We start from the raw sequence: 57,671 nt of genomic DNA on the forward strand, positions 1-57,671 counted from the left end.
GTACTCGACGGCAGCCGCTACCTGGAGCTGCTCGGCACCCTGGACGCACTCCTCGCCGACCCGCCCCTGCTGCCCGCCGCCGCGGCGCCACCCGGCAAGGTGCTGTCCCGCGCCGTGCACAAGGACCACCGGCGCCTCGCGCGCCGCATCGCCCACGCCCGGGAACTGCCACCGGGACCGGAGCGCGACGTCGCCCTGCACAAGGCGCGCAAGGCGGCGAAACGAGCGCGTTACGCGGCGGAGGCCGCCCGCCCCGCGCTCGGGAAACCGGCCCGCAAGTCCGTCAAGCGGCTGAAGGCCGTACAGGGCGTCCTCGGCGACCACCAGGACAGCGTGGTGGCCCGCGAGGCCCTGCGCGCCCTCGCCGTCCAGGCACATCTGGCCGGCGAGCCGTCGTTCACCTGGGGACTGCTGTACGGGCAGGAGGAGGAGACGGCGGCGGCACGCGAACGGGAGCTGCCCGGGGTGTGGGCGAGGGCGTCCCGGGCGAAGATCCGGACGGCTCCGGAAGGCTGAGCGTCGCGGTACGCTGGATGGTCATCCTTGCCGGCTCTCGAAAGTTCGCGATGTCTGTCGATTCGGTCTTCCCACAGCTCGAAGCTCTGCTCCCGCATGTGCAGAAGCCCATCCAGTACGTCGGCGGTGAGCTGAACTCCACCGTCAAGCCGTGGGACGAGTGCGACGTCCGCTGGGCACTCATGTACCCGGACGCGTACGAGGTCGGGCTCCCCAACCAGGGCGTCATGATCCTCTACGAGGTGCTCAACGAGCGCCAGGGCGTCCTCGCCGAGCGCACCTACAGCGTCTGGCCGGACCTGGAGGAGCTGATGCGCGAGCACAAGGTGCCCCAGTTCACGGTGGACGGACACCGCCCGGTCAAGGCGTTCGACGTCTTCGGGCTGAGCTTCTCCACCGAACTCGGCTACACCAACATGCTCACCGCCCTGGACCTGGCCGGCATTCCGCTGGCCGCCAAGGACCGCGGCCTCGACGACCCGATCGTGCTCGCGGGCGGCCACGCCGCGTTCAACCCCGAGCCGATCGCGGAGTTCATCGACTGCGCGGTCATCGGCGACGGCGAGCAGGCCGTCCTGGAGATCACCGAGATCGTCCGCGCCTGGAAGGCCGAGGGCCGTCCCGGCGGTCGCGAGGAGGTGCTGTTCCGGCTCGCCAGGACGGGCGGCGTCTACGTCCCCGGCTTCTACGACGTCGAGTACCTCCCGGACGGCCGTATCGGCCGGGTCGTGCCCAACAAGTCCGGCGTGCCGTGGCGGGTGTCCAAGCACACCGTGATGGACCTCGACGAGTGGCCCTACCCGAAGCAGCCGCTCGTCCCGCTCGCCGAGACCGTCCACGAGCGGATGTCCGTGGAGATCTTCCGCGGCTGCACCCGCGGCTGCCGCTTCTGCCAGGCCGGCATGATCACGCGCCCCGTGCGGGAGCGAAGCATCACCGGCATCGGCGAAATGGTGGAGAAGGGCCTCAAGGCGACCGGCTTCGAGGAGGTCGGTCTGCTCTCGCTCTCCTCCGCGGACCACTCCGAGATCGGCGACATCGCCAAGGGCCTCGCCGACCGCTACACGGACGACAAGATCGGGCTCTCGCTGCCCTCCACCCGCGTCGACGCGTTCAACGTGGACCTGGCCAACGAGCTGACCCGCAACGGCCGTCGCTCCGGTCTCACCTTCGCCCCCGAGGGCGGCTCCGAGCGGATGCGCAAGGTCATCAACAAGATGGTCTCGGAGGAGGACCTGATCCGGACCGTCTCCACCGCGTACGGCAACGGCTGGCGGCAGGTGAAGCTGTACTTCATGTGCGGTCTGCCCACCGAGACCGACGAGGACGTCCTGCAGATCGGCGACATGGCGGTCAACGTCATCGCCAAGGGCCGCGAGGTCTCCGGGCAGAACGACATCCGCTGCACCGTCTCCATCGGCGGCTTCGTGCCCAAGCCGCACACCCCGTTCCAATGGGCCCCGCAGCTCGGCGTCGAGGAGACCGACGCCCGGCTGGCCAAGCTCCGGGACAAGATCCGCGGCGACAAGAAGTACGGCCGCTCGATCGGCTTCCGCTACCACGACGGCAAGCCCGGCATCGTCGAGGGCCTGCTCTCCCGCGGCGACCGCCGGGTCGGCTCCGTCATCCGCGCCGTCTACGAGGCCGGCGGCCGGTTCGACGGCTGGCGCGAGCACTTCAGCTACGACCTGTGGATGAAGAGTGCCGAGAAGACGCTGCCCGGCTTCGGCGTGGACGTCGACTGGTACACCACCCGGGAGCGGACGTACGAGGAGGTCCTGCCCTGGGACCACCTGGACTCCGGCCTCGACAAGGAATGGCTCTGGGAGGACTGGCAGGACTCGCTCGACGAGACCGAGGTCGAGGACTGCCGCTGGACGCCGTGCTTCGACTGCGGGGTGTGCCCGCAGCTGGACCTCGACATCCAGATCGGCCCGACGGGCAAGAAGCTCCTCCCGCTGACGGTCGTGAAGTGACGCCCTGAAGTGACACCGTCCGGCTCCGGCCGGGTGACAGCTCGATGACGAAGGCCCGGCCCGGGAAACCCCCGGCCGGGCCTTCGCGTCATGGACTGCATGGACTACGGAAAGCACCAGGCGCCCGCGCGGTACGAGAGCGGTGACGGCTGTCTGACCACCCTCATCAGGATTCCGGTGCGGATCGTGGTCCTCGTCCTGGTCCTGCCGGTCCGGATGGTGTGGGACGCCCTCGTCGCCTGCGCCCGCGCCGCCGACCGGACCCTGTTCCGGCCGCTCGGGCGGGCGCTCTCCTGGCTGTTCCAGGTCCTCGTGGTGACCCCGGCCCGCCTGCTGTGGGAGTGGGTACTGGTCCCGGTGGGGCACGGGCTGCGGTGGCTGGGGGCGGCGGTGTTCGTCCGGCCGTGGGTCGCGCTGTGGCGGTATGCCGTGGTGCCCGGGGTGCGGTACGGGGTCGTGGTCCCGCTCGTCTGGCTGTACACCGCTGCCCTCACCCCGCTCGGACACGGGCTGCGGTGGGTGTACCTGACGCTGCTCGCCCCCGCCGGACGCGGGATCCTCGCGGGGACCGGATGGCTGCTCACGGTCGTCCTCGTCCTGCCGGTGGTGGGTGTGTGGCGGTACGTCCTGGTGCCGCTGGGGCTTGCCGCCGCCTGGCTGGTGCGGTATCTGGTCGTGCTGCCGGCCGGGTGGGCGTACCGGGAACTGCTCACGCCGCTGGGCCACGGCATCGCCTGGCTGCTCGACGTGCTGGCCCGCGGGGTCGCCGCGGGATTCCGGGGGCTGTGGGCCGGTCTCCGCCTGCTCGTCTCGGTGCTTCTCGTCACTCCGCTGGTCTGGGTGTACCGGCGGGTGCTGACCCCCGTGGGCCGGGAGGTCGCCGCCGCGATCGGCGTCGCCTGGCGCATCGCCGGATTCGTCTCGCGGGCCGTCGGCCGGGCGCTGGCCTGGCTGGCCTGGCATCTGGTCGGGGCGCCGGTGGCCTGGGCCTACCGCACGGTGTGCACCCCCCTCGGCCATTTCGTGCGCGACGCCGTATGGGTCCCGGCCAGGAGGGCAGCCGTCGCGGCGGGCCGGACGGCCCGGGACGTGATGCGCACGGCCCGCGAAACCGTCCGGCAGGCCCGCCGCGACGCATGGCGGGCACTGGTCGGCGGGCCGCCTGTGACCGAGCCCCGGGAACCAGGGAGCCCCCTTGCGCGTAGGCTGGGTGCTACGCAACAAGCGACGACTGTGCCCAGCGCGGCGCCCGCACCAGAGATCTCCCTGCACGGCGAGAAAACCGCCCAGCAGGGGTGAGCCGGAGCGGGCACCCCGGGCCCACCCGTATTTCGAGGGCGGCGTGCCACCCGCGTCCGCTCCGCACCGAGGAGAAGAACCACTGGGCAAGCGACAGCCCGAAGGCCCGCCGCCCGCACCGGCAGTGCAGCGCATTCGTCTGCGCTACACCAAGCGCGGCCGCCTCCGGTTCACCAGTCACCGTGACTTCCAGCGTGCCTTCGAGCGGGCGCTGCGCCGCTCCGAGGTGCCCATGGCCTACTCGGCGGGCTTCACCCCGCACCCCAAGGTGTCCTACGCCAATGCCGCCCCCACCGGCACGGGCAGCGAGGCCGAGTTCCTGGAGATCGCGCTCACCGAGGCGCGTGACCCCGACGTCCTGCGCGAGCTGCTCAATGACTCGCTGCCGGACGGTCTCGACATCACGGACGCCGTGGAGGCCCGTACCTCGGGTCTCGCCGACCGGCTGACCGCCTCCATCTGGGAGATGCGGCTGGACGGGGTCTCGGCGGAGGAGGCCGAGAAGGCCGTGGCCGCCTTCAACGGGGCCGAGGCCGTCGAGGTCCAGCGCCGTACGAAGAACGGCGTGCGCAGCTTCGACGCCCGGTCCGCCGTGGTGGACCTGCAGGCCCTTGATCAACAGTCTGATAGGCCCGGGGCCAAGGCCTGTGCGATACTGCGGCTGGTTGTTCGGCACGTGACACCTGCCGTGCGACCTGACGACGTCCTGTCCGGTCTCCGCGTTGTGGCCGACCTGGCGCCGCCGGTCCCCGCAGCGGTGACCAGGCTGGCGCAGGGGCTCTTCGACGAGGAGTCCGGCACGGTGACCGACCCGCTCGCGCCTGACCGCGAGGCAGCCCCGGCCGCTCTACCCACGGCCACCGGGACCGCCGTCGCGACGGCGCCGGAAGGTGCAGGCACCGCGTAAGGCGGTCGTTGTAGCGCAGCCCTCGGACTCGGGAGCCACCTGGGCCGGGCCGCGCGCTGACCCATAAGACTTTCGCCAGGCCGTGCGCAGACCGCGTACGGAACCGGCGAGCCAGACATTCAGCCCCCGTGCGGCGCCCGCGCCCCGGACGGCGGTACCGCGTACATCATGCGGACCGTGCCGGACCGGAATCAGGCGCGGCGCCCGGGAGCGCGACGGGAGAACCGCCCGCATGCTCGAGCCCACCGAACCCGGCACGACCGGGAACGCAGAAGACAACAACACCCCCGGGGACAAGCTGCCGCCGCGCCGCAGGCGCCGCGCGGCGTCCCGCCCGGCCGGCCCGCCGTCGGGCGGCGCACAGGGCGCTGCCGACGCGTCGGCCATACCGGCCGTTGACGCCGGAGAGTCGGACCCCAGCACTGAGAACGCCACCGAGGCCGAGGCCGCCCCGCCCGTCCGCGCGCGCCGTCGCGCGGTCCGCAAGGCGACCGCTCCTGCGGGTGCCCCGCAGGCCGCCGAGGTCGTGGAGCCCGTGGTGACCGCCGAGCCGGTCGAGGACGAGCCCGTCGCGGCCGAGCCGGTCGAGGCGCCGCGTGCGCGTCGCCGTGCGTCCCGCAAGGCGACCGCTCCGGCGGGTGCCCCGCAGGCCGCCGAGGCTGTGGAGATCGTCGAGGAGACCGCAGCCGCGGAGAGCCCCGAGCCCGTCGCTGCCGAGCCGGTCGAGGCGCCGCGTGCGCGTCGCCGTGCGTCCCGCAAGGCCACCGCCCCGGCGGGTGCCCCGCAGGCCGCCGAGGCTGTGGAGATCGTCGAGGAGACCGCAGCCGCGGAGGCCCCCGAGCCCGTCGCGGCCGAGCCCGTCGCCGCCGAGGCGCCGCGCGGTCGTGCCCGGCGCAGGGCTTCCGCCCCGGCCGGTGCCCCGCAGGCCACCCGGACCGAGCCCGTCGCGGCCGCCGAGCCCGCAGAGGTCACCGAAGCGGCCGAGCCCGCCGAGCCCGTGGAGGCCCCGCGCGGCCGCCGTCGTGCGGTCCGCAAGGCCACCGCCCCGGCCGGTGCACCGCAGGCCGCCGAGGAGCGCACCGAGGCCCGGACCGGCGAGAGCCTGCCCGAGATGGCCGTCGAGGAACTGGCCGCCGAGACCGCCGAGGTCGAGGAGGCCGCCCCGCGCGGCCGCCAGCGCCGCCGGGCCACCGCCGCGGCGGGCCGGCCCGAGTTCACCGGCAAGGTCGAGGAGCCCGCGCGCAGGAGCCGTGGCGCGGCGCGCCCCGCCGTCGCCGTGTTCCAGGCCCCGGTCTTCGCCGAGCCGATGTTCCAGACCCCGGAGACGGCCGCTGCCGCAGCCGCCGCGGCAGTCCCCGCCCCGTCCGACGAGGAGCCCGAGGACGAGATCGCGACGGCCGAGGAGCAGACCCCGGTCGCCGAGACGCCCGCCCCCGCCGAGGCCGCCCCGCAGGGTGGTTCGCGTCGCCGTCGCCGCCGTCGCGGTGAGGCCACCGAGGCCGAGCCCGCCGCCGCACCCGCTCCGGCCGCCGCCCCGGTGGAGGAGCAGGCCGAGGAGGAGCACGAGCCGGAGAACGAGAGCGACGGCGAGCACGACGGCGAGGACACCGACGAGTACGGCGACCGGCCCTCGCGCCGCCGTCGTCGCGGTGGCCGCCGCCGCCGTCGCGGTGAGTCCGCCGAGGACGAGACCGCCGAGCAGCACACCGAGGACGACGCCTCCGACCGCTCCGGCGACGAGCGCGAGCGCGCCCACGAGTCCGAGTCCGAGGACGAGGGCGACGACGACCACGACGACAACGACGACCACGACTCCGGTGCCTCCGGATCGAGCAGCAGCCGTCGCCGCCGTCGCCGCCGTCGTCGCAGCGGTGACTTCTCGTCCGACGCCGAGAACGGCACGGACGACCCGGAGCGCACCGTCGTCAAGGTCCGCGAGCCCCGTAAGAAGGAAGCCGAGCGCGAGCCCGGCACCGGCTTCGACGAGGTCCAGTCCATCAAGGGCTCGACCCGTATGGAGGCCAAGAAGCAGCGCCGCCGCGAGGGCCGCGAGCAGGGCCGCCGCCGGGTTCCGATCATCACCGAGGCGGAGTTCCTGGCCCGCCGCGAGGCCGTCGAGCGCGTCATGGTCGTCCGCCAGAGCGGCGAGCGCACCCAGATCGGCGTCCTTGAGGACAACGTGCTCGTCGAGCACTACGTCAACAAGGAGCAGGCCACCAGCTACGTCGGCAACGTCTACCTGGGCAAGGTCCAGAACGTCCTGCCGTCCATGGAGGCCGCCTTCGTCGACATCGGCAAGGGCCGCAACGCCGTCCTGTACGCCGGTGAGGTCAACTTCGAGGCGCTCGGCATGGCCCACGGACCGCGCCGCATCGAGACGGCGCTCAAGTCCGGCCAGTCCGTCCTCGTCCAGGTGACGAAGGACCCGATCGGCCACAAGGGCGCCCGCCTGACCAGCCAGGTCTCGCTGCCCGGCCGCTACCTGGTCTATGTGCCCGAGGGCTCGATGACCGGGATCAGCCGCAAGCTGCCCGACACCGAGCGCGCCCGGCTCAAGACCATCCTCAAGAAGATCGTCCCCGAGGACGCGGGCGTCATCGTCCGCACCGCCGCGGAGGGCGCGAGCGAGGACGAGCTGCGTCGCGACGTCGAGCGGCTCCAGCAGCAGTGGGAGGACATCCAGAAGAAGTCGAAGAGCAGCGGCAGCTCCAACGCGCCGACGCTGCTCTACGGCGAGCCGGACATGACCGTCCGGGTCGTCCGCGACATCTTCAACGAGGACTTCTCCAAGGTCATCGTCAGCGGCAACGAGGCGTGGGACACCATCCACGGCTATGTCTCGCACGTGGCCCCCGACCTGACGGACCGGCTGTCGCGGTGGACCTCCGAGGTCGACATCTTCGCGACCTACCGGATCGACGAGCAGCTCATGAAGGCGCTGGACCGCAAGGTCTACCTGCCGAGCGGCGGCTCGCTGGTGATCGACAAGACCGAGGCGATGGTCGTCGTCGACGTCAACACCGGCAAGTTCACCGGTCAGGGCGGCAACCTCGAGGAGACCGTCACCAAGAACAACCTGGAGGCGGCCGAGGAGATCGTGCGCCAGCTGCGGCTGCGCGACCTCGGCGGCATCGTCGTCGTCGACTTCATCGACATGGTGCTGGAGTCCAACCGGGACCTGGTGCTGCGGCGTCTGCTGGAGTGCCTGGGACGCGACCGTACGAAGCACCAGGTCGCCGAGGTCACCTCGCTCGGCCTGGTCCAGATGACCCGTAAGCGGGTCGGCCAGGGTCTGCTGGAGTCCTTCTCCGAGACCTGTGTCCACTGCAACGGGCGCGGCGTGATCGTGCACATGGAGCAGCCCGCCTCGATCGGTGGCGGCGGTGGCGGCAAGCGTGCCAAGAAGCGCGGCCGCGGCGGCTCGGGCCAGGACCACGAGCAGGACCACGACCACAGCCACGAGCACGAACAGGACCACGAGACCGAGGCCGAGGTCGCGGCGGAGGTCGCCGCCCCGCTGGCGCTGCCCGAGCCGGAGTTCGTCGCGGACGAGGAGCTGTACAGCAGCCCGGCCGAGGCCGAGGCGGCCGCCGGGCGCGGCCGTGGCCGTCGCCGGGCGACGCGTAAGGCGTCGGCCCCGGCCGGTGCCCCGAAGCCGGCGTCCGCGCCGGCCCCGGTGGCCGAGCCGGTCGTGCAGCCGGAGCCCGTCGTGGAGCCCGAGCCCGCGCCGGAGCCGGTTGCCGAGGCCCCGGCCGTCGAGGCTCCTGCCGCTGAGGCGCCCCAGGGCCGTACGCGCCGTCGTGCGACCCGCAAGGCGACCGCCCCGGCAGGTTCGCCGGCCCAGGCCGAGCAGGCCCCGGCCGCCGAGACGGCCGAGGAGCCGGTCTCCGCTGCCGACCCGGTCGCCACGGAGGACCCGGTCGTCGAGGCCCCGCACGTGGAGGTCCCGGCCGAGGAGCCGGCCGCACCGCCGCGTGCCCGGCGCCGGGCGACCCGCAAGGCCACCGCGCCCGCGGGGTCCCCGGCCGGTACCGACGAGGCCGAGACCGTCGTGGTGACGGCTTCCGTCGAGTCCGCGTCCGAGCCCGAGCCCGAGGACGCACCGGCACCGGCCAAGAAGGCGGCCCGCAAGACCGCCAAGAAGGCCACCGCCAAGAAGGCCACCGCCAAGAAGGCGGCCACCACGAAGACGGCTGCCAAGAAGACCGCCGCGAAGAAGACGACGGCCAAGAAGGCGGCAGCGAAGAAGACGGTGGCGGCGGAGCAGCAGACGCCGTCCTCCGTCACGGCTTCGGCCGACGAGGTCTGACCCGCCTCGCACCGTGCGCCCGTACGCAGCCGGACCGGTTCCGTCACAGGAACCGGGCCGGCTGCGTACTGCCGCCCCCGTTGACCGCAACCTGCCCAGTGGACACGGAAGTCTGAGCACATGCGCAAGATCCAGAAGGCCGTCATACCCGCCGCCGGGCTCGGTACCCGGTTTCTGCCGGCGACCAAGGCAACTCCCAAGGAGATGCTGCCGGTGGTCGACAAGCCCGCGATCCAGTACGTCGTGGAGGAGGCCGCCGCCGCGGGGCTGAGCGATGTGCTGATGATCACCGGGCGCAACAAGCGCGCCCTGGAGGACCACTTCGACCGGAACTACGAGCTGGAGTCGGCGCTGACCCGCAAGGGCGACGACGAACGGCTGGTCCGGGTCCAGGAGTCCAGCGAGCTGGCGACCATGCACTACGTCCGCCAGGGCGACCCGCGCGGCCTGGGCCACGCCGTCCTGTGCGCGGAGCCCCATGTGGGCGACGAGCCGTTCGCGGTGCTCCTGGGCGACGACCTGATCGACCCGCGCGACCCGCTGCTGGCTCGTATGACCGAGATCCAGGAGCGCGAGGGCGGCAGCGTCGTCGCACTGATGGAGGTCGCGCCCGAACAGATCCACCAGTACGGATGCGCCGCGGTGGAAGCCACCTCGGAGAGCGACGTCGTCCGGGTCACCGGGCTGGTGGAGAAGCCGGAGCCCGGCGACGCACCCAGCAATCTCGCCGTCATCGGACGCTACGTCCTGGACCCCGCCGTCTTCGGCGTGCTGCGCGAGACGGAGCCGGGCCGGGGCGGCGAGATCCAGCTGACGGACGCGCTTCAGCAGCTGGCCGTCGACGAGAAGCTCGGCGGCCCGGTGCACGGTGTCGTCTTCCGCGGCCGCCGCTACGACACCGGCGACCGCGGCGACTACCTGCGGGCCATCGTCAGACTCGCCTGCGAGCGCGAGGACCTGGGCCCCGACTTCCGTACCTGGCTGCGCGGTTACGTAGCGGCCGAGCTCTGAGCCGGCGCGCCCGTACCGCACCCGGACCCACCCGAGACACCCGCACCAAGGACCAAGGAGAACCCTCATGATCGGCATGATTCTGGCGGCCGGCGCCGGCCGCCGTCTGCGCCCCTACACCGACACGCTTCCCAAGGCCCTGGTGCCGGTCGGCCCCGAGGGGAACGAGGAGAGCCTGACCGTCGTCGACCTGACGCTGGGCAACTTCGCCGAGGTCGGGCTGACCGAGGTCGCGATCATCGTGGGCTACCGCAAGGAGGCCCTGTACGAGCGCAAGGCGGCCCTTGAGGCGAAGTACGGCGTCACCCTCACGCTGATCGACAACGACAAGGCCGAGGAGTGGAACAACGCCTACTCCCTGTGGTGCGGCCGTGACGCCCTCAAGGACGGCGTGATCCTCGCCAACGGCGACACCGTGCACCCCGTCTCCGTCGAGAAGACGCTGCTGGCCGCCCGCGGCGACGGCAAGAAGATCATCCTCGCCCTCGACACGGTGAAGAAGCTCGCCGACGAGGAGATGAAGGTCGTCGCCGACCCGTCGAAGGGCGTTCAGCGCATCACCAAGCTGATGGACCCGGCCGAGGCCACCGGCGAGTACATCGGTGTCACCCTCATCGAGGGCGACGCGGCCCAGGAGCTGGCCGACGCGCTGAAGACCACGTATCTGCGTGACCCCGACCTGTACTACGAGGACGGCTACCAGGAGCTCGTCAACCGCGGCTTCAAGGTCGACGTGGAGCCGATCGGCGACATCAAGTGGGTGGAGATCGACAACCACGAGGACCTGGCCAAGGGCAGGACCATCGCGTGCCAGTACTGACCCGGCTGATACCGGCGCCGGTCGTCGTCGACATCCGGGCCGGCGCTCTGGCCGACCTGGCGGGTGTCCTCGCCGATCAGCGCATCTCCGGTTCGGGGAAGCTGGCGGTCGCGATCAGCGGGGGCTCCGGCCGGGCGCTGCGCGAGCGGCTGTCGGACAGCCTGCCCGGCGCCTCCTGGTTCGAGGTCGGCGGCGGCACGCTGAACGACGCCGTGAAGCTGGCCGAGGACATGAAGTCCGGGCGGTACGACGCCGTGGTCGGCCTCGGCGGCGGCAAGATCATCGACTGTGCCAAGTTCGCCGCGGCGCGCGTCGGGCTGCCGCTGGTCGCCGTGGCGACGAACCTGTCCCACGACGGTCTGTGCTCACCGGTGGCCACTCTGGACAACGACTCGGGCCGCGGCTCGTACGGTGTCCCGAACCCGATCGCCGTCGTCATCGACCTCGACATCATCCGTGAGGCCCCGGTCCGCTTCGTGCGGTCCGGGATCGGGGACGCGCTCTCCAACATCTCCGCGGTGGCGGACTGGGAGCTCGCCCACCGGGTCAACGGCGAGGACATCGACGGACTGGCCGCGGCGATGGCCCGGCAGGCCGGCGAGGCCGTGCTGCGCCACCCCGGTTCCCTGGACGAGGACCGTTTCCTCCAGGTGCTGGCGGAGGGGCTGGTGCTCACCGGTATCTCGATGTCGGTCGCGGGTGACAGCCGGCCCGCCTCCGGCGCCTGCCACGAGATCAACCACGCCTTCGACCTGCTCTTCCCCCAGCGGGCGGCCAGCCACGGTGAGCAGTGCGGTCTGGGTGCGGCGTTCGCGATGCATCTGCGCGGCGCCCACCAGGAGTCCGTACGGATGACCGAGACGCTGCGGCGCCACGGTCTGCCGGTCACCGCGCAGGAGATCGGATTCAGCGTGGACGAATTCGTCTCGGTGGTCGAGTTCGCACCCCGGACCAGGCCGGGCCGGTACACGATCCTGGAACATCTGAACCTGTCCCCGGACGGGATCAGGGACGCCTACGCCGACTACGTCAGGGCGGCCGGGGCCTGAAACCGGGGCCCGGTTTGACCGGGTGTCCGAGGCCCCGTAATCTTGACCGTCGGCGTTTGTTTCGCCACACCTCTGAGCAATGACCTCCCGCTCGTACGGGAGAGGCCGCTCGTCCAATCCGGATCATCACGGGTCCCCGGACCCGTGTGAGCGGCTGGCTTCAGAGGTTTCCGCTTCGAGTGAGAGTGAGATCCGCGTGTACGCCATCGTGCGCAGCGGTGGTCGCCAGCACAAGGTTGCTGTCGGCGACATCGTTGAGGTTGACAAGATTCCCACCGCCAGTGTTGGCGACACGGTAGAGCTCTCTACCCTGCTCGTTGTCGACGGCGACGCCGTGACCAGCGACCCGTGGGTGCTTGACGGCATCAAGGTCCAGGCCGAGATCGTGGACCACCACAAGGGCGCGAAGATCGACATCCTTCGCTACAAGAACAAGACCGGCTACCGCCGTCGCCAGGGTCACCGCCAGCAGTACACGGCGATCAAGGTCACCGGTATTCCCGCGGCTGCGAAGTAAGGGACTGAGGAGACATGGCACATAAGAAGGGCGCATCGTCCACTCGGAACGGGCGCGATTCCAATGCTCAGCGGCTCGGCGTGAAGCGCTTCGGCGGTCAGGCCGTCAACGCCGGTGAGATCCTGGTCCGCCAGCGCGGCACCCACTTCCACCCGGGCACGGGCGTCGGCCGTGGCGGCGACGACACGCTGTTCGCCCTCGCCGCCGGTGCGGTCGAGTTCGGCACGCACCGTGGCCGCAAGGTCGTGAACATCGTTCCGATCGCCGGCTGATTTTCGGCGCTCGTCGAGCGGTTTGACGTGGAGGCGGACCTCACTTCCTGTTACGGGAAGTGGGTCCGCCTTTCGCGTGTTGCTCCTACGGGGGCACGAGCGAGACTTTTCTGCACGTATGTAACTGGAGGTTCCAACCATGACCACCTTCGTGGACCGCGTCGAGCTGCATGCCGCCGCGGGTAACGGGGGCCACGGCTGCGCCTCCGTTCACCGTGAGAAGTTCAAGCCGCTCGGCGGCCCGGACGGCGGCAACGGCGGCCGTGGCGGCGATGTGACCCTGATTGTCGACCAGGCCGTCACCACGCTCCTCGACTATCACCACCACCCCCACCGCAAGGCCACCAACGGCCAGCCCGGCGCGGGCGACAACCGCACCGGCAAGGAGGGCCAGGACCTGATCCTGCCCGTGCCGGACGGCACCGTCGTGCTCGACACGGACGGCAACGTGCTCGCCGACCTGGTCGGCCAGGGCACCATGTTCGTCGCCGGCCAGGGCGGCCGCGGCGGCCTCGGCAACGGGGCGCTGGCCTCCGCCCGGCGCAAGGCCCCCGGCTTCGCGCTGCTCGGCGAGCCCGGTGAGAGCCGGGACATCGTCCTGGAGCTGAAGACCGTCGCCGACGTCGCCCTGGTGGGCTACCCGAGCGCCGGCAAGTCCTCGCTGATCTCGGTCCTGTCGGCTGCCAAGCCGAAGATCGCCGACTACCCGTTCACGACCCTGGTCCCGAACCTGGGTGTCGTCACCGCGGGCAGCACCGTCTACACCATCGCCGACGTCCCGGGCCTGATCCCGGGCGCCAGCCAGGGCAAGGGCCTCGGCCTGGAGTTCCTGCGGCACGTCGAGCGCTGCTCGGTGCTCGTGCACGTACTGGACACGGCGACGCTGGAGTCCGACCGCGACCCGCTCTCCGACCTCGACACGATCGAGGAGGAGCTGAAGCTGTACGGCGGCCTGGACGACCGGCCCCGCATCGTCGTCCTCAACAAGATCGACATCCCGGACGGGCTGGACCTCGCGGAGATGATCCGTCCCGACCTGGAGGCCCGCGGCTACCGCGTCTTCGAGGTCTCCGCCGTGGCCCGTACCGGGCTCAAGGAGCTCTCCTTCGCGCTGGCGGGCGTCATCGCCGAGGCCCGTGCCGCCAAGCCGGTGGAGGAGGCGACCCGTGTCGTCATCCGGCCCAAGGCCGTGGACGACGCCGGTTTCACCGTGAAGCTGGAGGACGACGGCATCTACCGGGTGCGCGGCGAGAAGCCGGAGCGCTGGGTGCGCCAGACCGACTTCAACAACGACGAGGCCGTCGGCTACCTCGCGGACCGGCTGAACCGGCTCGGTGTCGAGGACGCGCTGCGCAAGGCGGGCGCCCGCGCGGGCGACGGGGTGGCCATCGGGGCCGAGGACAACGCCGTCGTCTTCGACTGGGAGCCGACGGTGACCGCCGGCGCGGAGATGCTCGGCCGCCGTGGCGAGGACCACCGGCTGGAGGAGCCGCGCCCGGCCGCGCAGCGCCGTCGCGACCGCGAGGACGAGCGCGACGACGTCAGCAAGGAGTACCAGGAGTTCGACCCGTTCGCGTAGCCACGGGAGACTGCCGCCGGTCCCGGTTCCCTTCGGGGGAGCCGGGACCGCGTGTTTTCCGGGCGCCCCGGTCCGTCAGGAGCGGCCGGCCTGCTCCAGCGCCTCGGCGGGGGAGGGCGCCGGGGTGCGCTCGGCGAGCGGGACGACCGGGAGCAGCGTCTCCTCGCCCAGGAACACCCGGCGCACGACGCGTTCCGCGGCGCGGCCGTCGTCGAAGTCGCAGAAGCGCTCCCGGAACGCCTTGCGCAGCCCGGCCGACTTCTCGCTCCGCCACTCCTGGGAGCCCAGGACCGAGGTGAGCTGATCCTGGCTGGTCGCCACGGCGCCGGGGGGCTCGGCCATCAGGTCGAAGTAGGTCCCGCGCACGACCCGGTAGGTGTTCCAGTCGTCGGCGTAGATCACGATCGGCCGGTCCAGGTTGGCGTAGTCGAACATCGCCGATGAGTAGTCCGTGACGAGGGCGTCCGCCGCGAGGTAGAGCTCCTCGACGTTTCCGTGCGCGGAGACGTCGATGATCCGGCCGCTGGCCTGGAGATCGGCGAGCCGGCCGGTCGGCTTGTAGAAGTAGTGGCCGCGCACCAGCAGGGTGACGTCGGGACCCAGTTCCTCGGCCAGCCTCGGCAGGTCGAGCCGCGGGGTGAAGGACTTCTGGTACTCGCGGTGGGTCGGCGCGTAGAGGAAGGCCGTCGAGCCGTCCGCCAGACCGAGTTCGTGCCGGGCCCGTGAGACGTCGGCCGCGGTGGCGTTGAGCAGTACGTCGTTGCGCGGGTAGCCGGTCTCCAGCGAGGTGTACCGGCAGGGGTACACCCGCTCCCAGACGGTGGTGGAGAACCGGTTGGCGGACAGGCTGTAGTCCCAGCGGTCGCACCGTCTGAGCAGCTTGTCCATGTCCATGCTGGTGGACGCGGGGTACTGCGCCTGGTCCAGCCCCATCGTCTTCAGCGGGGTGCCGTGATGGGTCTGCAGATGGATCTGGCCCTCGCGCTTGATCACGGTGTCGCCGAAGTTCACGTTGTTCGTCAGGTACTTCGCGCGGGCCATCACCGACCAGTACTCGCGGGACCCGACCACCACGGCCTCGACGCCCTTGGGCACCCGGTCGCGGTGCTCGGACCTGACCGCCCAGACCCGGCGCATGTCCGGGGCCAGCCGGCCCAGTTCCGCCTCGATGGCCGCGGGGCTGCAGGAGTAGCCGCGGCCCCAGTAAGCGGAGAACACCGCGAGGTTGTCGTCCAGCGGCATGCGCAGCTGGGACTTGTAGAACATTCCCAGGGCGGCGTGCTTGGCCCGGCCGACACGGGCCCGGCCGCCCAGCCGGGCCCGGTTGCGCATGTTGTTGACCCGGGTGACGCCGACCAGTGCCGAGTACGAATCGAGGCCCAGCAGCGCGTATTTGTAGCCCCGGCCGCCCAGTGGCCGCTGGAAGTCCTCCGGAATGCGGCTCCGGTAGTCCTTGGCCGCGCGGTGGAAGAACTCGGCGCGGGTGTTCTGCGGAAGCCGGCCGGGCTTTTCCAGGACGGTCAGAAAGTGGTCGACCATTTTCCTGAAGAGCGCCGGACGCCAGGAATCGAGATCCGGCCGCGAGTCCAGATAGGCGAAAACACGGTCGTACTGATCGAAGACATCGAAATGCTTGCGGCTGACCGTGCGGAGGATGTTCCCGCCCTCACGCCGCTGCCGGTACAGCACACAGGAGCGGTCGAGGACGGCGATGCGCTCCGCCGAGATCAGCGAGGAGTACGTCCAGGGGGCGTCCTCGTAATAGCCGGGCGGGAACCGGAAGCCGTGCCGGGTGACGAAATCGCGGCGGTAGGCCTTGTTCCACACGATCTGCAGCAGGTCCAGCAACTGCGGCCGGTCCGCCAGCGCGAAGACGTCGGGGCCGCTCTCGTCCAGCAGCTCCGCGCGCTTGTTGCGCAGCAGCCGCCCGTCCCAGTAGGTGCGGGTGTAGTCGTAGATCAGGACGTCGGGGTCGTCCGTCGCGTCCAGGCGCGCCGCGATGGCCGCCAGCGATCCCGGGGCCAGGGTGTCGTCGCTGTCGAGGAAGAGCAGGTAGTCGCCGGTCGACTCGTCGATACCCGCGTTGCGCGCGCGTCCCAGACCCACGTTCTCGGTGAGGTGGAGCACACGGATACGGGCGTCGCGTTCCGCGTATGTGTCGAGGATCGCGCCCGAGCCGTCCGGCGAGCAGTCGTCGACGCCGATGATCTCGAAGTCCGTGAAGTCCTGCTGGAGCACGGAGTCGAGACACTCCCCGATGTACCCCTGCACGTTGTACGCAGGCACGATGAGTGTCAGTCGAGGCATCGTCCACCAGTCCAGAGAGCTGTCCGAGGGTCTGTGCGAGGGGCGTGGTGCGCACCGTTGAACAGTGAGGCGGCGTCCAGCACCCGGACAGCGTAATTGATTGCTGTCAGCCCGCTTTGAGTGGCAAGGCCCGGTCCGTCGATCCGACTTTGTGTGCACGTAGAGTGAAGCGGACGGGTGAGACCTCGGACAGGGAGACGCACGACATGACCTGGATGGTTACGGGCGGGGCGGGATACATCGGTGCGCACGTCGTGCGCGCGATGCTCGCGGGCGGTCAGCAGGTCGTCGTGTACGACGACCTGTCGACGGGGAACGCCGAGAAGGTGCCCGACGGGGTGCCCCTGGTGACCGGCAGTGTTCTCGACCGTCAGGCACTGGACGCGGCGATCCGCGAGCACGGTGTGACCGGCGTGGTGCACATCGCGGGCAAGAAGCAGGTGGGCGAGTCCGTCGAGCGCCCCCTCCACTACTACCGGGAGAACGTGACGGGTCTGGAGGTGCTGCTGGAGAGCATGGTCGACGCGGGTGTCGACCGGCTGGTGTTCTCCTCCTCCGCCGCCGTCTACGGAATGCCCGATGTGGCCCTCGTCACCGAGGACACCCCCTGCGCGCCGATGAGCCCGTACGGCGAGACCAAGCTCGTCGGCGAGTGGCTGATCCACGCCGCCGCCCGCGCCCACGGACTGCGCTGTGCCTCGCTCCGCTACTTCAACGTCGCCGGTGCGGCGTCGCCGGAGCTGGCCGACGCCGGGGTGTTCAACCTCATCCCGATGGTCTTCGAGCGCCTGGAGGCCGGTCAGGGCCCGCGGATCTTCGGCGACGACTACGCGACGCCGGACGGCACCTGCATCCGCGACTACATCCACGTCGAGGACATCGCCTCCGCCCACCTCGCGGCCGCGCACCGGCTCGACGACGCGGAGCGCGGCACGGATCTCACGCTCAACATCGGACGCGGTGAGGGCAGTTCCGTACGGGAGATGGTCGACCGGATCCTCAAGGTGACGGACAACGGGGACATCGTCCCCGAGGTGACCGCCCGCCGCGCCGGTGACCCGGCGCGCGTGGTCGCGGGCGCCGACCGGATCCGCGCGGAGCTGGGCTGGTCGGCCCGGTACGGCGTGGACGAGATGATCGACTCCGCCTGGCAGGGCTGGCGCCACCGCCACCCGTAGGGCGCGCGGAACACTCACGGCAGAGGCCCGGCGCCACCCTCTTCAGGGGTGGTGCCGGGCCTCTGCCGTGCGTCGGCGGGGCGGGCCCCGGGCTATCCCTCGGGTGCGGGCTCCAGCTGTTCCTCGCCCGCCGCCTCGGCCTCCTCCAGCGCTCCCCGCTGTGCCGGGATCGCCGGGAGCAGCCGGCTCGACATCCGTACCCGGTGCCCGTCCGCGACCTCGCACAGCCCGAGCGCCGCCTCGCCGAAGCGTGCGTGGGACGGCGGGTCCGAGGGGCCGAGGAGATGGAGCTTCAGACCGGCGCGGGCCGCGGCCAGCCCGTCGTTCGCGGGGTGGCGCACCGAGTCGAGGAGGGCGGCGACACCGGCCGCGTCCGGCGTCAGGATCGTCGCCGCGCGCACCGTCGGGAACGCGTCGCGGAACAGTTCCTCGGGCAGGTCGCTGGTGTTCGCGACGGCGTACGGCTTCTCGCCCGCCAGATAGTCAGTGACCACGCTCGACACATCGCTGATCAGCAGGTCCGCCTTGTTGAAGCAGGAGTAGAGCGCGGGCTGCGGGGCCGTGATGACCTGGTGCTCCGCCGCGGGGAGCGAGGCCCAGTGGGCCGCTTCCCAGGCCGCGGTCGCCGCGGCGACCGCGTCGGCCCGGCCGGGCTCCGGGGTGCCCTGAACCAGCATGCGTTCCGCGTCGTCCGCGTCGTCCCGGAAGGAGGAGGCGGTCAGCGCGTTCAGCTCCGCGGTCCGGCGGGCCAGCTCGGCAGCGGCCTGCGGACCGGGGCGCGGGCCGGTGAGGGTCTGGTTGGCCTCGTGGATCAGGGCCTGGATGCGGTCGTTGGCGGCGCCGGCCCGGGGATCGACCGAGCCCGTCATCGGGTGCGGCTTGTAGAGCAGCCGGACGCCCGGGTCGGCGAGCAGCGCCCGGACGATGTTCTCGCCGGCCAGGACGACCGAGGTGTTCCCCGGATTGCCGTCCCAGCCCTCCCACGTGGGGGCGTAGAGCACGGTCGTGTACGCGCCGGTGGGCGGGCCCGCGTACGGGGTGATCGGGGCGAGCTGGGGGCGGCCGATCTCCACCACGTCGCGGTCCTCGATGCCGACGTCGGCCAGCGCGTAGCGTTCGCGCGCCGCCGGTCCGGCGACCCACACCTCGTCGTACGCCTTCGCGTACGGGTTGCAGCTGGAGAGCTTGTCGCTCTCGCCGTGATTGACGAAGGCGTGCTTGATCGACGGTATCCGCAGGATCTGCGAGGTCTTGCCGGAGTTCGCCGGGTGGATCAGCAGCTTCAGGGCCGACTGCTCCAGGCGGAGCAGCTGGGCGACCTTCGGGATGCACACGATGGGGATGTCCGTGGCGCCGATCCGCTGCATCATGAAGCGCTCGCGCAGCACGATCACCGGGCGGCCGTCGAGCCCGGCCAGCGCGTCGAGCCACATGTTGGCCTGGTACGCGGACGAGGCGCCGCCGGAGAAGTACATGCCGACGGTCGGCCGGTAGTCGGCGAGCCAGCCGTCGAACCAGTCCAGTACCTCCTCGGGCGACGCGGGGCGCCGGCGCACCAGACACCGCACCAGCTCGCCCAGTGAGACAGCGGCGAGGACGGCCGACACCGCGATGCCCGCCGCGGCGAACTCCGGCTCGTCGCTCGCCGCCGTCACCAGCAGGCCCGCGGTCGCGGGCAGACCGAACAGCAGCAGGCGCGGCCCGTGCCGGCGCATCAGCAGGGCCGGGGGCGCCGGGGTGATGCCGAGGGCGGAGGCGTCGATATTGCGGGTGAGCAGCGGCAGGGTCCGCGTCCCCCGCACCCGTATCGCCGCCGCGTGGCCGGCGAAGTGGAGCGCGTAGAAGAGGAGCAGACCGAGGACGAGCGGGAGGTAGACCGTCTCCCGGTGGTTCCCGCCCAGCCGGAGCAGTCCCACGATCAGCAGGAAGTCGCAGGTCAGCCGACGGACCATGACATCGGCCCGGATCCTGGCGAGCAAGGAGACCTGGCCGGGCCGCCATCGGTGCAGGGAGGCCTCGGCCAGGAGGTTGGTGGCCGTCGCGGTGATGAGCAGTGCGAGATGCGGGACAGCGGCCGCGGCGGCCTGGGCGGCGAAGGACGCGGCCAGTACGGCAACGGGGAGGACCTTCGCGGCGTACCGCAGGAGCGGGGGTGGTTGCACTGGGGGACTCCAAAGAGCGCGAGCGCTCACGTGCGCGGTGGGGCCGCGCCGACGTGTCGGCACGACCGGCCGGGCGGCCCGGTCCCGGACCGGCCGCCCGGTGGGCAGGGGGTTCAGGGGCCCCACCCTATGGAGGGCGGCTCGTTCCGTTCATGAGTCGGACGTGAAGAGTTGGTGAGAATTTAACGTAGGGGCGCGATTGAGTTCCGGGTTCGTGAGTTCGCGGGATGTGTCCCCGAAAGTACGGAGTGCGCCACACCGGCCGCCGGGTGATCGCATCGGATTCCGGGAGCCGATGTGTCCGTGATCCAGTTCGATGCGACGGAACTGTGTTTCCGCGTCCGGGAACCCGAAGGGCGCGAAAAGGTGATGTGCGGTTACGGGCTTGTGCCGCTTTTCGTCCGGATGTGTCGGTAAAGGGCCACGAGGCTGTTTCGCCACAGATGGGACAGCGAATCTCAGTAAGGTCACCCGACAGGTCGCAGCTGCGACAGGACCGCCATCTCATCGTGGGGGCAGAAACAGTGAAGGCTCTCGTACTTTCCGGTGGGGCAGGCACCCGGCTCCGTCCCATCACCCACACCTCGGCCAAACAGCTGGTCCCGGTGGCGAACAAACCGGTGCTGTTCTACGGGCTGGAGGCCATCGCGGAAGCGGGCATCACCGAGGTCGGCATCATCGTGGGCGACACCGAGGAGGAGATCCGCGCGGCGGTCGGGGACGGCTCCCGGTTCGGCATCGACGTCACCTACATCCCGCAGTCCGAGCCGCTCGGTCTCGCGCACGCGGTCCTGATCGCCCAGCGCTTCCTGGGCGACGAGGACTTCGTCATGTATCTCGGGGACAACTTCATCATCGGCGGAATCACCGGTCTGGTCGAGGGATTCCGGGCGGACCGGCCCGACGCCCAGATCCTGCTGACCCAGGTGCCCGACCCGACCTCGTTCGGCGTCGCGGAGCTCGACGGGGAGGGCAGGGTGGTGGCCCTGGAGGAGAAGCCCAGGGAGCCCAAGAGCGATCTGGCACTCGTCGGTGTCTACCTCTTCACCCGGGCCATCCACGAGGCGGTCCGCTCCATCCGCCCGTCCTGGCGCGGCGAGCTGGAGATCACCCACGCCATCCAGTGGCTGATCGACCAGGAGCGCGACGTCCGCTCCACCATGATCCGCGGGTACTGGAAGGACACCGGCAACGTCACCGACATGCTGGAGGTCAACCGGACCGTCCTGGAGAGCATCGAACCGTCCACCGAGGGCGCTCACGTCGATGACGAGAGCGAGATCATCGGCCGGGTACGGATCGATCAGGGCGCCCGGGTCACCCGCAGCCGGATCGTCGGCCCCGCCATCATCGGCGCCCGCTCGGTGATCAGCGACGCCTACGTCGGGCCGTTCACCTCGGTCGCCCAGGAGTGCCGGATCGAGGACAGCGAGATCGAGTACTCCATCGTCCTGCGGGGCGCCTCGATCGACGGCGTCCGCCGCGTGGAGGCCTCCCTCATCGGCCACGAGGTCGAGGTGACCCCCGCGCCCAGGAGCCCCTCCGCCCACCGTCTCGTCCTCGGCGACCACAGCAAGGTGCAGATCTCCTCATGACCACGCACATCCTGGTGACCGGCGGTGCCGGTTTCATCGGCTCGCACTACGTCCGTACGCTGCTGGGCCCGGACGGACCCGGTGACGTGGCCGTCACGGTGCTCGACAAGCTCACCTACGCGGGCAACCCGGCCAACCTCGACGCGGTCCGCGACCACCCCGGCTTCTCGTTCGTGCGTGGCGACATCTGTGACGCGGAGCTGGTCGGCGGCCTGATGGCGGGCCACGACCAGGTGGTGCACTTCGCCGCCGAATCGCATGTGGACCGCTCCATCGACGGCGGCGCCGCCTTCGTCCGCACCAACGTGGTCGGAACCCACACCCTCGTCCACGCCGCGCACCTGGCGGGCGTCCGGACCTTCGTGCACATCTCCACCGACGAGGTCTACGGATCGATCGACGAGGGCTCCTGGACCGAGAGCGAACCCCTCGCACCCAACTCCCCGTACTCCGCCTCCAAGGCGTCGAGCGACCTGATCGCGCTCTCGTACCACCGCACCCACGGACTCGACGTGCGGGTGACCCGCTGCTCCAACAACTACGGGCACCACCACTTCCCCGAGAAGGTCATCCCGCTGTTCGTCACCCACCTGCTCCAGGGCCGCCCGGTCCCGCTGTACGGCGACGGCGCCCACGTCCGCGACTGGCTGCACATCGACGACCACGTCCAGGGCATCGAGCTCGTCCGCACCCGGGGACGGGCGGGCGAGGTCTACAACATCGGCGGCGGCACCGAACTCTCCAACAAGGAGCTCACCGGGCTGCTGCTGGAGGCCTGCGGCGCCGACTGGGACGCCGACGTCACCTACGTCGAGGACCGCAAGGGCCACGACCGGCGCTACTCGGTGGACTGCACCAAGATCCGCGAGGAGCTCGGCTACGAACCGCGCAAGGACTTCCGCGGAGGCCTCGCCGAGACCGTGCGGTGGTACCGCGAGAACAGCGCCTGGTGGGAGCCGCTCAAGGCGAGGGCCGCGCTGTGAGCCCGGTCTGGCTGGTCACCGGGGCGGCCGGGATACTGGCACAGGACGTGCTGGCGGCCCTTGCCCACGAGGATGTCACCGCCGTCGCGGCGGACCGCACGGCCCTGGACATCGCCGACCCGGCCCGCGTCCGCGAGGCGTTCGCCGCCCACCGCCCCGCGGTCGTGGTGAACTGCGCCGCCTGGTCCGCCGTCGACGACGCGGAGACCCAGGAGGGCGCCGCGCTGCGGGTCAACGGCACCGGGCCCGCGGTCCTCGCCGCGGCCTGCCGCGAGCACGGCACCGTTCTGCTGCACGTCTCCACCGACTACGTGTTCGCCGGGGACGCCGGCCGGCCGTACGGCGAGGACGCCCCCACCGGTCCGCGCAGCGCCTACGGACGCACCAAACTGGCGGGCGAACGCGCCGTCCTGGAGACCCTCCCCGACACCGGCTACGTGGTGCGCACCGCCTGGCTGTACGGGGCGGGCGGCGGCAACTTCGTCCGGACGATGATCAGGCTGGAGGGCCGCAAGGACACCCTCGACGTGGTGGACGACCAGCGCGGTCAGCCCACCTGGACCGTCGACCTGGCCGGCCGGCTGGTCCGGCTCGGCCGGGCCGCGCTCGACGGCACCGCCCCGGCGGGCGTCTATCACGGCACCAGCGGCGGCGAGACGACCTGGTTCGGCTTCACCCGGGAGATCTTCCGGCTGCTCGGCGCCGACCCGGAGCGGGTCCGCCCGACCACCAGCGCGGCCTTCGTGCGGCCCGCCCCCCGCCCGGCGTTCAGCGTGCTCGCGCAGAGGCGCTTCGCGGCGGCCGGGATCGAACCCATCCGGGACTGGCGCACGGCCCTGGGCGAGGCGTTCCCGGCGCTGCTCGCCGCGGAACGCCCCTGATCAGCGCCCGCCCCTGATCAGCACCGGTTCGCCCGCCCGCATCGCGGCGGGCGGCGGACCGGCCGTCCGCAGCCGCGCGTAGTACGCCTCGCACTCCGCGTACGAGGGAAGCAGCCCCTGCTGCTCGGCCTCGGCCAGCGAGGGGGCCGTCGCGTCCTTCGCGGACAGCAGCGGGGCGATGTCCCGCGGCCAGTCGATGCCCAGCTCCGCGTCGAGCGGGTCGATGCCGTGCTCACGGGAGGGCGCGTAACCCTCCGAGCAGAGATACAGGACGCACGCGTCGTCCGTCAGCGCCATGAAGGCATGGCCGAGGCCCTCGGCGAGATAGACCGCCCGGTGACCGCTGTCGTCGAGACGCACCCCCTCCCACCGCTTGTACGTGGGCGAGCCGGCCCGGATGTCCACGATCACGTCGAGCACCGCGCCGCGCACACACTTCACGTACTTCGCCTGGCCCGGCGGCACATCCGCGAAGTGGATCCCGCGCAGCGTGCCCCGGGCGGAACTGGAGAAGTTGGCCTGCGCCAGCGCCAGCGAGTGCCCCTGCGCCGCATCCAGGTCCGAGGCCCTGAACCACTCGTGGAAGCTGCCGCGGCCGTCCTTGATGACCTCGGGCTCGTGCACCCAGGCCCCTGGAATGGAGAGCTGGCGCATGCGATCACGTCCTTGTTCCTGGAGATTCCGGGAGTCCGTCGGCAGTGACGCCGATAACCGCTGCAACGAGGAGCGGTGCACTCCGGATACGGACCGGCACGGATCCGGATGAACCGGGGTCCACGGGGCGGAACGCCCATGCACCGATTCCGGCGCTCGCGTAGATTGCGGATTCCGATCGAGGCCGAACCACGGGGGATACGCGTGTCAGGGGCAAGGCAGGGCGTCACGGAGGCCCGCAGGATCGTGGTCAAGGTCGGTTCCTCCTCCCTCACCACAGCCACCGGCGGACTCGACGCGGACCGCGTCGACGCGCTCGTCGACGTGCTCGCCAAGGTGCGCAGCGGCGGTGAGCGGGAGGTCGTCCTGGTCTCCAGCGGCGCCATCGCGGCCGGACTGGCCCCGCTCGGGCTGCACCGCAGACCCAAGGACCTGGCCAGGCAGCAGGCGGCCGCCAGCGTAGGCCAGGGACTGCTCGTCGCCCGCTACACCGCCTCCTTCGCCCGCTACGGCGTCCGCGTCGGCCAGGTGCTGCTCACCAGCAACGACACCAGCCGCCGCGCGCACTACCGCAACGCCTACCGCACCCTGGACCAGCTCCTGGACATGGGCGCGCTGCCGATCGTCAACGAGAACGACACCGTCGCCACCGACGAGATCCGGTTCGGCGACAACGACCGGCTCGCCGCGCTCGTCGCCCACCTGGTCCGCGCCGATCTGCTGATCCTCCTCTCGGACGTGGACGGCCTCTACGACGGCGACCCGAGCATCCCCGGCACCACCCGCATCGCGGAGATCACCGGCCCCGCCGACCTGGCCGGGGTCAGCATCGGCAGCGCGGGCAAGGCGGGCGTCGGGACCGGCGGCATGGTCACCAAGGTCGAGGCCGCCCGGATCGCCACCGCCGCCGGCGTCCCGGTCGTGCTGACCTCGGCGAGCCACGCGGCGGACGCGCTGGCGGGCCGCGACACCGGTACGTACTTCCACCGCACCGGACGCCGCTCCGCGGACCGGCTGCTCTGGCTCGCCCACGCCTCCACCCCGCAGGGCTCGCTGACCCTGGACGACGGCGCCGTGCAGGCGGTCGTCGAGCGACACAGCTCGCTGCTGCCGGCCGGGATCGCCGCGGTCGAGGGCGAGTTCGCCGCGGGCGACCCGGTGGAGCTGCGCGATCTGCGCGGCCGGCCGGTGGCCCGCGGGCTCGTCAACTTCGACGCCAAGGAGATCCCGCAGCTCCTCGGCCGCTCCACCCACGATCTGGCGCGCGAACTGGGCCCCGCCTACGAGCGCGAGGTCGTACACAGGGACGATCTTGTCGTCCTGCACAGCTGACAAACCCCTGAAACGGCTGAAAGTCCAGCCTTCGGGCAGAGACCTTCACGAAAACCGCCCCACGCCGGGCCGCGGACTGGTCCACTTTGTAGCAGGGACACTGCGGGGTACACAGCACAGCAACACATTCACAGGAGGCCGCCGGTGAGACGAGCGCGCCCGGGGGCGCCGCCCCGAGGAACGGGTGGCCGCGCCCTGACCAGCGTCGGAGCAGGTGCCGACTTCGACGGGAGGAGGTCCGCGGACCTCAGGGACGAGCGGACGACCGGGGCCGAACAGACGGCGGTGGGCCAGGAGCTCATCCAGTCGAAGCTGTGGCACATCACGCTCTGCGTCTCGGGTGCCGAGATTCCACTGAAGGAGGTCAGACGCGGTCTCGAACAGCTCGCGCACGACCACCCCTTCCTGCTGACCAGCCGGTACGCCAACGACCACGCGGAGATCCGCTACTGGGAAGAGGCCCGCGACCTGCACGACGCGGCGGCGGTCGCCCTGAGGCTGTGGGGTGAGCACCGCTCCAGCGCCGGTCTGCCGCCGTGGGAGATCGTCGGCCTGGAGGTCATCGACCGCGAGACGTACCACCAGCGCATCGCCGAGGGATACGGGCCGCCCCCGGCGGCCCCGGTCGGTGTGCACCCGTACTGACCCGGCGGCTGTCTCGCATCACGGGATACGTGACGGATGCCCGCAGTGTGCGCACTACTCTGCGGGCATGACCACGCTTTCGCCGTACGACAACATGTCCCCGGTCGTCCAGGCCGCCTACCGGGCACGCTCCGCAGCCGCCGACATCGCGCCGCTTCCGCGCGCGGCGAAGGACGACGCGCTGCTGGCGATCGCGGACGCGCTCGAAGTACGGACGAGCGACATCATCGCGGCCAACGCCGAGGACGTGGCGCGCGCCCGCGAGGCCGGGACCAGTGAGTCGGTCGTCGACCGGCTCACCCTCAACCCCGAGCGGATCCGCGCCATCGCCGCCGATGTGCGGGACGTGGCGGCGCTGCCCGACCCGGTCGGTGAGGTGGTGCGCGGCTCGACGCTCCCCAACGGCATCGATCTGCGCCAGGTCCGGGTGCCGCTCGGCGTGGTCGGGATCATCTACGAGGCCCGGCCCAATGTGACGGTGGACGCCGCGGCCCTCTGCCTGAAGTCGGGCAACGCGGTCCTGCTGCGCGGTTCGTCCTCCGCCCACGCGTCCAACAAGGCGCTGGTCCGGGTCCTGCGCGACGCGGTCGGCGGCTCCGGTCTGCCGGCCGACGCGGTTCAGCTGGTGCCGGGCGAGAACCGTGACTCCGTACGGGAGCTCATGCGGGCCCGCGGTCTGGTCGACGTGCTCATCCCGCGCGGAGGCGCCTCCCTGATCCGCACCGTCGTCGAGGAATCCACCGTCCCGGTGATCGAGACCGGTACCGGTAACTGCCATGTGTACGTGGACGCCCAGACCGACCTCGACATGGCCGTCGCCATCCTGGTCAACTCCAAGGCGCAGCGCCCGAGCGTCTGCAACGCCGCCGAGACGCTCCTGGTCCACAAGGACGTCGCCGAGGCGTTCCTGCCGCGCGCCCTGGACGCCCTGGCCGAGGCCGGTGTGACCGTGCACGGCGACGAACGGGTCATGGAGCACGCCGAGGGGTCCAAGGCCACCGTGGTGGCGGCGACGCCGGAGGACTGGGAGACCGAGTACCTCTCGTACGACATCGCGGCCGCCGTCGTGGAGTCGCTGGACGCGGCCGTGGCGCACATCCGGCTCTGGTCGTCCGGCCACACCGAGGCGATCGTGACCACCTCGCAGGCGGCGGCCCGCCGTTTCACCCAGTTGGTGGATTCGACGACGGTGACCGTGAACGCCTCGACGCGTTTCACCGACGGCGGCCAGTTCGGCTTCGGCGCCGAGATCGGAATCTCCACGCAGAAGCTGCACGCCAGGGGCCCGATGGGGCTGCCGGAACTGACCTCCACGAAGTACATCGTGACCGGCGACGGCCATGTGAGGTGAGCTCGGGATGCGACGAATGTGCGGTCTCCCTGCCCAAAACGACCCTCCGGGGCTAGGCTGAAGCCGTGCCGGACGACGTGGGGGGCAGGCCGTTCCCGAACGGCTGGGAGCCCGACGACGACCGCGGGGGCGCGGACAAGGACTTCGCCTCCGTGGTGTTCGACGAGGACTTCGTACAGGCCGCCACATTCCATGAGCCGACCGCTGTCGAGCGGCTGCTGGCGGCCGCCGAGGCGCGCGCCGAGGCGGAGGCCTCCCGGGCCCGGTCCGGCGGCGGACCGCTGGACGACGAGCTCTACGAGGACGGCTACGGGCCGGGCGGCGGGTACGGCCGCGGGAGCGCCTACGACGACCGGCTCGGCGCGGACGGCGACGACTCCTACGACAGCGGCCCCTACGGGCGCCACGGCGGCGCCCTGCGTCCCTACCGGGGAGCCGCCCGCTGGCACCGGCCGGTGGCCTGGCTGCTCGCCCTGGTGATGGGCATCGGGATGGTCGCGCTGGCCTTCAGCGCCGTCTACCGCAACACCTCGGCGGACCGGCAGGACCAGGTCCCGCCGCCGGCCACCACCGGAGTGGACAGCGCCCCGGCGCCCTCCGCGGTCCCGTCGGTCTCGGGCAGCTACCTCCGCCCAGTGGTCTCCGCGGCCCCGCGCACGCCCTGACGGAGCCCCGCCCCGGCAGTGCCGTCCCCCCGGCCCGCGCCCCGGGCCCGTACCCCCGGACGCGCCCGGCTGCCCTCGCCGGGGCAGTTCCGCGCCCGCCTCCGCGTTTACGTTCGCCGCAATCGACCTACTCTCAAGGTATGACCCCTCACTGCTCGAAGAGGGGGCTCCTCACTTGCCCGGACATGCCCCCGCATGACGGGCAGGCCCTGCCCAGGCCGTCCGGCCGCGGCAGGGGCGCACCGCACCGGCCTCCGGTCGGTGACGTGGAGTCGGGAGAAGTCATGGCAGACCACGGAGATCCACCAGAAGGCCCGGCGGAGAACAGCGCGAGCGGCGGCGAGGACGAATACCGGTCGCTCGTCTTCGACGAGTCCTTCGTGCGGGCCGCCCGCCTTCAGGAGTTCTCCGCCCAGGAGCGCATGGGGGAGCACGCCCGTGCCGTACGGAGCCTGCCGGGCCGGACCCTGCGCACCGGCTCCCGGGCCGCGCTCGCCCTGGTCGTCCTGATCGCCCTTGCCTTCGGCACGGCCGTCTTCATGGGCTTCCGCCACCCCTACCAGGCCCCCGTCGGAAGACGGGTCGAACCGCTGCGGATGACCTTCGTCCCCCTGGCGCCGCGCGGCGCCGTACCCCCGGGCACGCCGGCCGGCCTGTTCGCGAGCAGCCCCGCCGCCCAGTACCCGAAGGGCGCCGAAGGCATCAATGTCCCGGTGGCCCGGCGGACGGACAACTTCTCGGAGAGCCAGGTGCTCACCGCTCTGACCACGGTCAAGAACTATCTGGTGGCCTCCTCGCTCGACCCCGACGTCCTCGGCGGGAACACGGTGCGGCCGGTGGAGTCACTGCTCGACCCGGACCAGATGGCCCAGTTCGAGAGGAGCATGAACGAGCCGTACGACGACGGGCAGCACGCCGCGAGCGGCTGGCTCGTGCGATTCGACCCGGCCCAGGTCGCCCCCGCCCCGGAGATCCGGGTCCGGGGCACGCTGCGGTACGCCGAGGCGGGGGCCGACACCCTGGAGGTGGTGTCGGACCACACCTTCACCTACGCGCTCCGCCCGGCCGTCTCGGGTCCCCAACAGGCGGATGGCGCGTCGCTGTTCACCGTGCGGCGGGAGCTGCGCTTCCTGCTTGACCGGGAGGACCTGCGGCTGGGCCGGCTGGAGGTGCGGACCAGCTACGTCCAGGCCGGACCGCAGTCCTGCACGGCCGACACCAGCGGTGCGCTGCGGCCGCTGCTCGCCGGGCGGCGAGCGGTCTCCAGAGGCCCGGCGGGCACCGACCCGTACGAGACGGGCCGGCCCGCCGCCGCGCTGTGCGGGACGCTGGAGGTCAGCTCCTTGCCGGACCGGGCTCCTGCGGCCCCTCAGGGTCCTCAGGGCTCCGGGGCTCCTGTGCCCCGTCCGTAGCGTCGCCCTTGCCGGTGCCCGAGCCGCCGGCCCCGCCGGTGAACTTGTCGCGGAGCTTGCCGCCCAGATCGCCGGCGCCGCCCGCTATGTCGCCGACCAGCTTCATCAGCGGGTCCTTGCTGCTGCGCACCGAATCGGCGTAGTGCGAGGCGGATTCCTTGAAGGCGTCCGTGACCGAGGTGTCCTTGTCCGCGTCACGACGCGGGTAGTGCCCGTCCATGATCCGCTGGTAGTCGCGGGTCTCGGACCACTTCTTCAGCTCGGCCGCCCGGACCGTGGTGAACGGGTGCGTACGGGGCAGCACATTGAGGATCTTGAGCACGGAATCGCGCAGGTCGCCGCCCTTCTCGTACTCGTCGGCCTGGGCGAGGAAGGCGTCCACGTTCATCTCGTGGAGGTGGTTGCCTCCGGCGATCTTCATCAGCCCGCGCATCGAGGCCCGCAGATCCTGGCCGACCAGCAGCCCGGCCCGGTCGGCGGACAGCTCCGACTTGCGGAACCACTCGCGCAGCGCCGTCACGATCGCCATGATCGCGACGTTGCCCAGCGGAATCCAGGCCACCTTCAGGGCGAGATTCGTGAGGAAGAGCAGGATCGTGCGGTACACGGCGTGACCGGAGAGGGCGTGCCCCACCTCGTGGCCGACGACCGCCCGCATCTCCTCCTCGTCGAGCAGCTCCACCAGTCCCGTCGTCACCACGATGATCGGCTCGTCGAGCCCGATGCACATGGCGTTGGGCTGGGGGTCCTGTGTCACGTACATCGGCGGGACCTTCTCCAGGTCCAGGATGTAACAGGCGTCCCGCAGCATGCCGTTGAGATGGGCGAACTGGGCGTCGCTCACCCGGACGGAGTCCGACAGGAAGAGCAGTCGCAGACTGCGCTCGGGGAGCAGGCCGCTCAGCGCCTTGAAGACGGTGTCGAAACCGCTCAGCTTCCGCAGGGCAACCAGGGCCGAGCGGTCCGCCGGGTGTTCGTACGCCCGGGACGAGATTCCCGGGAAACGCCTGCGCTGCCTGCTCGGCACGTTCTCGTGACTCGCGTGGCTGCTTTCGGTCATGAATAGGCCCCCTGTTCGTACGAGACGTCGCTCGCCCCCTGATAAATCCCAGCCTAGGTGCTGGCGCTACGGTGTGCGGGGGGCTGTGGATAACTGAGGAGACGCCCGACATGCCGCACACCGTTGCTCTGCTCGCCGCCGCATCCGAAGAGCAGGGACCGGGTAACACGCTCCGCATCGTGCTGCTCGTCTCGCTCGTCGGAGCCGCACTGCTGGCCTGGTTCCTGCTGCGCGGATACCGCAACGACGACAACAACGACTGAGTCGGCGTGAGCGTGCCCAGGGCTCCCGCATACGATGTCCGCGACGTCTCCCCTCCGACTCCCGATCGATAGGTCCTGCCGAAGATGAGCCTCACGAGCACCGCACACCAGCTGGTCACCGTCGCCGCCGAGGGCGCCGAGCACGGCGGCAATCACGAAAGCCTCAGCCCGCTCCTCACCGGTGGCGGCGCGTTTGTCGCGCTTCTCCTCCTTCTGTGGATCACCACGCGCTTCAACCGCGACCGCTGAGGCCGAGGCGTACAGCTGTGCCAGTAGGCTCTGCACGCATGGGAGAGCAGGAAGTGCCTACCGGCCCCGGAAAGCGCCGAATCGGCGTGATGGGCGGGACGTTTGACCCGATTCATCATGGACACCTGGTGGCGGCCAGTGAAGTGGCCGCCCAGTTCCACCTCGACGAGGTGGTCTTCGTCCCGACCGGGCAGCCGTGGCAGAAGAGCCACAAGCAGGTGTCCGCGGCCGAGGACCGGTATCTGATGACGGTCATCGCGACGGCGTCGAACCCGCAGTTCTCGGTCAGCCGGAGCGATATCGACCGCAACGGTCCCACGTACACGATCGACACCCTGCGGGACCTGCGCGCGGTCCACGGGGACGCGGACCTCTTCTTCATCACCGGTGCCGACGCGCTCGCCCAGATCCTCACCTGGCGGGACGCCGACGAGCTGTTCTCGCTGTCCCACTTCATCGGTGTGACGCGGCCGGGGCATGTGCTCACGGACGTCGGTCTGCCGAAGGGCGGTGTCTCTCTCGTGGAGGTTCCCGCGCTGGCGATCTCCTCCACGGACTGCCGTGGGAGGGTCGCCGCGGGCGATCCGGTCTGGTACCTGGTGCCGGACGGTGTGGTCCGCTACATCGACAAGCGCCAGCTTTACCGCGGCGAATGAGCCACGGAGAGGGGCACCGGTGAACGACCGACAGAATCCGTACGATCCGTACTACCAGCAGCCGCAGATCGTCGGCTACGACGAGTACGGGCAGCCGGTGTACCAGCAGCCCGGACAGCAGCAGTACGACCCGTACGGGCAACAGCAGCAGCAGGCCCAACAGCCCCAGCAGGCGCAGCAACACCCTGGGCAGCAGGCGCCCCAGACGGATCAGGGCTACGGCTATGACCCGTACGCCCAGCAGCAACAGCAGCAACAACAGGGCCCGCCCCCGCAGCAGTACGACCCGTACGCCTCCCAGCAGCACCAGGCCCAACAACACCAGGCCCCGCAGCAGGGTTACGGCTACGACGGCTACGGCTACGACACCGGACAGCAGCCCGCCGCGGTCGACACCGCTCAGCAGTGGAACGTCCCGCAGCAGGCCCCGCCGTTCGAGCCCGCTCCCACGCCTGCCCCACCGCCGCGGGACCCCGGTCCGGCAGCGGACGCCGAGTCGGAGGCAGTCGTCCCCGGCCAGCGTCGTGGCGACCGCGACTACGGCACCGAGCAGTTCTCCTTCATCGAGGAGCCCGACGAGGACTCCGAAGACGTCATCGACTGGCTCAAGTTCACCGAGAGCCGCAGCGAGCGCCGGGAGGAAGCACGGCGCCGCGGCCACAACCGGATGGTCGCCCTGATCGTCGTGGTGGCCCTGGTCGTGGTCGGCGGCGTCGGCTACCTGTGGTCCGCGGGCAAGCTCCCCGGCCTCTCCGCCTCGGACAAGAAGGACACCGCGACGACCGGTCCGCAGCGGCGGGACGTCATCGTGGTCCATCTCCACAACACCAAGGGCGGCGGTACGTCGACGGCGCTGCTCGTCGACAACGTCACCACCAAGCAGGGAGCCACGGTCCTGCTCCCCAACTCGCTCGCCCTCTCCGACGAGGACGGCAACACGAGCACGCTCGGCAAGTCGGTCGAGGACGACGGCACCACCGGCACCCGGGAGTCCATCGACACGCTGCTCGGCACCGAGATCAGCGGCACCTGGCGGCTCGACACCCCGTATCTGGAGAACCTCGTCGACCTGGTCGGCAACATCGACGTCGACACCGACACCGATGTGCCCGACGCCAAGAAGGGGGCCTCGCCCCTGGTGAAGAAGGGCAAGGCGCAGACGCTCAGCGGCCCGATGGCCGTCGCGTACGCCACCTACCGCGGCCCCGCCGAGGCCGAGGCCAAGCAGCTGACGCGGTTCGGGCAGGTCATGCGCGGAGTGCTGCGGAAGATCTCGGACGACCCGAAGGCCGCCACCGTCACCGTGCAGACGCTCGCCCAGATCCTCGACCCCTCGCTCCGTGAGGAGGACCTCGGCGCCTCCCTGGCCAAGCTCGCCGAGCACGCCAAGGTCGGCGACTACAAGACGGCGCTGCTGCCGGTCCAGGAAGACGGCAGCCTCACCGACTCGGCCACGGACAGCGTCGTCAAGGACATCCTGGGCGGCACGGTCAAGGCCCCGGCGGCGGACGCGGCGGTGCGGGTCGCCATCAGGAACGCCACCGGCAGCGATCGCGGCACGGAGTCCGCCCGGATCAAGCTGGTCAACGGCGGCTACGTCTTCGTCAACGGTGGGAAGTCCGACGCGGTGGCCTCCTCCGAGGTCCTCTACAAGGACGCCGAGGGCAAGGAGAAGGCGACCCAGGTCGCCAAGACCCTCGGTCTGCCGACGAGCGTGGTGAAGCAGGGCAAGCCGACCGGGAACGCGGACGTGTCCGTCGTCATCGGACAGAACTACAAGCTCGACTAGCCCGACCGGGTCGGCCGGCCCGGTCGGCTGTGGGGCGGCTGCGGGATGGTTCCGGAGCCGCCCCCAGCCGTTCCGGAGCCGCCCGCGGGGGTCCCGGGGCCACCGCGTGGTGGTCCCGGACGGCCGCTGAACGGTCTTCGGGAAATGGCTGCGTGGGCTGTCGGCGGTCCGTGAGACCCTAGAGGTCGATCTGCCCGCCGACGAAAGCCTGCTTGTGACCGCCACGGACCGCTCCATCGAGCTCATCAACGCCGCCGCTCAGGCGGCCGCCGACCGGCTCGCGCACGACATCATTGCGTACGACGTCAGCGATGTGCTGTCGATCACTGACGCCTTCCTGCTGGCTTCGGCCCCCAACGACCGCCAGGTCAAGTCGATCGTCGACGAGATCGAGGAGCAGCTCCAGAAGGAGCTCGGCGTCAAGCCGGTCCGCCGCGAGGGCGACCGCGACGCCCGCTGGATCCTCCTCGACTACGTCGACATCGTCATCCATGTCCAGCACAGCGAGGAGCGCGTTTTCTACGCGCTGGAGCGCCTCTGGAAGGACTGCCCCGAGATCGCTCTGCCCGAGGACGCCGTGAAGACCCGCGGCAAGGCCGAGGAGCACGCACAGCTCACCGGCGGCACGGAAGGTGACCAGAGCTGAACGGCAGCGGAAGCGGCAGGGGCCGCAGGATCGTCCTCTGGCGACACGGCCAGACGGCGTGGAACCTGGAGCGCCGGTTCCAGGGTTCCACGGACATCGAGCTGACCGAGGCCGGCGTCGGACAGGCCCGTCGGGCCGCCCGGCTGCTCGCCTCGCTGAAGCCGGACGCGATCGTCGCCTCCGATCTGCGCAGGGCTGCGGCCACGGCCGCCGAGCTCGCCGCGATCACCGGTCTCGGCATCGCGCACGACCCCGGCCTGCGTGAAACCTACGCGGGCGCGTGGCAGGGCCTCACCCACGAGGAGATCGTGGGCCGGTTCGGCGAGCAGTACGCGGCCTGGAAGCGCGGCGAGCCGGTGCGACGCGGCGGCGGTGAGCTGGAGACCGAGGTCGCCGACCGGGCCGCTCCTGTCGTGCTCGCACACGCCGGCAAGCTGCCCGACGAGGGCACGCTCGTCGTCGTCAGCCACGGTGGCACCATCCGGACCACCATCGGCCGGCTGTTGGGCCTGGAGTCGCACCACTGGGAAGGGCTCGGCGGGCTGACCAACTGCTGCTGGTCGGTGCTGGGCGAGGGCGCACGGGGCTGGCGTCTGCTGGAGCACAACGCGGGCACGCTGCCCGAGCCGGTGCTCGGCGACGACGACTGACCGGTCGTCCGAGCCCTGCCCGGACGGCGCCTTCGCGCGTCACCGGCCTGATTTCACTTTCCGGCTGGTCACAGGCTAAAGTTCTTCTTGTTCGCAGCGCGGAAACGCAGGGAAACACAGCGGACAGCGGGGCTATAGCTCAGTTGGTAGAGCGCCTGCATGGCATGCAGGAGGTCAGGAGTTCAATTCTCCTTAGCTCCACAATCAAGATCCCGTCCCCGTCAGGGGGCGGGATCTTCTTTCTGGACCCGGGTGGGGCCGGGACCGGCGACCGCACCTCGCGGACACACTTCGCGGCGGGCGCGCAGTGCCGCCATCTGCTGTTCGCTCTCCCGGTCGGCCGGGGTGTAGGCGACGATCCGGCACTCCGGCAGCCCGTTGACGGAGAGCGAGACCGATGTCATCCGTATGTCGTCGGACGCGGCACAGTGCCGGAAAGTCTTCACCCGGGGACCGGGCGGGGCGACGTCCCCGCTGCGCCACAGCCGGTCGAAGTACGGGCTGGCCGCGGAGAGCTCCGCGACGAACGTCTCCCAGGCGGGCTCGCCCGTATGGCGTCCGTAGCCGCCCCGCAGGGTCGCCACCATGAGCGGCAGCTCCTGGGCCCGGTGGACGATCGGGCAGTCCTTCTCGGGCACCGTGAACAGCACCCACAGCGCATTGCGGATCCCGGTGTCCATCACTTCGGGTACGCCGAAGAGATCGCGATAGGCGGCGTTGGTGGCCAGTACGTCGTACCGGGTGTTGTAGACGACCGCCGGGTGCGGGTCGAGTGCGTCGATGATGCCCTGGACCTCCTGCCCGACCTCGATCGTGTCGGAGTGTCTGCCCGGGATGTACGCCACCTCGGCCAGGTGGTAGAGGTGCTCGCGCTCCGAGGGGTCCAGCCGGAGGGTGCGCGCCACCGCGTCCAGGACCTGCGCGGAGGCGTTGATCGGACGGCCCTGCTCCAGCCAGGTGTACCAGGTGACCCCCACCCCGGAGAGCTGGGCGACCTCCTCGCGGCGCAGGCCCGGGGTGCGGCGCCGGAACCCCGGCGCCATGCCCACGTCGGCCGGTGTCACCCGGGCCCGGCGGCTGCGCAGGAAGTCGGCGAGCTCCGGCCGCCGGCCGTGCTGCCGGCCCCTCCTGTTCTGCTCCGCCCGTTCCTGAAGCACCGGTTCCTGCCCGGCCGCTTCCGGGCGGGCCGGTTGACCCGATCGCTCCGGTGTTACCCGATGTTGTGCCGTCACCGTCGTCACACCCCCATCGTCGGTGTTCCTCCCGGGTGTTGCCAGGTGCTGCCAGTACCAGCATCAGCGGGCTCTCGTTACCCGTATACGGCTGGGACCAGCCTTGAGGTCATGACCACGACCACGACTTCCGAGGCAACTCCACGTTCCGTATCCAGTAAAGACCCCACCACCGACAAACGCCCCGGACGGCTGCTCGCCCTGGTGCTCGCCGCCCAGTTCATGGCACTGCTCGACATCTTCATCGTCAATGTCGCCGCCCCGACGATCCGCACCGAACTCGGCGCATCAGGTGCCGGGTTGCAGCTGGTGGTGGCCGGATACACCATCTCCTACGCCGTCTTGCTCATCACCGGTGCCCGGCTCGGCAGCGTCTTCGGGCACGGTCGCGCCCATCTGGCGGGTCTCGCTGTCTTCACCGTTGCCTCGCTTGCCTGCGGACTCGCCATGGGCACCGGGCAGTTGATCGCCTTCAGGGTGATCCAGGGGATCGGCGCGGCGGTGATGATCCCGCAGGTGCTCAGCCTGATCCAGCAGCACTTCAGCGGCGAGGCACGGGTTCGCGCACTGGGTGCCTACGCGGCGGTGCTGGCCACCGGAGCCGCGGCCGGGCAGGTGGTGGGCGGGGTGCTGGTCAGCGCGGATCTGTTCGGGACAGGCTGGCGGCCGGTCTTCCTGGTCAATGTGCCGATCGGCCTGGTTCTGCTGGTGCTCGGCGTTCGTGTGCTGCCGGGTGAGCCGCGTGCCGGGCGGGCCCGGCGCGAGGCGCGGGCCCGCGGGCTGGATCTGGTGGGGCTGCTGATGCTCGCCGCAGCCGTCGTCCTGTTCACCGTTCCGCTGGTGCTCGGACAGGAGTTGGGCTGGCCGGCCTGGACCTGGACCTGTCTGCTCGCTTCCATGGTGCTCTTCACCGGCTTCACGGCGTACGAGACACGGCTGGCTGCGCGCGGCGGCGCACCACTCATCGCGCTCAGGGTGCTCCGCATCCCCGGCATGGCGCGGGCGGCGCTGCGCATTCTCCTGGTGATGGGCACCAACGCGGGCTTCCTCTTCGTGATGACGCTGCACGTCCAGGGCGGTCTGGGGTACTCGGCGCTGCGCAGCGGGCTGATGTTCGTGCCGACCGCGGTGGCCTTCGGCGCGATCGGGCTGACCTGGCGGCACTGGCCCGCCCGGTTCCAGGGAGCCCTGGCCCCGGCCGGGTTCACGCTCGTGGCCGTCGGTTCGGCGGCTCTCGGCTTCCTGATGCGCGAGGGCGGCGATGGCGGTGCGGGGCTGTACGTGGTCTTCGTCGTCATCGGCGCCGGTATGGCACTGGGCTTCAGCCCCACTCTTACGGGTGCCCTGGCGAACGTACGGCCGAAGGACGCGGCCGATGCGAGCGGCGTACTCGTGACCGTTACCCAGCTCGGCCAGCTGATCGGCGTCGCGGGGTTCGGCACGCTCTACCTCAACCGCCTTGCTACGCCTGGCGCGCAGGGTTCGGGAGAGGCGTTGTGGGTATGCGCCCTCGCACTGTCTGCGGCCGCGGTCGTGGGTGTGACGGCGGGTCTTGTACGGCGTCGGCGGACGACGGGATCTCGGCAGGGCTGACCCCCTTGCGGGGTCATGGCAGAATCGGACCGCCGGAGGGGGCGACGGACCGAACGGGAGGGAGTGCGCGATGCCTGCGAGTCGCCACGAGGTCCCGGACCTGCCCCCTGTTCCCGAGGCCCGCGTACGCGTCGGCCGCCCCGTCGGCAGTTCGCCCCCCACGGCCCGGACGTCCGGCGGGAACGGCGGAACCCTCCCCTTGTGCACGGCCCGCGGCCGCAGCCGGAGCTGACCCATGGGTGCCCACAGGCGGAAGTGCGACTGGTGCGGCAGCGGTACGCCCATCGTCAGGGACATGGATCCGGTCAATCCGGACTACCAGTACTGGTGCGAGGAATGCGCACAGGCGCTGGTCATAAAGGGCGACCCCATCGAGACCTACCGGGAGCTGGAGGGCGAGCCGATCTACGGCCGTCTGCTGGAGGAGCACTGCACGCTCAAGCGCTTCTACTCCTTCGCCACCGCCTGACCGGGCCCCGTCGAGCAGGCGGAATCGGGCAGACCGGAATCGATTTGGTGGACGGCCGGGGTGACCGGTAATGTTCTCGATGTCGCCGCGGGAGACCGGGCGGTACAGCACGGGGCTATAGCTCAGTTGGTAGAGCGCCTGCATGGCATGCAGGAGGTCAGGAGTTCAATTCTCCTTAGCTCCACAGTGAAGATCGAGCAGCGGGCCATCCGAATTCGGGTGGCCCGCTGCTCGTCTGTGTGGCCGCCCCGGCAGGGCGCGGTACGCGGAGTGTCCGCCGCTTTTGTGGGTGTCGCCGTACGGTCCGCATCCCGATGTGTCCACGGATCGGCGGCGCCCGGGTGGTGGCCGGGCCGTTGCGGTACCCTGACGCCATGCGTGCCGTACGCCTTCTGCTTAGCGAGCCGCGCTGATCACTCCCGACCGGTGAGAATGCCTGGTCGGCATCGGCGCGGCGTCCCCTCCTGTGCGAGGGGATTTTTCGTTTCCGTAGACGCGTGTCCGTAGACGTGGGCGCCGGCAGATGACGATCGATGGAGCTTTGAGGATCATGAGCGAGACGAATTCCGCAGCCGACGTTGCTGCGCCGCACCGCTATACGGCAGCGATGGCCGCCGACATCGAGGCACGCTGGCAGGACTTCTGGGACGCCGAGGGCACCTACGAGGCGCCCAACCCGACCGGCGACCTGGCGGACAACCCGGAGCTGGCCGCCAAGCCGAAGAAGTTCATCATGGACATGTTCCCGTACCCCTCGGGTGCGGGCCTGCACGTCGGCCACCCGCTGGGATACATCGCCACCGATGTCTTCGCCCGTCACCAGCGGATGACCGGCCACAACGTCCTGCACACCCTGGGCTTCGACGCCTTCGGCCTGCCCGCGGAGCAGTACGCCGTACAGACCGGCACGCACCCGCGGCTGTCCACCGAGTCCAATATCGAGAACATGACGGCGCAGCTGCGCCGGCTGGGCCTGGGCCACGACAAGCGCCGCTCGTTCGCCACCATCGAGTCCGAGTACTACAAGTGGACCCAGTGGATCTTCCTGCAGATCTTCAACTCCTGGTACGACGCCGAGGCGGACCGCGCCCGGCCGATCGCCGAGCTGGTCGCCCAGTTCGAGAGCGGCGAGCGCCCGGCCCCGGACGGCCGCGACTGGAGCGCGCTGAGCGCGACCGAGCGTGCCGACGTGCTGAGCGGCCACCGACTGGCCTACGCCTCCGACGCGCCCGTGAACTGGTCGCCGGGCCTGGGCACCGTTCTGGCCAATGAGGAGGTCACGGCCGACGGCCGCTCCGAGCGCGGCAACTTCCCCGTCTTCAAGGCCAAGCTGCGCCAGTGGAACATGCGCATCACCGCCTACGCCGACCGGCTGCTGAACGACCTGGACGGGCTGGACTGGCCCGAGGCCATCAAGCTGCAGCAGCGCAACTGGATCGGCCGTTCCGAGGGCGCGCGGGTCGACTTCCCGGTCGACGGCGCCGGCGACATCACTGTGTTCACCACCCGCCAGGACACCCTGTTCGGCGCCACCTACATGGTGCTGGCGCCCGAGCACGAGCTGGTCGAGCGGATCATTCCGGCCACCTGGCCCGAGGGCACGCACCCGGTCTGGACCGGCGGACACGCCTCCCCGGCCGAGGCCGTCACCGCGTACCGCAAGCAGGCCGCCGCCAAGTCCGACGTGGAGCGGCAGGCCGAGGCCAAGGACAAGACCGGAGTCTTCACCGGCGCGTACGCGACCAACCCGGTCAGCGGCGAGCAGGTCCCCGTCTTCATCGCCGACTACGTACTGATGGGCTACGGCACCGGCGCGATCATGGCCGTACCGGCGCACGACGCGCGCGACTTCGCCTTCGCGCGCGCCTTCGAGCTGCCGATGCGCTGTGTCGTCGAGCCATCGGACGACCGCGGCACGGATGCCTCGACGTGGGAGGGCGCCTTCGTCTCGTACGAGGCAAAGCTGGTCAACTCCGCGAACGACGAGATCTCCCTGGACGGCCTGGGCGTCGTCGACGCCAAGGCCCGCATCACCGACTGGCTGAAGGAGCACGGCGTCGGCGAGGGCACCGTCAACTTCCGGCTGCGCGACTGGCTGTTCAGCCGCCAGCGCTACTGGGGCGAGCCCTTCCCGATCGTGTACGACGAGGAGGGCATCGCCCACCCGCTGCCCGAGTCGATGCTGCCCCTGGAGCTGCCGGAGGTCGACGACTACTCGCCGCGCACCTTCGACCCGGACGACGCCGACACCCAGCCCGAGACCCCGCTGTCCCGCAACGCCGACTGGGTCAACGTCACGCTGGACCTGGGCGACGGGGCTGGTCCGCGAAGCTACCGCCGCGAGACCAACACCATGCCCAACTGGGCCGGCTCCTGCTGGTACGAGCTGCGCTACCTGGATCCGAACAACGCCGGCAAGCTGGTCGACCCGGCGATCGAGCAGTACTGGATGGGCCCGCGCGAGGGGCAGCCGACCGGTGGTGTCGACCTGTACGTGGGCGGCGCCGAGCACGCCGTACTGCACCTGCTGTACGCCCGCTTCTGGTCCAAGGTGCTGCACGACCTGGGGCACATCTCCTCCGCCGAGCCGTTCCACAAGCTGTACAACCAGGGCATGATCCAGGCCTTCGTCTACCGGGACAGCCGCGGTATCGCGGTCCCGGCGGCCGAGGTCGAGGAGCGCGACGGGGCGTATTACCACGAGGGCGAGAAGGTCAGCCGCGTCCTGGGCAAGATGGGCAAGTCCCTGAAGAACGCCGTGACGCCCGACGAGATCTGCGGCGAGTACGGCGCGGACACCCTGCGTCTGTACGAGATGGCGATGGGCCCCCTGGACGTGTCGCGCCCCTGGGACACGCGCGCGGTCGTCGGCCAGTACCGGCTGCTGCAGCGGCTGTGGCGCAATGTCGTCGACGAGGACAGCGGCGAGGTCACCGTCGTCGACACCGAGCCCGGCGAGGACACGCTGCGCGCCCTGCACAAGGCGATCGACGGTGTCGGCGGGGACATGGCCGGAATGCGCTTCAACACGGCCATCGCCAAGGTCACCGAGCTGAACAACCACCTGACCAAGGCGGGCGGCCCGCTGCCGCGCTCCGTCGCCGAACCGCTGGTGCTGCTGGTGGCGCCGCTGGCGCCGCACATCGCCGAGGAGCTGTGGCGCCGGCTGGGCCACACCGACTCGGTCGTGCACCAGGACTTCCCGGTGGCCGACCCGGCGTACGTCATCGACGAGACCGTGACCTGCGTGGTGCAGATCAAGGGCAAGGTCAGGGCGCGCCTGGAGATCTCCCCGTCGATCACGGACGCGGAGCTGGAGGCCCTGGCACTGGCCGACCCGGCCGTCGTCGCCGCGCTGGACGGGGCGGGCATCCGCAAGGTGATCGTCAGGGCTCCGAAGCTGGTGAACATCGTTCCGGCCTGATCCGGACGAGAGGCCCTGGGCATCCGGCGCCGTGGTGACGGTGTGAGGGCTTTCCCCTACGGGCAGGTTGGGGGTTCCAATGGAACCCTCGGCCTGCCCGTTCCGTTTACGGTGGAGGGGCCGGTAAACACGTGTCGGCAGCCGTCACACCATCCGAGGGGCACTCATGGAAGCCGTGATCCTGATCCTGGGGCTGCTCGTCGTCGCGTTCGTGGCCCTGGGCATCTATGTGAGTGTCAAGGTCATCGGGGCGGCCAGCCGCGGGGTGGACCGTACGATCACGCAGGCGCGCCGCGCCGTGGAGGACACCACGCTGCGGGCGAAGAGCTACGGGCAGCTGGGCGTCGCCGGCGAGCTGGCACAGCTGCGCCTCTCGCTGCGCACCTCGATGCGGGCCACGCAGGAGGCGCTGCAGACGGGCGTGACCGAGGACGCCTCGCTCTCCGAGTCGCTGGGACTGTTCCAGCGGCTGAGTGTGCACGGCCGCGAGCTGGACGACGAGCTGAAGAGGCTGGAGCGGGAGCCCGACAAGACGACGGTGACCTCGTTGCTGCCGGGACTCAAGGAGCGCACCGGGCAGATCACGCGCTCCGCGGAGTCGCTGCGCTGGGCCGCGCGTGACCGGGCCCGCCAGTTCGCCGACGACGATCTGGCCGCGCTGAACGTCCAGATCGACGTGGAGGCCGGTGCCCTGCGGCACTGGACGACGGAGGAGCCGGCGCCGGGGCAGCAGCCCGGCAGCCCGGCCGAGCGTGGCCAGGGACCGGGGCAGGACCCCGCGGGAGCCCCTGGACCCGCCCAGCGGCAGGGGCGGGCGCAGGGGCACGGAAACGGGCCGGGAGACGAGGGGATCGCGCAGGCCATCACAGCTGCGGACCCGCGGCAGCAGACCGGCTACCCGTGGCAGAAGAGGGCGCGGCCCGAGACCACGAACTGAGGAAGCGCACGTCCGGGTTCTCACGGCACAGATGCGGAGTGCCGGGGGCCACGGTGCCGAGCGGGGCGTCGAGCAGGACAGGGCCTGGCAGGATGCGGCTCGAAGCGACCGGAACTGATCATTCGGTCGGGGTCGGACTGCCGAGCCACCGCCCCGGAAGGTAACCTCCCGCTCATGTCCCGCCATGTCGCGATCGTCACCGATTCAACGGCCTACCTGCCGCCCGAGGCGATGGAACGGCACGGCATCACCGCAGTGCCGCTGACCGTCGTCCTCGGTGATCAGGCACTGGAGGAGGGCACCGAGATCTCGGCCCGCTCCCTCGCGCTGGCGCTCCAGAAGCGCCGCCCCGTGACGACTTCCCGGCCCAGCCCCGAGGTGTTCGCCGCCACCTACCGTGCGGCCGCCGACGCCGGGGCGAGCGGCATCGTCTCGCTGCACCTGTCCGCGGAGTTCTCGGGCACCTACGACGCCGCCCTGCTCGCGGCGAAGGACGCGCCGGTGCCGGTACGGGTGGTGGACACCGGGATGGTCGCCATGGCCCTCGGCTTCTGCGCCCTGGCGGCGGCGGAGGCCGCGGACGCGGGCGGCAGCCCGGACGACGCGGTGGCGGCGGCCGAGAAGCGTGCGGCGGGCACGTCCACGTACTTCTACGTCGACACCCTGGACTACCTGCGCCGCGGCGGCAGGATCGGTGCCGCACAGGCGCTGCTCGGCTCGGCGCTCGCCGTGAAGCCGCTGCTCCAGCTGGACGGCGGCCGCATCGAACTGCTGGAGAAGGTGCGGACGGCCTCGAAGGCCATCGCCCGGCTGGAGGAGATCGTCGCCGAGCGGGCGGGCAGCGGGCGGGTGGACATCGCGGTGCATCACCTGGCCGCCCCGGAACGGGCCGAGCGACTGGCCGAGCGGCTGCGCGAGCGGGTTCCCGGACTGGTCGATCTGCATGTCAGCGAGGTGGGTGCGGTGATCGGCGCGCACACCGGTCCGGGGCTGCTGGGGGCAGTGGTTTCGCCGCGCTGATGTCACTGCCCGGTGTGGTGGAGTTATCCACAACGGGCGGGTTTTCCACCGTAATTGGGTGCCCTCAGCGGGTTCCGGTGGAAGTGCCTAGCGTCATGAGGCATGGCTTCCCGATCACATCGTGCAACCAGCGGACCGAGCGGACCCAGCGGACCCTGCGGCGTATCCGGCCGTACCGGCCCCTTCGGCAGGACCGGCGGCGGGCCCGGTAGCGGACCCGGCCGCGTTCCCGCCTCGGACGGGCGCGCCCGGAGCGGGGCGGGCGGCGGACCCGGCCGACGGCGCCTCGCTCCGGACCGCGCCGCCGCCGCTGCGGCCTCGCGCAGCCGTGCGGACGCGCTCATGGCGGGCGGCTACGGGGGCCGGGTGGCCCGGCAGGCGGTGGGCATGGCCTCGGGTTCGTCCCCGGCTGCGGGTCCGTCCCGGGCTGAGGGCCTGCCGCCGGCCCCGGCGCCGGGGCCGGCATCCACGGCGGAAGCGTCCACGGCGGAGTCACGGTCCGGGCCGACGCCGCGTGCGGAACCGGAAGGGCGGTGGGCGCGGGCGGTTCCCGCGCTGCGGGAGCGGCTGCCGATGTGGGTGCAGCTCAGATGCGGTCTGGAGCCGAGGGCCCTTGCCGCGCTCGCCGTTGTCCTGGTGGCGGCGGCAGTCTTCGCCGCGATGCACTTCTGGTCCGCACGCCCCGAAGGCGTACGTGCCCCCGACCCCCTCAGCGCGACCGGGCACGCCCCTGTGCCGCGCGCCGCGGCGGACCCGGTGGCCGACGGCGCGGGCGCGCCCGAGCCGTCCCCCGGGCCGCCACCCGCCGCCGGGGGGACGGGCGGGCGGATCGTGGTGGATGTGAGCGGGAAGGTGCGGCGGCCAGGGATCCACCGGCTGCCGTCCGGCGCCCGGGTCGCCGACGCGCTGCGGGCGGCGGGAGGGGTCCGGCCCGGCGTGGATCTCGACGGCCTCAACCGGGCCCGGGTGCTCGTGGACGGGGAACAGATCCTGGTGGGCGTACCGCCCGGCACGGCTGCCGCAGGCGGCACGGAAGGGGGCGGCGCGGGTCCGACGGCCGCAGGCGGCACGGCCACCGGACCGGTGAGCCTCAACAGCGCGACCGCCGAACAGCTTGAGGCCTTGCCCGGCGTGGGTCCCGTCCTCGCCCAGCACATCGTCGACTACCGCGCCCAGCACGGTGGTTTCCGGTCCGTCGGCGAGCTCCGCGAGGTCACCGGGATCGGCGACCGCCGGTTCGCCGACCTTCAGTCACTGGTGCGACCGTGAGCGCCGGGGACGTCCACACGGCGTCGGGCCGCAGGCTCGGGGTCTCCGATCCCCGGCAGGAGGGACCCCCCGATCTGCGACTGGTTCCCCCGGCCCTGGCGGCCTGGGCCGGTGCCGCGCTGGCCGTGGGCGCGCCGGGCCGGTGGGCGGCGGCGGGGGTGGTGCTCTGCCTCGGGGCGGCCATGGTCCTCCTGGCCGTGCCGGGATTCCCGGTGCGCGCCGCACGCGCGGCGGCGGACGGCAGTGGGGACAACGCAGCCGACGTACGGCGCCGTCCGTCCGCGACGGGTGTTGGACGGCGGCGTCTGCACACCACGGCCGCCGCGGCGGCGCTGCTCTGTGCCGCGGCCGGGGCGGCGTCGGCCGGACTGCACAGCGCCGATGCGCGGCAGGGGCCGGTGCCGGCGATGGCCCGGCAGTTCGCGAGGATCGACGCAGAGATCACCCTCACCTCCGATGCCAGGCAGACGTTCCCCCGGGTACGCGGCGATCACAGCACACCCGCCGCCCTTCTTCTGGATGCCGAGATCACCCGGCTGGCGAGGCCCGACGGCACGGCTGTCCGGCTGCGTACGCCGGTGCTGGTCATCGTCACCCCCGGCGGCGCGGCGGAGCAGTGGCAGCGGCTGCTCCCCTCCACCCGGTTACGGATCGGCGGCCGGCTGGCGCCACCGCTGCACGGCGGGGAGCGGGCGGCCGCAGTTCTTCGCCCGGACGGCAAGGGCCCGCCCCGCATCACCGGCCCGCCCACGCTTCTCCAGCGCACGGCGGGCGGGCTGCGCGCCGGGCTGCGCACCGCGACCGAGGGTCTCGGCCCCGATGCGCGGGCGCTCCTGCCCGGACTGGTCGTCGGCGACACCACCCGGGTCACCCCGGAACTGCACGATGCGTTCAGAGCGACCGACCTCACCCATCTGATGGCGGTCTCGGGTGCCAACCTGGCGATCCTGCTCGTCCTGCTGATCGGCCCGCCGGGCAGCGCCCTGCGGGCCGAACGCCGGGGACTGGCACCCGGGCTGGGGATCTCGCTGCGGATGACCGCCCTGCTCGGCGGCGGGCTCACGCTCGCCTTCGTCCTCGTCTGCAGGCCCGAACCGAGTGTGCTGCGGGCCGCGGCCTGCGGCCTGATCACGCTGCTCGCCATCGGCACCGGGCGGCGCAGAACTCTGATCCCCGCGCTGGCCGCCGCCGTTCTACTGCTGGTGCTCTACGACCCCTGGCTGGCGCGCAGTTACGGATTCGTCCTGTCGGTCCTGGCCACCGGCGCGCTTCTGACCATCGCCCCGCGGTGGAGCGGCGCGCTGCAACGGCGCCGGGTGCCGTTCCGGCTCGCCGAGGCACTGGCTGCCGCGGCGGCGGCGCAGGCGGTGTGCTCGCCCGTTGTGGTGCTGCTCGCCTCCCGGGTGAGTCTGGTGGCGATCCCGTGCAACCTGCTGGCCGAGTTCGCGGTGGCGCCGGCCACGGTTCTCGGGTTCGCCACGCTGGCCCTGGCCCCGGTGGCCATGCCGGTGGCCGAACTGCTGGCCCGGGTCGCGGGGTGGCCGGCCGGGTGGATCGCCTCCGTGGCCCGGACCGGGGCGGCGCTGCCCGGTGCGGAGACCGACTGGCCCGACGGCCGGACGGGTGCGCTGCTGCTGGCCGTGCTGACCGGGCTGGTGGTGCTGTCCGCCCGGCGCATCGGACGCCGCCCCTGGGTGTGTTCGGCCGCGGCGCTGCTCCTGGTGCTCGCGGTGTTGCGCCCGGTGCCGCTGACCCGGGTGCTGACCGGATGGCCGCCGCCCGGCTGGGCGTTCGCGATGTGCTCGCAGTTCTCTATTAGATCAACGTGTTGCACTTGTTCGTGTTGCGAGGGGAAGGAACCACGTTGGGTACCACGTGGCGTGTGCATTGGGTGACAGATCAGTCGCCGGTGACATTCAGTGACCATCCTGTCCTTCAGAGGTGGGCCGATCTCGGTGACCGCGAGGCGGCCTTGCGGATCGATCCAGGGGATCCGTTCTTCGTCGACCCAAAGGGGCGAGTCGACCCTCGGCTGACGCTCTACACGACGCGGTCCGCGTACGCGCACCTCGCGCGATCGACGAGGGAGAACTACGCCGACGACTGCTGCGTGTTTTTCAATTTCCTGTGGCAGCACGGCAAGAATTGGGACGAGGCGAGGGCCGAGAACCTGCTCGACTTCGAGGACTGGCGCCGGTGGTCGCCGCGGAACCCGCAGCGGATCGGCGGATCGAAGTGGAACCGTGAGCTGGCCGCGATGCGGCGGCTTTACAAGTGGGCGGTGGGCAAGCGGTACATGGCCGCGAGTCCGGTGGTGGAGCGCGAGGTCATGGGGCGGCAGGGGCAGATGGTGAGCGTCCCGGTCGCCCGCGCGAAGGACGCCCGCGCCACGAACGTGAAGTGGCTCACGCCGCGGGCCTACCGGATGTGGCGGGATGTCGGCCTGCGGGGTTACACGGCGGACGGCCGCCGGGACGCGTCGTTTCGAGGGCGTCACGATGACCGGAACGCGGCCTACTCCGATGTGCTGTTCTCCTCGGGGATGCGGCGCTCCGAGGGCGGCTCGCTGCTGACCATCGAGGTCCCTGATCTGGCGGACAACTCGCGGTATTTCTACGACGGGAAGCTGGGCCGGGAGACGACCAAAAGTAAGCGGGAGCGGACTGTCTTCTACTCCGCGGAGGCCCTGCGGGCGATGAACACCTATATGTGTACGTCGCGCCGGGCGGCGGTCCGCCGGGCCCAGGCCAAAGGTCGCTACGAGGCGATGCAGGGCTTGTGGATTGTGACGAGGCGTTCTGGCTTCGAGCAGCGCGAGCTGCACCTGGTGAGCGAGAAGGGCCAGGTGTTCGAGCGAAACATCACCTCGCTCGATGTGGAGGAGCGGCAGCGGCTGTACGTCGAGGGCAAGGGAGGTCTGGAGCCGCTGTGGCTGTGGCTGTCCGAGGACGGCAGGCCGTTCCTGCCGCACTCGTGGGAGGCGGTCTTCCGGGCGGCCTCGGAGCGGTGCCGTGTGCTGCTAGAGGGCAAGGTCTCAAAGCCGCCGTACTTCACCCCGCACATGGCCAGGCACTCGTTCGCCCTGTTCATGCTGGCCACGCTTCAGCACGCGTTGGACACCCGGTTCGGGTTGACGCCGCAGGAGCGTAAGGACTTCCGGCTGCTGTACGGAGACTCGTTCCGGCTGGTGAAGAACCTCCTCGATCACGCGAGTGAGGAGACCACGCGGGCGATCTACCTCGCACCGGTGTCCGACCTGCAGGTTCGTTCGCTTTTGCTGGATGAAGATTCCGCGGGGGTCACCGATCTACTGGCCCAGATCGCGAAGCTGTCGGAGCGAGTGACGGACGAGGTGGCGTCGTGAGCCCACGGGGACGCAAGGCCGCACTGCCCGAGGGCGGCCACCGTCGGCCGGACGTGCTGGCGCCGGGCAAGCTGGTGGTGCGGCACGTGGCCGAAGACGGCGTGAAGAAGGCCACATACGACTTCGAGTCCCTGCCGGTGCCCGAGACACTGCAGCGCGAGCTCGCCGAGACGTTCGCCGCGAAGGCGGGGCCGGGCGGCACGTGGAAGAGCACGGCCTCCAGCCGGGAGGCGTGGCTGATCCTGCTGTACTTCTCGCGGTTTCTGGCCGCTGAGGACCCGGTGCCCAGGTCGTTGAGCGAGCTGTCAGCGAAGACTTGGGCCGCGTGGCGGATCAGCCGTACCCCGAATTCCACCGGCAGGCGGCAGATCCGCAAGACCGCCCAGATGCTGCGCGAGCACCCGCAGGTGCCGGAGGAGACCCGGCAGCTGATGGCCAAGCGCGTCGGAAGGGACACGGTCAAGGAGATCGCCTACCTTGAGGCCGAATTCGACAAGATCAAGAAGCTGGCAGGGCAGAAGTTTCGCGCTGCCCTGCACCGCATCCGTGAGAACCGGCAGTACCTTCAGCGGTGGCAGGACGGCGAGTTCGCCGAGGGTAGTGAGGACTGGCTGGTGGGCGAGGCTTTGGACCACCTGGTCCGCACCGGTGAGATCCCGCACTACACCGGCATCGACGACCGCCGCCGCCCCATACCCCGCTATACCCATGCCCTGGGCGGGGCCTCGGCCCCGTACACGTGGATGCGCCTGTTCTTGACCAGCGAGGAAGCGTGCGCGCTGATCGTGCTGATGATCGCCACCTACGGCTGGAACGCCTCGCCGGTCGTGGAGATGACGGTGCCCGACGCGACTCCGGACGCGGGGAACCACAAGCAGACGATCTACCGGGTCGAGCTGCACAAGAAGCGCCGCACAGCGAAGGCAGCCTACGAGACGCGGAACCTTGCCGACTGGGGCGCGAACTCCCCGGGGCGCCTCATCGCGCAGGCGGTCGAGGCCACCGAGCCGGCCCGCCAGACCCTGGCGATGGCCGGGGCGCCCCACGACCGGCTCATTCTGTGGCGGTTGTCGAAGCGGAGTGCGGGCGATGGAGACCCGGCCGAGCTGTTCGATGTCGGCATTCGGGACAACGTGTGGCGCAACTGGCGCGAGGAGCTGGGCGCCGGACTCAACCTGAACCTGCGGCGCCTGCGCAAGACGGTAGTCATTGCCCACCAGCGCACCCCGTCCCAGCACTCCCGGGACACCCACGACACGGTCTACCTGCTGCCTGACCCACGTACCCATGCTGAGGCTGCCCCCGTGATCAGCGCCGGGATCAGCGAGGCGATCGATGTGGCCCAAGCCGCCTTTCAGGCCCGGGTGAGCCGGGCCGAGACCGACGCTGGCCAGGACACGCCGACGGCTAATTGCACCGGCTACCACGACAGCCCGTTCGGCGAGGCGGGCTCACCGTGCCGGGCCTCGTTCCTGATGTGCACCGCTTGTCCGAACGCCGTCATCACCCCGCGGCACCTGCCCCGGCTGACTTACCTCCACCACGTGCTCTGCGAGCTGAAGGCCGTGCTCGAACCGGCGGTGTGGGACCAGGACTGGCGCGATCCCTACCTGCGGCTGTGTGGCCTGAAGGCCGCCCCCGACTTCACCGACACTGAATGGACCGACGCGTTGAGCGACGTCACCGACACCGACAAGGCCATGATTGACCAGTTGCTGCAGAGGGGGTACGACGCATGAGTTCCCCCGCCGTCGCTTACGACCTGCGGCTCCCGGCGCGTGATGCGTGGCTGTTCGACCCGGGCGGTGTCGCCGAGCATCGCCGCCAGTTCGTCCCCCGCTACGGGGATCCGTCGTGGTCGCTGCTGGCGCTGTCGAAGAGTCCGTCCCAGGCGGACGACATCATCCACTGGAACTGGTTTTCCGACACCTATTGCGAAACGTTCCGCCACGTGGCCTGGGCGCTGGTCAACTATCCGTTGCCGGACGTGCACATCGCCAAGCACCGTGCTCCGATGCGGGCCAGGCTCAGCGCGGGACGCATCCTGAGATGTGTCAACCAGTGGTCGGCGTTCGCCGAATGGCTGGAGAAGCAGGGGATCACCAGTCTGGCTGCGGTCACTGTTGAGGACCTGACTGAGTTCGCCTACTACTTGGGCAAGATCAAGGCGCGGTCCCGCAACACTGTGTGCAGCTATCTCCTGGCCCTGTCGCGGCTGCACTACTACGGCGAGATGCACCTGCCGCTGGCCGACCGCCTGGTGGAGCCGCCGTGGATCCGCGAGGGCCAGGACGACTACCTGCCCGCGGCCTCCTCGAAAGGGGAGAACGTCACCGAGCCGATCACCCCGGCCACGATGGGCCCTCTGCTGGTGTGGGCGCTACGGTTCGTGGAGCTGTTCGCCCCCGACATCCTGGCCGCCCATGCCGAGCGGCGCCAACTGCATGCCGCCGCCGACGCACTAGACGTGCCCATCACGCCGGGCTGTGACGCGGGCCTGCAGACCTACCTCGCCGACCTGGAAGCCAAGGGGGCCGCGGTGCCGGTGGCCGACTGGAACCCCCGCACCCCGTTCGCTCCGGCCGCGTTGTTTCTGTCCGCGAAGACCGGCACCCCAGTGAAGAAGATCCACCAGGTGATGCGCAAACCGCACTGGCGCGCGTACACCAAGGACCATAACGAGCCCGCGGTGCTGGACGCTCCGGTCACCGCCACGCTCGGCGGACAGCCGTGGCACGAGCCGTTCGAGTTTTACCGCTCCAGCACCCTGATCAAGCACCTGGCTACCGCTTGCTTCATCGTCATCTCCTACCTGACCGGCATGCGAGCCGGGGAGGTTCTGGCACTACAGACAGGCTGCTGCCCCGATTCGGGCACCGACGAAGCCGCCGCCAAACGGCATCTGATCTACGGGTCTGCCGTTGAGGCAGAAGGTAAGCAGTATCAGTCGACGGTGCACGGACGGCAGTTCAAGAGGGCCCGCGACGAGGACGGCAACCACGACTCCGCCGGTGCGGTCCGGGCTCCCTGGGTTGCCGTGCCACAGGTCGTCAAGTCGGTGCGTGTGCTGGAGGCGCTGGGACCGGGCGAGGGGCTGCTGTTCGCTGCCGAGGTCCACGACCCGCGCCTTCCCGACCGCCGCAGCAGCCGGTCCTTGGCGTACGCGACGATGGCCAACCGCATGAACTCCTTCATCGAGTGGGTCAACGCGTACGCCGAAGCGCGGGGACGCAGTCCGGAGATGATCCCGCCGGACCCGCACGGCTCGGTCGGCACCGGCCGCTTTCGCCGCACCCTGGCCTGGCACATCGCCCGCCGCCCCGGCGGGCTGATCGCCCTGGCCGTCCAGTACGGGCACATGCGTACGCTGATCAGCGAAGGCTACGCGGCCCGCTCACGCGGCGGTATCCACGACCTGCTGGACTTTGAGACCGCCCGCACCGTCGCCGAAACTCTCACTGACATGCACGACGCCATGCAAGAAGGCAGAGGCGTCTCCGGCCCCGCCACCCGTCGCCTGATCCATGCGGCCGCCACCGAGCACCAGCGTTTTGGCGGGATGATCACCACGAACCGGCAGGCTCGAAGCCTGCTGGCCGACCCGACGCTGAACGTCTTCGAGAACAAGGAAGCCTTCCTGCTGTGCAACTACGACCGGGAGAAAGCCTTGTGCCACCCATCGCGCGGCGGTGTCGGCGAGGCCCCCAGTCTGGACCGCTGCCGCAACGCGTGCGCGAACATCGCCCGTACCGACCAGCACGCGGACCAGATGTTGGCCGCGGCGAAGAACCTGCGGATGCAGGCTCTGTCGCCGCTGGTTCCGGAGCCGATGGCCGAGCGGCTTCGGTCCAAGGCCGGGCACTTGGAGGGACTTGCCGCCGAGCACCAGGCCGCGCGCATCACCTTTGAGGACAGGGACGACGAGTGAGTGAGGACCGTACCGTCGAACGCAAGACCATCCGGGCGGCCATCGACCGGCTGCTGGCCGGCACCCCGCTCCGGTCGGACGGGGCTTTGACCGTCGTTTCACTTGCCGCCGAGGCCGACGTTAAGCGGCACGTGCTCACCCACCGGCACACCGACCTTAGGGACGAGTTTTACGCCCGCGTTCGGGCCCAGGGCGCGGTCCCCGACAGCGAGCGCAAGCTGCGGCAGGAGCTCAAGGAGACCAGAGAACGGCTGGCCGGTGTACTGGCCGAGAACAAGCAACTGAAGGCCGAGGTCGAAGCCTTCGTCCGGATCATCAACGTCCTGGAGATGGAGAACGACCAACTCGGGGGCGCACAGGGCCGCACCGGCACGGTGATCCCGATCGTCGGCCCCCGGTAGGCAGTCGCCCCTTGGTAATTGCGGGCTCAGGCATCGCCGAGCCCAAAGTACTGATCGTTTCACGCAGACGGAGATCGGATCTCACGAATAGGTGACTATCCGGGCAAGGCGTGGCGCACCATGGACTGCGGCTGAGGGCACCTGGCCCCCAGACCACAACGATGCTGCGGCGACTTGTCGCTGCCCTCCTGGAGACACCGTTGCTACCAACTGCAGAACTTCTTGTCGGCATGTCACGACACCTGAGCGCCTACGGGGCCAGCCAGCCCAAGGCCGATCTGGCCCAGCTTGAGTTCGCGGGCCGGATTTTCGAGCTCGCACTCCGCCTACGGGGTAGCGGTGTCAGCTCACCCGAGCGCGTGGAGGCCCTTGGGGTCAGTGCTGGCATCAGCAAGCGAGAGATTCGCAGGGAGTTCCTTCCCACGCTTGAGGCGCTGGGTCTTGTCGACCTTGAGCGCGACCATGAGGACGTCATCAAGGTGGTGTCTGAGAAGATCCCGCCTGTCGACGATCTCTACCAACGCGCCGACGGTGTTCTTAGCAACGTCATGCCTGAACCGGTAGAGATGATGGCTCTCACGATTCTCCGTATGACCACCATCATGCCGATCACCAGCTCGACGGCAAAGGCGGAGTGCGCGGCACTCGGACCCGAAGACCTCGCCGTCCGGGCGATTGAGAACCTTGAATCCCTGCACCTCTGTACTCGTCAGCGAAGCGCCGACGGGGACGAGGTGCTCTTCAACCCCAATGTCTGGGCAGTTGACAAAGATCATTCTTACGCCGCTTTGCAGGCCGAGGACGGGGCCGTACGAGCGGCACTGAGCGGCGTCCTGGAGGAGGTGGCTGCGACAGCTGGAATGCCCGAGGACGAGATCCAGGCCGGGGAACGGAAGTGGGTGGACTACGCCGTCTCCCAAGGACTTCTGCTGCGATCTATCGTCACCACACTCGGGGGCCAGGAGCGGGCCTTCCTCTTCTCCCCGCACATGGGGCGATCCGTATTCGACGCGCCGACGGGAGCCGACCCGTCCGGGCACGTGCGTCAGCTCATCGGCTCCATGGTGTTTGCTCGACGATTCGCCAGCAACCAGCTCTTCGCTCCGACGGCCTTCCTGCGAAAGCTGGTACGCAACGGCGAGGCAGGAGACGCCTCCAACATCGGCACCGACTACTCCATGCTCGAAACTGCCGGCATCGTCCGTGTTGAGCCGGCATACAGGTTCAAGAAGTTCGTCCTCCTGCAGGCAGATGTTGCCGAGGAAGCCATCACCTACCTTGAGGACAGCGCAGACGGAAACACGGCGGCGGGCGCCCTCCAAGGACAGCGCGGCTACCGCCACCCCGAAGCGGAACGAGCACGGCGCCTGGTCCAGTCACCCAAGGAAGCAGCCCCCAGCCCCAGCGCTACGCAAGATATTCTCGCCGCAATTCGACAGGAAATGGGGCGACGGCGCTATGACCGGTAGGGCTGGAAAAGAGAAGGGCGACGAACTGGAACGCCGCTTCGCTCGGGCGGAGTTCGCGGATGGTGCACTTGTCCGCGTACGCCACCCGGTCACGCAGAGCGTCGGAGGGCGGCCTCGGACGGTAACGGACGTCGACGTGCTGTCGATCGACTTCGACTCAAGACTTCGTCCCCACATCGGCATCAGCGAGTGCAAGTCCACCCGGGGACAGAGTGGGGAGCAGGACCGTCTTTTGTGGTTGCGGGGGCTGCAGGCCCTCGTCGGTGCGGACCGCTCGGCACTCGTTCGTCAAACCGTCACTGAGGCCGGCCGCGGGGTAGCGCGCCACATCGGAGTTGACCTGTTTGCCAACTCCGAGCTGGAGCGTCGTGAGCAGGTCCTGGAACACCTACCGCAGCATTTCGCCACCATCGGAGAGACCGCCTTCAAGGAGGAGAGCGCTGCCGCGGACCAGCAGCTCAAGAAGATTGGAGATCTCCCGTCAGGGCTCGTCTCCTTCCTAAGGCACGACGCGCTCCTGGCCGATCCTCATAGAGTCCTTGGAGCGCTGCTGACCCTGGACGAGGTGACACGCACCGGGACAGTTCTTCCCAACCCCTTGGCCAAGCTGTTGGCAGGCCACGTTCTTCAAGCGCTGGTATCCGCAGCCCTACGCGCTGGCGGCCGGACCGACACGGTGGGTTCCGAGGGAGCGCGACGAGAGATCGAGCAAGGGCTGAACACCGGAGACCCTCACGACCGCCAGATCCTGAGAGTGGCGGAGATGGCTGACGCCTTGCTCCGCGAGGAGCTCGTAACCATTCATCAGGCGTACCGGTCGGCAGGCGCACCCGCGATTGAGCGCCGTGTCCCCTCCGTCCGCGACGCGATGTCGCAGACACCAGTGTGGCTGGTCAACTTCATGGACCTCGCCGAACGGTTGCGACGCCGAAGCCCCATCGCGCGCCAGCTGCCGCAGACCATTGACTTGACGGTCTTCGACGCCCTACTTGGCGGCGATGCGTGGAAGGCGCCGGCGTTCGATCACCTCTTCGCACGCGAGCACCGACAGGCCCTGGGAATTGCCATGGACTGCCTGTCGAAGGCGGTGCCAGAGTTGACGAAGCACCTGCTCCCCTTGTCGGACCTGCCCTTCGACCGAGCCGCAACAGCCTCGCTCAGCCAGTCGAAGCATCAGTGATCACGTACCTGGGTTGGGGTAGGCGCCCGCCTGCCCCAACCCAGGCCGCATTCTCAATGAACTGCACGTGATGGAGGCTGGCGTGCCCGCATTCCGAGCTCTTGTCCCCCTGTGTGCGGAAGTTGCCGCTGGAGCTAGCCCCATGGGGCAGACTGAACCGGTGACAGGTGGGAACCCGAATCGCCGCCCGGTGGAGCACCCCGCGCCGACCGACGCAACAGTGAAACAGCTATATGGAACTGCCTTCCGCTGCGGCAAGCCGGACTGCCAGCGCCCCTTGTTCCGGTTGAACAATGAGACGGGCGATCGGACCCTCAACAGCCGCGTCGCGCACATCCACGCACGCAGGGAGGGCGGCCCCCGATGGAACCCCGGCATGTCGGGCGAGTCGAACCGCAGCGGGGAAAACCTGCTCCTCCTATGTATCGAGCACTCGTACGAGATCGATGAAAACGCCACGCGGTTTCCTCCGGGGATGTTGCAGGAGTGGAAGGCGGCGCAGCTGGTCGAGTACGACCAGATTCAGCGGTCGTGGCACTTGGACAACGACGAAGTTGCGGAAGCTTCCGCGCTCTCCTTCGACCCCCATCAGCTGAGCATCGCCACGGCTAGCGCGACGACGGTCGTGGCGGCGGCCCGGGCCGTCGGGAAGATGGTGAGCGTCGGTCGCCAGCGACGTCGCCTCGCGCATCAAGCGGTTCAGGAATGGCAGGCATTGCGCCTCCACACGAACAGGACGATGCCGGTATTCGATCTGAATGGAGATCGCCTGACCATCGAGCCCTCCAGAGCAGAGACCAAGCCCTACGAGGAGGCACTGAACAGAGCTCTTGCCGACAGCCAGACCGAACTCGAGCCTCTGGCCGTCGAGGTTGTTGCCGAGCTCCATGCCGTATCTGCTGCCGACCAGAGCCTCGGGCCATGGTGCGGCTGGGTGGAACGGCAGGTCGAAGAACTGATTGTCGCAGCAGGCCGCTGGCCGGGACGGCCACCGACCGAGGACGACCAGGCATGGCCAGACGCGGTCGCCGAGCTGCAACGAGCCTCATCGACCTTGAGCGCCGCCTGGCGGGGGGACCGGGCTGTCTCCCCGCCCGAGCCGGCCCCTGCCGTCTCTGGGCCTGTTGAGACAGACCAACAGCGTGCGTTGCGGGAGCACTGGGAACTACTGGAATCGGCAGGCCCCTGGGGCCGGGTGAAGCACCGTGACTATGACGCGGTGCTGTACGCCCGCCTGACGGAGGCACTGCCTTTGGCGAATACTCTTCCCCTCGTGCCATCGCTGACGATGATGGGGCTGGACGTTACAGCCCGGCGTGCAGCGACGGTGGCCCGCAACGCCGACGAGACCGCCTACCGCGCCCTCGTCCGTCAGGCCACTGAGCAGACGCCTCTGGCTGCTTCAGTTGTTCTGCTTCAACAGCTCGGCACCATTGCGAAGCAGCAGGGTCGCGAGCCATTGCGGGAAGCGGCAACTGCCGAAGCCACCAAACTCCTGCTGGCTGAGGACTGGAAGACTCCCGCTGTCTGGATAGACAACAGAAACTACGCACGACGGCTGCTTGCATGGACGGCGAGTGTCAGTCGCGGCGGAGAAGTTCGGGATACCCTCAAAAAGGCGATCGAGGGAAACCCGGAACTGCTGCCGACGGTGATCGAGGCGATGGGGGAGTGGGGTGAGGCCCTCAGCCGTGATGGAGCCGATCCGACTCGAATATTCCAACGGATTTCTGCATTGCCGGAATGGTTTCCCGTAAAGGTGGTCGCAGATCTCATCAAACAGACTTTCCCAACGGTTTCTGCGGCCGATGAATTTGGCAGCGAGCGATACAGCGACGTGGTGCAGCGACTCGCCAGCCAGATCCTGGGCATCGCCGATGGCGTCCTTCGCTCCGGATAGCTCCCATGCCTGGCAGTCGTTGGCCCAAGGGGGGCGATGATCCGGTCGGCGGCGGACTTGGAGCCCGCAAGTAGCGGGGCCAGCTGCCGCGGGGTGAGGTTCGTCCGCCAGTACGTGGCCACCACCAGGGCGCGCGGGCGCGCCCTGAGACCGCTGGCGGCCGATCGCCAATGCCGCGGCAGACGCAGGGGCGGGTGGGTGAATGGCCAAGGCGGGGTGAGGAGGCTATTCGGCGCTGCCTTCGTCTGTAGTGGTCTCGTCGTCGATCAGCCCGTAGGGGGGCCGGTCCTCGTTGCGGCTGTACCGGACCACGACGTTCTCTTCCACGAGCATGGGCGGACTGTTGTCGACGATGATCACCTGGGCGCCGGCCCTCTGTTCAGCGAGCCAGCTGGTCAGGTGGCGGTAGAAGTCGTCGATGGCGATGGCGTCTGCGATTACCGTGTCTCGGGTGCCGCCGTGGCCCAGGTTCTTCTGCGGGCTGTCAATCATGAGGAAGCCGGGGTGGGCGGCCGATGTTTCAACGGCCACCTCGAAGACGGCCAGCTGCCAGGCTAGGGTCAGGAGTGTTCGGGCGCCGGATGATGCCTCGCGGTAGGAGTCGCCGCGTACGTGAGGAACCAGGTTCGTGTCGATCATCGGCTGGCTGAGTTTCGGGTAGTGCCACTGCCGCAGGAGTTCGCTGTACCGGCCGCTGATTCGGCCGACGATCAGGTCCCGGTCTTGTGCGGCATCTCCCAGCCGGTCGCGTT

At 70.3% G+C, this 57,671-nt stretch carries 46 protein-coding genes, 2 tRNA genes and 1 pseudogene (2 of these 49 running past the window's edge); 42 read left to right on the forward strand and 7 right to left on the reverse strand.

From position 1 onward, the window contains the following. From OG322_RS25360 to obgE, 11 genes are all read left to right on the forward strand, one after another. Positions 1-516, forward strand: the end of a protein-coding gene (locus OG322_RS25360) for a CYTH and CHAD domain-containing protein (RefSeq protein WP_123470990.1). It extends 1,002 nt beyond the left edge of the window; the window shows 516 of its 1,518 coding nt (coding positions 1,003-1,518); the start codon falls outside the window, past its left edge; its stop codon occupies positions 514-516. Positions 517-566: 50 nt separating this feature from the next. Continuing rightward, positions 567-2,492, forward strand: a complete 1,926-nt coding sequence (locus OG322_RS25365; protein WP_123471491.1) for a TIGR03960 family B12-binding radical SAM protein — start codon at positions 567-569, stop codon at positions 2,490-2,492. Between the two features lie 99 nt (positions 2,493-2,591). Further along, positions 2,592-3,791, forward strand: coding sequence for a hypothetical protein (locus OG322_RS25370; RefSeq protein ID WP_123471490.1), 1,200 nt, complete (start codon positions 2,592-2,594; stop codon positions 3,789-3,791). A 124-nt stretch (positions 3,792-3,915) separates the two neighbouring features. Further along, entirely contained in the window at positions 3,916-4,698 is a 783-nt protein-coding gene (locus tag OG322_RS25375; protein ID WP_123470988.1) for a TIGR03936 family radical SAM-associated protein, read from the forward strand. A gap of 232 nt (positions 4,699-4,930) precedes the next feature. After that, entirely contained in the window at positions 4,931-9,007 is a 4,077-nt protein-coding gene (locus tag OG322_RS25380; RefSeq protein ID WP_329306968.1) for an Rne/Rng family ribonuclease, read from the forward strand. A 120-nt stretch (positions 9,008-9,127) separates the two neighbouring features. After that, on the forward strand, positions 9,128-10,018 hold the full coding sequence (galU, locus tag OG322_RS25385) for a UTP--glucose-1-phosphate uridylyltransferase GalU (RefSeq protein WP_123470984.1): 891 nt from the start codon (positions 9,128-9,130) through the stop codon (positions 10,016-10,018). A 67-nt stretch (positions 10,019-10,085) separates the two neighbouring features. Further along, positions 10,086-10,838 (forward strand): phosphocholine cytidylyltransferase family protein, encoded by a 753-nt coding sequence (locus tag OG322_RS25390; protein ID WP_123470982.1) that lies wholly within the window; start codon positions 10,086-10,088, stop codon positions 10,836-10,838. Beyond that, positions 10,826-11,887: an iron-containing alcohol dehydrogenase family protein gene (locus OG322_RS25395; protein ID WP_123470980.1), complete on the forward strand. Its 1,062-nt coding sequence runs from the start codon at positions 10,826-10,828 to the stop codon at positions 11,885-11,887. The genes OG322_RS25390 and OG322_RS25395 overlap by 13 nt, the downstream gene beginning before the upstream one ends. Positions 11,888-12,083: 196 nt before the next feature. Further along, complete coding sequence (gene rplU / locus OG322_RS25400; protein ID WP_024494442.1) at positions 12,084-12,404, forward strand: 50S ribosomal protein L21; 321 nt, start codon at positions 12,084-12,086, stop codon at positions 12,402-12,404. A gap of 14 nt (positions 12,405-12,418) precedes the next feature. After that, positions 12,419-12,676 carry a 50S ribosomal protein L27 gene (rpmA, locus tag OG322_RS25405; protein ID WP_018103204.1) on the forward strand — a complete coding sequence of 86 codons (258 nt, stop codon included), beginning with the start codon at positions 12,419-12,421 and terminating at the stop codon, positions 12,674-12,676. 139 nt (positions 12,677-12,815) lie between these two features. Then, the gene (obgE, locus tag OG322_RS25410) at positions 12,816-14,255 is read left to right on the forward strand and encodes a GTPase ObgE (protein WP_123470978.1); all 1,440 of its coding nucleotides are present in this window, start codon (positions 12,816-12,818) and stop codon (positions 14,253-14,255) included. 75 nt (positions 14,256-14,330) lie between these two features. On the opposite strand, the gene OG322_RS25415 is transcribed toward obgE, so the two are convergent. Beyond that, on the reverse strand, positions 14,331-16,562 hold the full coding sequence (locus OG322_RS25415; RefSeq protein ID WP_123470976.1) for a bifunctional glycosyltransferase/CDP-glycerol:glycerophosphate glycerophosphotransferase: 2,232 nt from the start codon (positions 16,560-16,562) through the stop codon (positions 14,331-14,333). A 206-nt stretch (positions 16,563-16,768) separates the two neighbouring features. Here OG322_RS25415 and galE point away from each other — a divergent pair, with 206 nt between their 5' ends. Continuing rightward, the gene (gene galE, locus OG322_RS25420) at positions 16,769-17,740 is read left to right on the forward strand and encodes a UDP-glucose 4-epimerase GalE (protein ID WP_329306969.1); all 972 of its coding nucleotides are present in this window, start codon (positions 16,769-16,771) and stop codon (positions 17,738-17,740) included. 92 nt (positions 17,741-17,832) lie between these two features. Here the strand turns inward: galE and OG322_RS25425 are convergent, their stop codons facing one another. Further along, complete coding sequence (locus tag OG322_RS25425; RefSeq protein ID WP_329306970.1) at positions 17,833-19,902, reverse strand: hypothetical protein; 2,070 nt, start codon at positions 19,900-19,902, stop codon at positions 17,833-17,835. 524 nt (positions 19,903-20,426) lie between these two features. Between OG322_RS25425 and OG322_RS25430 the strand changes: the two genes are divergently transcribed. The 3 genes from OG322_RS25430 to rfbD are packed head-to-tail and all read left to right on the forward strand — an operon-like array spanning position 20,427 to position 23,361. After that, positions 20,427-21,497: a glucose-1-phosphate thymidylyltransferase gene (locus tag OG322_RS25430; RefSeq protein WP_123470968.1), complete on the forward strand. Its 1,071-nt coding sequence runs from the start codon at positions 20,427-20,429 to the stop codon at positions 21,495-21,497. Next, a complete protein-coding gene (rfbB, locus tag OG322_RS25435) occupies positions 21,494-22,480 on the forward strand; it encodes a dTDP-glucose 4,6-dehydratase (RefSeq protein ID WP_329306971.1) in 987 nt (328 codons plus the stop codon). The genes OG322_RS25430 and rfbB overlap by 4 nt, the downstream gene beginning before the upstream one ends. After that, positions 22,477-23,361: a dTDP-4-dehydrorhamnose reductase gene (gene rfbD, locus OG322_RS25440; RefSeq protein ID WP_124283987.1), complete on the forward strand. Its 885-nt coding sequence runs from the start codon at positions 22,477-22,479 to the stop codon at positions 23,359-23,361. Before rfbB ends, rfbD begins: the two co-directional genes overlap by 4 nt. Here rfbD and rfbC read toward each other — a convergent pair whose 3' ends face one another. Beyond that, the gene (gene rfbC, locus OG322_RS25445; protein ID WP_329306972.1) at positions 23,362-24,015 is read right to left on the reverse strand and encodes a dTDP-4-dehydrorhamnose 3,5-epimerase; all 654 of its coding nucleotides are present in this window, start codon (positions 24,013-24,015) and stop codon (positions 23,362-23,364) included. Positions 24,016-24,261: 246 nt separating this feature from the next. Between rfbC and proB the strand changes: the two genes are divergently transcribed. The 5 genes from proB to OG322_RS25470 all read left to right on the forward strand — a co-directional run bounded on the left by proB (position 24,262) and on the right by OG322_RS25470 (position 29,420). Next, positions 24,262-25,347: a glutamate 5-kinase gene (gene proB, locus OG322_RS25450; protein WP_221198189.1), complete on the forward strand. Its 1,086-nt coding sequence runs from the start codon at positions 24,262-24,264 to the stop codon at positions 25,345-25,347. Between the two features lie 144 nt (positions 25,348-25,491). Then, positions 25,492-25,992, forward strand: coding sequence for a hypothetical protein (locus OG322_RS25455; protein ID WP_123470959.1), 501 nt, complete (start codon positions 25,492-25,494; stop codon positions 25,990-25,992). A gap of 67 nt (positions 25,993-26,059) precedes the next feature. Next, positions 26,060-27,343 carry a glutamate-5-semialdehyde dehydrogenase gene (locus OG322_RS25460; RefSeq protein WP_123470956.1) on the forward strand — a complete coding sequence of 428 codons (1,284 nt, stop codon included), beginning with the start codon at positions 26,060-26,062 and terminating at the stop codon, positions 27,341-27,343. A gap of 65 nt (positions 27,344-27,408) precedes the next feature. Continuing rightward, positions 27,409-28,008, forward strand: coding sequence for an SCO2584 family spore wall biosynthesis protein (locus OG322_RS25465; RefSeq protein ID WP_123470955.1), 600 nt, complete (start codon positions 27,409-27,411; stop codon positions 28,006-28,008). Positions 28,009-28,292: 284 nt separating this feature from the next. Continuing rightward, positions 28,293-29,420 carry an SCO2583 family membrane protein gene (locus OG322_RS25470; protein WP_124283985.1) on the forward strand — a complete coding sequence of 376 codons (1,128 nt, stop codon included), beginning with the start codon at positions 28,293-28,295 and terminating at the stop codon, positions 29,418-29,420. Here the strand turns inward: OG322_RS25470 and OG322_RS25475 are convergent. Beyond that, positions 29,344-30,480 (reverse strand): M48 family metallopeptidase, encoded by a 1,137-nt coding sequence (locus OG322_RS25475; RefSeq protein WP_123470949.1) that lies wholly within the window; start codon positions 30,478-30,480, stop codon positions 29,344-29,346. The two genes, OG322_RS25470 and OG322_RS25475, sit on opposite strands and share 77 nt — an antisense overlap. A 110-nt stretch (positions 30,481-30,590) precedes the next feature. On the opposite strand from OG322_RS25475, the gene OG322_RS25480 reads away from it, so the two are divergent. The 7 genes from OG322_RS25480 to OG322_RS25510 all read left to right on the forward strand — a co-directional run bounded on the left by OG322_RS25480 (position 30,591) and on the right by OG322_RS25510 (position 34,934). Next, on the forward strand, positions 30,591-30,743 hold the full coding sequence (locus tag OG322_RS25480; RefSeq protein WP_164494319.1) for a hypothetical protein: 153 nt from the start codon (positions 30,591-30,593) through the stop codon (positions 30,741-30,743). An 84-nt stretch (positions 30,744-30,827) separates the two neighbouring features. After that, a complete protein-coding gene (locus tag OG322_RS25485) occupies positions 30,828-30,992 on the forward strand; it encodes a hypothetical protein (protein ID WP_164494318.1) in 165 nt (54 codons plus the stop codon). A gap of 38 nt (positions 30,993-31,030) precedes the next feature. Then, entirely contained in the window at positions 31,031-31,648 is a 618-nt protein-coding gene (gene nadD / locus OG322_RS25490) for a nicotinate-nucleotide adenylyltransferase (protein WP_123470946.1), read from the forward strand. Between the two features lie 19 nt (positions 31,649-31,667). Next, positions 31,668-33,437: an LCP family protein gene (locus OG322_RS25495; RefSeq protein ID WP_329306973.1), complete on the forward strand. Its 1,770-nt coding sequence runs from the start codon at positions 31,668-31,670 to the stop codon at positions 33,435-33,437. Between the two features lie 214 nt (positions 33,438-33,651). Continuing rightward, positions 33,652-34,083 carry a ribosome silencing factor gene (rsfS, locus tag OG322_RS25500; protein ID WP_024494266.1) on the forward strand — a complete coding sequence of 144 codons (432 nt, stop codon included), beginning with the start codon at positions 33,652-33,654 and terminating at the stop codon, positions 34,081-34,083. After that, positions 34,080-34,733 (forward strand): histidine phosphatase family protein, encoded by a 654-nt coding sequence (locus OG322_RS25505; RefSeq protein WP_123470941.1) that lies wholly within the window; start codon positions 34,080-34,082, stop codon positions 34,731-34,733. The genes rsfS and OG322_RS25505 overlap by 4 nt, the downstream gene beginning before the upstream one ends. A 128-nt stretch (positions 34,734-34,861) precedes the next feature. Further along, positions 34,862-34,934: transfer RNA gene (locus OG322_RS25510), tRNA-Ala, on the forward strand. A 20-nt stretch (positions 34,935-34,954) separates the two neighbouring features. Here the strand turns inward: OG322_RS25510 and OG322_RS25515 are convergent. Beyond that, positions 34,955-35,890, reverse strand: a complete 936-nt coding sequence (locus tag OG322_RS25515; protein ID WP_329306974.1) for a helix-turn-helix transcriptional regulator — start codon at positions 35,888-35,890, stop codon at positions 34,955-34,957. A 186-nt stretch (positions 35,891-36,076) separates the two neighbouring features. Between OG322_RS25515 and OG322_RS25520 the strand changes: the two genes are divergently transcribed. From OG322_RS25520 to OG322_RS25590, 15 genes are all read left to right on the forward strand, one after another. Then, complete coding sequence (locus tag OG322_RS25520) at positions 36,077-37,558, forward strand: MFS transporter (protein ID WP_164494317.1); 1,482 nt, start codon at positions 36,077-36,079, stop codon at positions 37,556-37,558. 235 nt (positions 37,559-37,793) lie between these two features. Then, on the forward strand, positions 37,794-38,027 hold the full coding sequence (locus OG322_RS25525) for a hypothetical protein (RefSeq protein ID WP_123470935.1): 234 nt from the start codon (positions 37,794-37,796) through the stop codon (positions 38,025-38,027). Positions 38,028-38,138: 111 nt separating this feature from the next. Further along, positions 38,139-38,211, forward strand: a tRNA-Ala gene (locus OG322_RS25530). Positions 38,212-38,577: 366 nt separating this feature from the next. Next, positions 38,578-41,451, forward strand: coding sequence for a leucine--tRNA ligase (gene leuS, locus OG322_RS25535; RefSeq protein WP_123470933.1), 2,874 nt, complete (start codon positions 38,578-38,580; stop codon positions 41,449-41,451). Between the two features lie 166 nt (positions 41,452-41,617). Then, entirely contained in the window at positions 41,618-42,388 is a 771-nt protein-coding gene (locus OG322_RS25540; protein WP_123470931.1) for a hypothetical protein, read from the forward strand. A 174-nt stretch (positions 42,389-42,562) separates the two neighbouring features. Continuing rightward, positions 42,563-43,408 (forward strand): DegV family protein, encoded by an 846-nt coding sequence (locus tag OG322_RS25545; RefSeq protein ID WP_123470928.1) that lies wholly within the window; start codon positions 42,563-42,565, stop codon positions 43,406-43,408. Between the two features lie 573 nt (positions 43,409-43,981). After that, on the forward strand, positions 43,982-44,677 hold the full coding sequence (locus OG322_RS25550; RefSeq protein WP_123470925.1) for a ComEA family DNA-binding protein: 696 nt from the start codon (positions 43,982-43,984) through the stop codon (positions 44,675-44,677). Continuing rightward, entirely contained in the window at positions 44,674-46,572 is a 1,899-nt protein-coding gene (locus tag OG322_RS25555) for a ComEC/Rec2 family competence protein (RefSeq protein WP_329306975.1), read from the forward strand. Before OG322_RS25550 ends, OG322_RS25555 begins: the two co-directional genes overlap by 4 nt. Before the next feature lie 77 nt (positions 46,573-46,649). Next, entirely contained in the window at positions 46,650-48,041 is a 1,392-nt protein-coding gene (locus OG322_RS25560; protein WP_329306976.1) for a tyrosine-type recombinase/integrase, read from the forward strand. Beyond that, positions 48,038-49,780: a hypothetical protein gene (locus OG322_RS25565; protein ID WP_329306977.1), complete on the forward strand. Its 1,743-nt coding sequence runs from the start codon at positions 48,038-48,040 to the stop codon at positions 49,778-49,780. The genes OG322_RS25560 and OG322_RS25565 overlap by 4 nt, the downstream gene beginning before the upstream one ends. Beyond that, a complete protein-coding gene (locus tag OG322_RS25570) occupies positions 49,777-51,969 on the forward strand; it encodes an integrase (protein ID WP_329306978.1) in 2,193 nt (730 codons plus the stop codon). Before OG322_RS25565 ends, OG322_RS25570 begins: the two co-directional genes overlap by 4 nt. Further along, positions 51,966-52,370: a hypothetical protein gene (locus OG322_RS25575; protein ID WP_329306979.1), complete on the forward strand. Its 405-nt coding sequence runs from the start codon at positions 51,966-51,968 to the stop codon at positions 52,368-52,370. The genes OG322_RS25570 and OG322_RS25575 overlap by 4 nt, the downstream gene beginning before the upstream one ends. A 230-nt stretch (positions 52,371-52,600) precedes the next feature. After that, positions 52,601-53,839 carry a hypothetical protein gene (locus OG322_RS25580; RefSeq protein WP_329306980.1) on the forward strand — a complete coding sequence of 413 codons (1,239 nt, stop codon included), beginning with the start codon at positions 52,601-52,603 and terminating at the stop codon, positions 53,837-53,839. Further along, a complete protein-coding gene (locus OG322_RS25585) occupies positions 53,829-55,019 on the forward strand; it encodes a hypothetical protein (RefSeq protein WP_329306981.1) in 1,191 nt (396 codons plus the stop codon). The genes OG322_RS25580 and OG322_RS25585 overlap by 11 nt, the downstream gene beginning before the upstream one ends. A 142-nt stretch (positions 55,020-55,161) precedes the next feature. Continuing rightward, positions 55,162-56,919 (forward strand): hypothetical protein, encoded by a 1,758-nt coding sequence (locus OG322_RS25590; RefSeq protein WP_329306982.1) that lies wholly within the window; start codon positions 55,162-55,164, stop codon positions 56,917-56,919. Positions 56,920-56,930: 11 nt separating this feature from the next. Here the strand turns inward: OG322_RS25590 and OG322_RS25595 are convergent. After that, positions 56,931-57,053 (reverse strand): annotated as a pseudogene (locus OG322_RS25595) (IS5/IS1182 family transposase); the annotation flags it as partial. A gap of 91 nt (positions 57,054-57,144) precedes the next feature. Beyond that, on the reverse strand, positions 57,145-57,671 hold the end of the coding sequence (locus OG322_RS25600) for a DNA recombination protein RecN (RefSeq protein ID WP_329306983.1). Its footprint extends 1,489 nt past the window's final position; the window shows 527 of its 2,016 coding nt (coding positions 1,490-2,016); its start codon lies beyond the right edge, outside the window; its stop codon occupies positions 57,145-57,147.

The sequence above is a fragment of the Streptomyces sp. NBC_01260 genome (assembly GCF_036226405.1).
GTDB classification, from domain to species: Bacteria; Actinomycetota; Actinomycetes; order Streptomycetales; family Streptomycetaceae; genus Streptomyces; species Streptomyces laculatispora.

Coding starts and splice junctions, on each gene's coding strand:
- OG322_RS25365 (WP_123471491.1), top strand. CDS start 567: ATGTCTGTCGATTCGGTCTTCCCACAGCTCGAAGCTCTGCTCCCGCAT.
- OG322_RS25370 (WP_123471490.1), top strand. CDS start 2,592: ATGGACTACGGAAAGCACCAGGCGCCCGCGCGGTACGAGAGCGGTGAC.
- OG322_RS25380 (WP_329306968.1), top strand. CDS start 4,931: ATGCTCGAGCCCACCGAACCCGGCACGACCGGGAACGCAGAAGACAAC.
- galU (WP_123470984.1), top strand. CDS start 9,128: ATGCGCAAGATCCAGAAGGCCGTCATACCCGCCGCCGGGCTCGGTACC.
- OG322_RS25390 (WP_123470982.1), top strand. CDS start 10,086: ATGATCGGCATGATTCTGGCGGCCGGCGCCGGCCGCCGTCTGCGCCCC.
- rpmA (WP_018103204.1), top strand. CDS start 12,419: ATGGCACATAAGAAGGGCGCATCGTCCACTCGGAACGGGCGCGATTCC.
- obgE (WP_123470978.1), top strand. CDS start 12,816: ATGACCACCTTCGTGGACCGCGTCGAGCTGCATGCCGCCGCGGGTAAC.
- OG322_RS25415 (WP_123470976.1), bottom strand. CDS start 16,562: ATGCCTCGACTGACACTCATCGTGCCTGCGTACAACGTGCAGGGGTAC.
- galE (WP_329306969.1), top strand. CDS start 16,769: ATGACCTGGATGGTTACGGGCGGGGCGGGATACATCGGTGCGCACGTC.
- rfbB (WP_329306971.1), top strand. CDS start 21,494: ATGACCACGCACATCCTGGTGACCGGCGGTGCCGGTTTCATCGGCTCG.
- rfbC (WP_329306972.1), bottom strand. CDS start 24,015: ATGCGCCAGCTCTCCATTCCAGGGGCCTGGGTGCACGAGCCCGAGGTC.
- OG322_RS25460 (WP_123470956.1), top strand. CDS start 26,060: ATGACCACGCTTTCGCCGTACGACAACATGTCCCCGGTCGTCCAGGCC.
- OG322_RS25470 (WP_124283985.1), top strand. CDS start 28,293: ATGGCAGACCACGGAGATCCACCAGAAGGCCCGGCGGAGAACAGCGCG.
- OG322_RS25475 (WP_123470949.1), bottom strand. CDS start 30,480: ATGACCGAAAGCAGCCACGCGAGTCACGAGAACGTGCCGAGCAGGCAG.
- OG322_RS25480 (WP_164494319.1), top strand. CDS start 30,591: ATGCCGCACACCGTTGCTCTGCTCGCCGCCGCATCCGAAGAGCAGGGA.
- OG322_RS25485 (WP_164494318.1), top strand. CDS start 30,828: ATGAGCCTCACGAGCACCGCACACCAGCTGGTCACCGTCGCCGCCGAG.
- nadD (WP_123470946.1), top strand. CDS start 31,031: ATGGGAGAGCAGGAAGTGCCTACCGGCCCCGGAAAGCGCCGAATCGGC.
- OG322_RS25520 (WP_164494317.1), top strand. CDS start 36,077: ATGACCACGACCACGACTTCCGAGGCAACTCCACGTTCCGTATCCAGT.
- OG322_RS25525 (WP_123470935.1), top strand. CDS start 37,794: ATGGGTGCCCACAGGCGGAAGTGCGACTGGTGCGGCAGCGGTACGCCC.
- leuS (WP_123470933.1), top strand. CDS start 38,578: ATGAGCGAGACGAATTCCGCAGCCGACGTTGCTGCGCCGCACCGCTAT.
- OG322_RS25540 (WP_123470931.1), top strand. CDS start 41,618: ATGGAAGCCGTGATCCTGATCCTGGGGCTGCTCGTCGTCGCGTTCGTG.
- OG322_RS25545 (WP_123470928.1), top strand. CDS start 42,563: ATGTCCCGCCATGTCGCGATCGTCACCGATTCAACGGCCTACCTGCCG.
- OG322_RS25550 (WP_123470925.1), top strand. CDS start 43,982: ATGTGGGTGCAGCTCAGATGCGGTCTGGAGCCGAGGGCCCTTGCCGCG.
- OG322_RS25570 (WP_329306978.1), top strand. CDS start 49,777: ATGAGTTCCCCCGCCGTCGCTTACGACCTGCGGCTCCCGGCGCGTGAT.
- OG322_RS25580 (WP_329306980.1), top strand. CDS start 52,601: ATGTCACGACACCTGAGCGCCTACGGGGCCAGCCAGCCCAAGGCCGAT.
- OG322_RS25585 (WP_329306981.1), top strand. CDS start 53,829: ATGACCGGTAGGGCTGGAAAAGAGAAGGGCGACGAACTGGAACGCCGC.
- OG322_RS25590 (WP_329306982.1), top strand. CDS start 55,162: ATGGGGCAGACTGAACCGGTGACAGGTGGGAACCCGAATCGCCGCCCG.